This is a genomic window from Pelagibacterium montanilacus (genome assembly GCF_003992665.1).
GTDB lineage: Bacteria > Pseudomonadota > Alphaproteobacteria > Rhizobiales > Devosiaceae > Pelagibacterium > Pelagibacterium montanilacus.
Map to the genome: position 1 here is coordinate 1 of NZ_RZMX01000002.1, position 55,947 is coordinate 55,947.

Consider the following 55,947-nt stretch of genomic DNA (forward strand, 5'->3'; position numbering starts at 1 on the left):
AGAGGCCGTTTCGAAAGGGGTTGAGCGGTCGAGGTTGGCATGATTCCAAGCGGTTTGCTGACCTGCATGGAGAATGTCATGTGGACCCCGACCACCCGTGAACAGCATAACCGTCGTGCCACGCGATACCAGACCGATCTGACGGACGTGGAGTGGCGCCTGATCCAGCCGCACCTGCCTGCGGCCTGTAGAACGGGGCGGCCCCGGGCCTGGCCGATGCGCGAGATCATCAACGCAATTTTCTACGTCCTGCGCGGCGGCATCACTTGGCGTCTCCTACCCTCGGACTTTCCGCCTTGGCCGACCGTCTATCGGTGGTTCGCCGCATTGCGCGACGGCTCGGTCTTTGAGAAGATCAACCATGCCCTGGTCATGATGGACCGTGAGCGCGCCGGCCGCGAGGCCAGTCCGTCCGCAGCCATAATCGACAGCCAATCCGTCAAAACCACCGAAGCCGGCGGCCCGCGTGGCTACGATGCAGGAAAGAAGATCAAAGGGCGCAAGCGCCATGCACTGGTCGATACCGATGGGCGGCCGCTACTGGTCGAGCCGCATCCGGCCGACATCCAGGACAGAGACAGCGGCGGACCACTGCTACAGATCTCGCGCCCTCTGCTCCCCTTCATCAAACATGTATGGGCCGATGGCGGCTACAATCATGAGCGCGTGACCACCGCCACCAACATCATCGTCGAAATCGTCAAGAAGCCCCCGGATCAGGTCGGCTTTGCCGTCTTGCCACGCAGATGGGTGGTCGAGCGCTTCTTTGCGTGGATCTGCCGCAACCGGCGCCTGGCAAAGGACTTCGAGGCCACCATCAATTCAGCAGCCACCTTCCTTTACGCCGCCTCGGTCATGCTCCTCGTGAGGCGACTGGCCCGCCAGTCATGAGTTTCGAAACCGACTCTAACGTTGACAAGTCCTTGGACCTTAAGTCCATTTTTGATGTTTATAAGTGCGAGTAGGTCGTATGGAACACTAACCTCCTCACTGGTTAGAAGAAATGCGAACTGCCCAGGCGGGATTGCTAACGATTGAGTTATATAAAGTCGTCTAATTTCCGGATTGCCGCGCTGTCCAGCTTCGGGGCTAATATACGCCTCGCCCCCAACTTTCAGGGTGTAGGCCGCGCCATCGATTTGGTTCTCGTCGAAGGGCGTGACCAGTCCCGAACCGTTGTTTCTGAGCCAATCACCCGACAGAAACATCTGTTATTGGACTTCTGCGTAGACCGCCCGACGCGCTAGAAAGTTGCGACGTTCTGCGGCCAGGTGGACAATGTCAACGGAGCGGATTGAAGCGAAGGCCACAAGCCAACCCATGATCGCAGAGTTTGCATTGAGAGCGTGATCGCGAAACTCTTCGAGATGGTCAATTTTCTCACACGCGTCTGCGAACCTTCCACTGTAGTCAGTGAATATCGCGAATTCGGTGCTATGGGGCAGCGTTTCTTCAAGTAGCTGATTCAAGGCATTTGCAGCACTGAGGGATACCAAGAAAGCATCTACTAGAGTTTGGCTCTCAGATTTTTTCTCGTAGTTCCCTCTTGCGAAGCGGCCAGCATACTTCGCAAAATGCAAGCCATAATGCTTGATTCTATCAACTCTCGACATCGCTAGTATATCGAAGTGATTGCTAAGGTCATGTTGATATTGAATCTGCTGCTGCTTCTTGAAGTCCATCAGTCCTCCGATGCATCCAAACGTGGATTGGGCAAGCGAACGCGATTCCCAAATTGGCTTTGCTCTAGACTAGCATCGAGCGTGCTGGTTGAGCAGTAGCCACCTTAGATATTCACAGAAGTCAGACATGGTGGGCCAGCCAATATCGCTTATGCAACCTAACCGCCCGGGCCCTCGAGCGACTCCATTTCCATCTGGCGGAGTTTCTTGATCTCGTCGCGGAGTTTGGCGGCTTGCTCGAATTCGAGGTTGGTGGCGGCTTCGCGCATGCGGGCTTCCATGTCCTTGATGACCGTGGCCAGGTTGGCGCCGACGGGGATGGTGTCCTTGCCGTCCTTGCCCGGGCGGATTTTCACCGAGACGTGGTCGCGTTCGTAGACGGAATCCACGATGTCGTTGATGCGCGCCTTCACGCTCTGGGGCGTGATATTGTGTTCCTCGTTATAGGCGAGCTGCTTTTCGCGCCGGCGGTTGGTTTCGGCCAGGGCCCGCTCCATGGAGCCGGTGATGGTATCGGCATAGAGGATGACCCGTCCATCGACATTGCGCGCGGCGCGGCCGATGGTCTGGATGAGCGAGGTTTCGCTGCGCAGGAAACCTTCCTTGTCGGCATCGAGAATGGCGACCAGCCCGCATTCGGGGATATCGAGCCCCTCGCGCAACAGGTTGATGCCCACCAGCACGTCGAAATTGCCCAGGCGCAGATCGCGGATGATCTCGATGCGCTCGATGGTGTCGATGTCCGAATGCATGTAGCGCACGCGAATGCCCTGCTCGTGCAGATATTCGGTGAGATCCTCGGCCATCTTCTTGGTCAAGACGGTCAGGAGCGTGCGATAGCCCGCTGCCGAGACGGTGCGGATCTCGTCGACCACGTCGTCCACCTGGTTGGTGGCGGGGCGGATTTCCACATTGGGATCGATCAGGCCCGTGGGGCGGATGACCTGCTCGGCGAAGACGCCGCCGGTCTGGTCCATCTCCCAGGAGCCGGGCGTGGCCGAGACATAGACCGTCTGGGGCCGCATGGCGTTCCATTCCTCGAAGCGCAGGGGCCGGTTGTCCATGCATGAGGGCAGGCGGAAGCCGTATTCGGCCAGCGTCGCCTTGCGCCGCAGATCGCCGCGATACATGGCGCCGAGCTGGCCGATGGTGACGTGGCTTTCATCGACGAAGACCAGCGCATCGTCGGGCAGGTATTCAAACAGCGTCGGGGGCGGCTCGCCGGGTTTGCGGCCCGAGAAGTAGCGCGAATAGTTCTCGATGCCCGCGCAGGACCCGGTGGCCTCCATCATCTCGAGATCGAACAGGGTGCGCTGTTCGAGCCGCTGGGCCTCGAGGAAACGGCCCATGCCGTTCAATTCCTGAAGGCGCGCATTGAGCTCGGCCTTGATCTCCTTGATCGCGGCGTTGAGCGTGGTGCGGGTGGTGACGTGGTGGGAATTGGCAAAGACGCGCACCGCGGTGAGATCGGCCGCGCGCTTGCCGGTCAGGGGATCGAACTCGGCGATGGATTCGATCTCGTCGCCAAAGAGCGTGATGCGCCAGGCGGCATCCTCATAGTGGGCGGGGAAGATCTCGATGGTGTCGCCGCGCACCCGGAAGGTGCCGCGCACGAAGCCGATATCGCCGCGCTTGTATTGCAGGGCGACGAGTTCTTTCAGCAGCTCGCGCTGGTCGATGCGCTGGCCCTTTTCGAGCCAGATGGTCATCGCCGTGTAGTCCTCCACCGAGCCGATGCCGTAAATGCACGAGACCGAGGCGATGATGATGACGTCGTCGCGCTCGAGGATCGCACGGGTGGCCGAGTGGCGCATCCGGTCGATCTGCTCGTTGATGGTGGATTCCTTCTCGATATAGGTGTCGGTGCGCGGGACGTAGGCTTCGGGCTGGTAGTAGTCGTAGTAGGAGACGAAGTATTCCACCGCGTTGTCGGGGAAGAAGTTCCTGAACTCGCCATAGAGCTGGGCGGCCAGCGTCTTGTTGGGGGCGAGGATCAGCGCGGGGCGGTTGGTGGCGGCGATGACCTGGGCGGCGGTGAAGGTCTTGCCCGAGCCGGTGACGCCGAGCAGCACCTGATCGGTCTCGCCATTGGTGATGCCCTCGACCAGCTCGGCGATGGCCGTGGGCTGGTCGCCGGCGGGGGTGTAATCGGTCGCCAGCCGGAAGGGAATGCCGCCGCGGTCCTTGGTGGTGCGGGCGGGACGGTGGGGCCGCCAGGCCTGGGTGCCCTCGACCTCCTTGCGGCCCTCGGCGATGATCTTTTCCAGCGCGGCTACGGTGGCTGAAACGCCGGCGGAGGAATTGGAGACGTTGGTGGGGGCGTGAAAGCCCGCCTGGGGCGCCTCGGCAAAGCCATCGAGATTGGTGGGGCGGTCGACGGCATTGGCCTTTGACTTGGGCGCGCGGGCGGTCATGCCCGTCGCTTCGCTCCGGGCATTCCCTTTTGGGCCCTCGCGCCGGGCGGGCTGGCCCGTCGCTTCGCCGCTGGCGTTGATGGGCTTCTTCTCACCGGAGGATTTGCGGGCGTTGGCCTTGGCGTTGTCCTTGCCCTTGCCGGCGAGGCGCGGGGGTTGCGCTTCGGCTTCGGCCTGTGCGGCGGCTTCGCGGTCGAGCCGGCGCTTGTTGCGCAGGCGCTCCTGGGGCAGGGGCTTGGCGATCTGGGCGTCTTCGGCCTTCTCGATCTCGCGGATGAAATCGTCGATCGAGAAGTCCGGGTTTCCGGATTTGCCTGCAGGGGATTTCTTGTCTCTGGCCATGCCGCACCATATCGGGCTCGAGGGGGTGAGGTTCAATACCACGCCGGGAACGAAGTGGGAACGGGCGGCGGGCGGAGTGTTGATCCAGGCCCGAACGCGAAACCGCCCCGCCGGGGGACGCGGCGAGGCGGTTGTGGTGCAGGGCCACGCATGCCGGGAGGAGGGAAAGCATGCGGCGCCCGGAAAATCTGCCCTATTGTGTCAGGGGGGAGGAGCGGGCAGAGTTGGGTAGCTGTTATGCAAAGGCGCCGGTGAACGCCATCACGACTGTCATCATCGAAATCATCACTGCACCGGTTGCGCCTGCGATGGTCATCTGAACAATTTTCTGGGTCATTTTTTCGCCCTCTGTTTGCCTGCCTGTGACCCGTAAACGCACCTTCGCCGCGAAAAGTTTCAAAAAGACTTGACACGGATTTGTGAGGGGGTCGCCCGGGTTTGTATGGAACCGAGACTGCGCCCCCGTGGCTGAACGGTGACTGAATGGGGCTTTCAGGTGGCACGAGGCGTGTCGCGGGTCAGGCGCGACAGACCCAGCCCCGGAACCCCAGCGCGGCGTAAAAGAGCGCGGCGCCGGAGAACCCGGCGGCGGAGAGGTCCGCCTCGTCCTCGTGCGGGGAGAGGATGGTCAGCCGCTCGGCCATGGTGGCGATGGAGGGGGCCATGGCGGCGGGCTCGGTGCCGGCGAAGGCGAGGTTGCGGGCCAGCCAGAGGCGGCGGCCAGCGTCCGGGTCGTCGGCGGCCGGGGGCATGCTCATATGGGCGAGGACCAGCGGCGCGCCGGGCGCGAGCCGGGCCCTGAGCGCTGAGAGGGTGGGGATGCGCTCGGTGCGGGGCACGAAATGGAGGGTGAGCAGGCACACCGCCCCATCGAAGGGGCCGGCGGGCGCGTCCCCGGCATAGCCCTCATGAAGCGCGATGCGATCCCTGTGCGCCGAGGTGGTGCGGGCGGCGGCGGCCAGCATGTCGGCGGAGGGATCGACCCCATCGAAACGCCAGCCGGGCCGGGCGGCGGCGAGGGCGGCGAGCTCGAGCCCGCCCCCGGCGCCCAGCACCAGCACACGGCCCGTCTCGGGCACGGCCTCGGCCAGAAGCAGGCCAACCATGCGGTGCAGAGCGTCGAGCCCGGGCACGGTGCGCCGCGCGGAGGAGGCATAGGCCCCGGCATGGCTGGCGCCAAACGCGGAGGCGGCGGGGGGCGTGGACATCGGGCGGGCTCCGCTTATGTAACTTTATGGGTCACATAAGGGAGGTGGGGTGGGGGTGCAAGGGAGGGGGGGCTAGCCAGTCAAGCTGCGATACACAAAGGCATTCTGACGGCGACCGCTCACCACGCCATTAAATTTCTGGTTGCTCCCACGTCGACCCAAGCCTCGTGAAATGGCAGTACCAAACCGTTTGAGTTAAACATCTGCGATGAATTGCATGTGCAGTTCCCAATTAAAAGGTATCCAGCAGCTTGGGCATTTCTTGGGGCGCCGCGGTGCCACGCAATATGACGGAGAGGCCACGATGTTGCACAAGTGGTCGCACCAGCGACACGATGGCGATAGCATCGGCAAACTCGCACGAGAGCAACCGTCAACGCTATGAGGGCGTTCAGCCCGCGTGCTTTAGCCTCGTCTCTAAATCGGAGTTCGCCTTATAGGCGTTCTTGCGGTCGGCGATCACCAATACCGCTACACGATGGTTCGACATCGGGTAATACACGATACGCATTGCGCCCACGCGGATGCGGTAAAAGCCAGGATGCCCCTGGATTTTTTCCACCCCGCGAGGGCGCATGTCGAATTGAAGTTTGTCGATCGCCTTCACGGCTGACCTAAGTGAATTTTGATCGAGCTTGCGAAGCTCTCGTTCAGCAGCGGGGCCGATAACAACTTCTATTTTTTCCATATTCCCCCCAAGGGAGAGCTAGTCCAGATCTAGCTCTTTCTTCAAATCTGTCCATGATCTTCCTCCCTCAGATAGAAATTCTTTTAGTGCTTCGCGGGCGCGCTCTGCGTCCGCTCTAGACTCGTTATCCGTGAGTGCAACCAGCATATCTAGCGATACAACTGCCACCGATCTCGAGCTTTTCCTGATGATAACAGGCCCTCCATAGAAAGCTTCATTGAAAAGATCGGCAAAATTGCTTCGGGCTTCGGATGCTGTGTAGGTCTTTGGCGCTCCTGCTGTCATGTTCTGTTCTGCCAATTTGGTCATTGCGTACACCTCTTACCATTCGTACGTTTCGTTGTCAATGTACGATTTAAAGGTGAACAAGGGGTTGCCGGGTCAGGCGCTCTCCGAATTTGTAGAAGCGTTGTTGAGCCTCGTGCCACGTAACATGGCCGCTCCCCTATTGCCCGTTGCTCGGCGAAACGCGTTGTCGTCGACGACAAGCAGGGCAGGCCATAGATTAGCTTTCAAAAAGGGATCGGTTGGGAACATCGGTTGGATATGCACTGGTCGCCCGGGAACGGATCCTTCGTGCATTTGCCTCTGTCTGATTCCTCGTTGGCCAAGACGATAGCTGCTATGCGGCTTAGGACGCATTTAGCAGTTGTGAAGCTCCTCTACCTTCTCAACTGTGTCGCGCTTGCGGGCACGGCTCACGTAGAGCTGGTCTTCGCTTTGTTTCTCAAGGCTTGAAGTTTCAATGCGACCAAAAACTCTTGAAGTATCACCCCGCGATTTCCCGGGTGAGAGCCGGCGCTCTGCTCCAAGGTTGCCGCACAGGTGCGCTGCGCCAGCGTCCATGGACCCCGGCTTTCGCCGGGGGAGCGATGGGGGTGGGGCGGTGGTTTGGGGCCGTGCGGCGGGTGAATGGGCAGTTGGGTCCGATGGGCCGGGTGCTTTGGGGGTATGGCGTTCTGGGCCGGATCGCTGGAATGCGGTTGCCGACGCTTCGCTTCGGTCTCCGAATGGTGACCCGCGCCCTACCGCCCGAATCTGCGGGCGCCGATGACGCAGGTTATGACGGCCAGGGTGACGACCAGCATGAGGGGGGTGACGGTTTCGCCCAGGAGGAAGGCGGCGAGGGCGAGGCCGAAGAAGGGCTGGAGGAGCTGGAGCTGGCCGACGGCGGCTATGCCGCCCAGCGAGAGGCCGCGATACCAGAAGACAAAGCCGATCAGCATGCTGAAGAGGCAGACATAGGCCAGCGCGAGCCATGAGGGCAGGGTGATCGCTTCGAAGCCGCCGGGGTTGAGCAGGACGGTGAGCGGGAGCGAGACGGGCAGCGAGAGCACCAGTGCCCAGGAGATGACCTGCCAGCCCCCCAGCGTGCGCGACAGGCGCGCGCCTTCGGCGTAACCCAGTCCGCAGATGATGATGGCGCCCAGCATGAGCGCGTTGCCGATGGGCGCGGCGGTGACGCCATAGGACGCCGCAAAGCCCGCGACCAGCGCGCTGCCGATGACCGAAAACGCCCAGAAGGCCGGCTTGGGCCGCTCCCCGCCGCGCCAGACGCCGAACAGCGCGGTCGAGAGCGGCAACAGCCCGATAAAGACGATGGACTGGGCCGAGGTGATGTGCACCAGCGCCAGCGCGGTGAGGAGCGGAAACCCCACCACCACGCCTGTGGCGACGATGGCGAGGGGGAAGAGATCCTCACGCCGGGGGCGGGGCGCCTTCATGATCGCGAGCAGGCCGATGGCCAGAACGCCGGGAATGGCCGCGCGGATGGCGGTGAGAAACAGCGGATCGAAGGCCAGAACGGCCACGCGGGTCGCCGGAAGCGAGCCGCTGAAGATGATGATGCCGATCAGTCCGCTGATCCAGCCGCTTGTCGCGCGATCCATGAAAGCCCCTCCGTTCGGGCCCTTATCGGTTGTCCGGTGCGCCGGCGCCAGTTACGGTTCGGTACGGAATCGACAAACTGTACTGGTCAAGGACACAGAACGGATGGCCCAGACCCGCACCGAAATGGTGATGGACACCATCACCGGGCGCATCGCGGCGCGCAGCCTTTCCGCCGGAGCGCGGCTGCCCTCGGTGCGCGCGATGGCGCGCAGCCAGCAGGTGTCGGTCTCGACGGTCGTCGAGGCCTATAACCGGCTGGCGGCGGAAGGGGCGATCAGGGCGCGGCCGGGCTCGGGGTTCTACGTGGCCGACCAGCTCGCCCCCATGGCGCTGGCGGCGATGGGGCCGCGGCTGGAGATGGAGATCGATCCGTTCTGGGTGTCGCGCCAGTCGCTGGTGGCCCAGGATGCGCGCCCCAAGCCGGGCTGCGGCTGGCTGCCCCCGTCCTGGCTGCCCGAGGCCAGCCTGCGCCGGGCCCTGCGCAAGCTGGCGCGGGCGGAAGCGAGCGTTTTTTCTGAATATGGCACGCCGCTGGGGCTTGCGGGGCTGCGCCAGCTCATCGCGCGCCGGCTGGCCGAGCGGGGTGTGCCCGCCGCGCCCGACCGGATCGTTCTGACCGAGAGCGGGACCCAGGCGATCGATCTGGTGTGCCGGCTGCTGCTCGAGCCGGGGGACACGGTGCTGGTGGACGATCCGTGTTACTTCAACTTCCAGGCGCTGTTGCGCGCGCACCGGGTGCGGATCGTGGGCGTGCCGCACAGGCCCGACGGGCCGGACCTTGCGGCCTTCGAGGCGGTGCTGGGGGCCGAGCGGCCGCGGCTCTACATCACCAATTGCGCGATCCACAATCCCACGGGAGCGACGCTCTCGCCCGCGGTGGCCCATCGGGTGCTCAAGCTGGCCGATGCCCATGGCATGACGATCGTTGAGGACGACATCTTCGCCGATTTCGAGACCACGCCGGCGCCAAGGCTGGCGGGGCTGGACGGGCTCGAGCGGGTGGTGCAGATCGGCAGTTTTTCCAAGACGCTTTCGGCGGCGGCGCGCTGCGGGTTCATCGCGGCGCGGGCCGACTGGATCGAGGGGCTGGTGGACCTCAAGATCGCCACGGCGTTCGGGGGCGGGCGGCTCAATGAAGAGCTGGTGCTGGCGGCGCTGAGCGACGGGGCGTTCCGCACCGCGACCGAAGCGATGCGGGCACGGCTTGCAACCGCCCGGGACCGGGCGATTGCGCGGCTCGAGGCCATGGGGCTGGTGCCCTGGCATCACCCGGCGGCGGGGATGTTCGTGTGGTGCCGCATGCCCGAGGGGATCGAGTCGGGTGCATTGGCGCGCCGGGCGCTGGACCGCGATATCGTCCTGGCGCCGGGCAATGTGTTCAGCGTCTCGCGCGCGGCGGGACGCTTCATGCGCTTCAACGTCTCCCAGATGGAGGACGAGGCGGTGCTCGGGGCGCTCGAAGGGCTGCTGGCCGAGGGCTGAGCGGGCGCTACCACATGGTGGTCGAGCGCCCCAGAAGTCCGCCGCCGGACGGGGCGGGGGTCGACATCTGCGGCTGTGCGGCCGGCATGGTCTGGCCGGTCTGGCCCAGCGCGGGATCGACGCCGTCAGAGAGGGTCGCGGGCTGGTTGAGATCGGCCATCACCACGATGCGCGAGCCCCAGCGGACGTTGTCGTGAAGGTGGATCACGTCCTGGTGGAGAAGGCGCACGCAGCCCGAGGACACGGCCTTGCCGATGGTCCAGGCCTCGCCGGTGCCGTGGACGCGGTAGATGGTGTCGCGGTTGCCCTCATGGATATAGAGCGCGCGGGCGCCCAGCGGATTGTCGAGCCCGGGAGGCTGGCCATTGCGCCACTGCTCGAGCTCGGGCTGGCGGTCGACCATCTCGGACGGCGGGGTCCAGACGGGCCATTCGCGGCCATAGGCGATGTGCCCGCGCCCCGACCATTCAAAGCCCGCGCGCCCGATGCCGGCGCCATAGCGCATGGCCCGTCCGCCCTCGCGCACGTGGTAGAGATAGCGCGCACCGGTATCCACGATAACCGTGCCCACGGGCTCGGTGGTCGCGTAGTCCACTTCCTGGCGGAAATAGCGCGGCTCGACATAGCGCAGATCGACCGCCGGGACCGGGAACTGTTCGTTGGGCATGGCCGCGTACATGCGCAGCACGTGGTCCGGGATCGGCGGGGGCGCGGGCTGTGCGGGCACGCTGGGCTGGCGGACCGTGGTGGAGCAGCCGGCGGCGGCAAGGGTGAGGAAGCTGGCCATGCCGGCCAGAACGCGCCGCCGGGAGGGCGCGGGGGCAAAAGTGGTCATGATCGGGTCTCGCAAAATACTCTGGGGCCGGGCGCGGTGCGCGCAGGCGGGGAAACGGGGCTCGGGGCGTCGAAGGGTCAGGCGGCCGGGCGGGGCGGCGGCGGATCGATGCCGGGCTGGAGCGCCAGCGAAAGGCATGGCACGGGCACCGCGATCCGGGGCGCCGGGGCGGGCTCGCCCGCAAAGGCGGGGGCTGCGGTGGGCAGGTCACGATCCTGCGGGCAGGAGGGCAGGGCGCCCTTGGCGTGGCGGCCGGCCCTCGGGCAGGGCAGGAAATTGGGGGCCGTGGTGGCCGAGACGATGGTCTGGACGGGTGCGGGGGCGCAGATTTCGAGCGAATCGGGCGCACGGGGCGCGGGCGCGGCCGCCAGGGTGAGGCTGGCCGCGAGAAACACCGTTGTGAAGGCGAGGAGCGCCAATGTCAGCAATCGCACCATGGGGAGAAGCGATACGCAGGGCGGCGTGCAAAGTCACCCCAAGCGCGTTCACGGAGCAGTGAGGCGCGGGCGGCTGCGGCCCGGGTGTGGTCGCGCGGCAACACCGGCCTCAGGCGGCCAGTGCTCCGGTGACCATGAGCACCATGGTAAACAGGCCGCACATGCCCGCGCCGGCGAGCGCGGCGATGGTCATGGAGACGGCCTTCTGCGTGACGAGCTTGTCGGACATGGGACTGAACCTCCTATGGGACCGGTCCGTCCAGACGGCCCGGTTCACTCAAATGATCCCCCGGGCCCGACTATGAGCGCTTAACCGGAGCTTGCGGAGAAATCTGCAATTGAGCGTAAATTTTCGGTTTATCTCCACAGGGGGCGGGCCGGGCGATGACCGCGCGGGCGGGGTCTGGTAAGCGAGCACATGGTCGCGGAACGCGTGCCGGGAGTGTGATGGCATGGACAACTACGATGTGGTGATCGTGGGCGCGGGCGCCGCGGGAATGATGTGCGCGGCGGTCGCCGCGAAGCGGGGCCGCTCGGTGCTCGTGGTCGAGCACACCGACGCGCCGGGCGCAAAGATCCGGATATCGGGCGGCGGGCGGTGCAATTTCACCAATACAGGCACGGTGCCGGGGGCGTTCCTGTCGGGCAATCCGCGGTTCGCGATCTCGGCGCTCAAGCGCTACCGGCCGGCCGATTTCATCGCGCTGGTCGAGCGATATGGCATTGCCTATCACGACAAGGGGCTGGGGCAGCTCTTCTGCGACGGCTCGGCGCGCCAGATCATTGACATGCTGGTGGGCGAGATGGAGGCCGCGGGCGCGCGGATGGCGCTATCGACCAGCGTGGGGGCGGTCGAGAAGTCCGATGAAGGGTTCAGGCTGGCGCTCTCGAGCGGGCCGGTCACCGCGCGGCGGCTGGTGGTGGCGAGCGGGGGCAAGTCGATCCCCAAGATGGGGGCGACGGGCTGGGGGCTGGATTTCGCGCGCCAGTTCGGGCTGGCGGTCACCGAGACACGGCCCGCGCTGGTGCCGCTGACCTTTGAGCCGGGACTTCTGGGCCGCACCAAGCCGCTTTCGGGGATATCGGTCGCCGGGCGGGTCGGGCACGGCAAGACGCGGTTCGACGAGGCGGTGCTGTTCACCCATCGAGGGCTTTCGGGCCCGGCGATCCTGCAGATTTCCTCGTACTGGCGCGAAGGGGAGGCGATCACGGTCGATCTGGCGCCCGGGGTCGATGCGTTCGGGGCCTTGCGGAGCGCGCGCGCAAGCAATGGAAAGCAGGCGGTGCAGACGGTGCTGGGCGAGATCCTGCCGCGCAGGCTGGCGCAATCGATCGCCGAATGGTCGGGGCTCGACGGGCCGATCGGGGGGCAGTCGGACAAGGCGCTGCGCGCGATCGGGGGCGCGGTCAATGGCTGGACGCTCAAGCCGGTGGGCTCGGAAGGGTACCGGACAGCCGAAGTGATGCTGGGCGGGGTGGATACCGCGGGGCTCGAATCCAGGACCATGGAGGCCAGGGCGGTGCCCGGCCTTCATTTCGTTGGCGAGGCGGTGGACGTGACCGGCTGGCTGGGGGGGTACAATTTCCAGTGGGCCTGGTCGTCAGGCTTTGTGGCCGGAGAGGCCGTGTGAGAAGGGCAGGCGGGACCCGGGAGCATCTGACGCGCTCTTGGCCTGTGGCCGTGCCTGCCCTCCAAAATGGTCAGGCGCCGCCGAGGACTTCGACTTTGACGCTGGCGGTGCCGGCATTGATCATGCCGATCTGATTGGCGGCCTCGCGCGAGAGATCGATGATGCGTCCGCCCGCATAGGGCCCGCGATCGTTGATCCTGACGACGACCGAGCGGCCGTTGTTCTGGTTGGTGACCACGACCTGGGTCCCGAAGGGGAGGGTCTTATGGGCTGCGGTCATCGCATGCATGTTGTAGGTTTCGCCATTGGCCGTGGTGCGGCCATGGAACTTTCCACCATACCAGGAAGCGACGCCGGAAAGGGTCTGGACGACAGCTGTTTCCTGCGCGGCGGTGGTGGAGATAGCAAGTGGGGTTGACCCTGTGAGTATAACGACGGCCAGTGCCGCGCTCTTGATAAACTTCATGCCTTTTTCGGCCCTACTTCTGTTTTGACGCAGGGGCCGTTCTACAAGAAGTTGGGGCGAGACTTTGAGCCGAATCGGGCAGGAACTGGGCAAGTGCTCTTTTAGGGCTCTTCAGCCGGAACCATTGTATTATTGCAACACATTTGCGTGAGCACCGGGCCCGCGCGAGAAGGAGAGACGCCATGGTGGCTTCGGCCCTGTTCGAGGAGATCGACTACCGTCCGACATCGATCGGGGCCGTCAGCCTGCGCAGACGGCGCGATCTGCGCACGGGCGAAGATGTCTTTGAAATCAAGCTGGGCGAGGAGTTCCTGATGTCCAGCCAGTTCATCGTCTCGGAGGTCGAACTGGCCCGGCTGGCGCTGGCCGAGCTGGCCAATGATGGCCTTGAAGTCGTGGTCGGCGGACTGGGGCTGGGGCACACCGCGCGCACAGTGCTCGATGCGGCGGGGGTGTCAGATCTGATCGTGGTCGACGCGCTCCAGCCGGTGATCGACTGGCACGAGGCTGGACTGGTGCCGCTGGGCGAGGGGCTGACCGCGGACCCGCGCTGCCGGTTCGTGCTGGGCGATTTCTTTGCCATGGCGGCGGGAGAAGAGGGGTTCGATCCGGACAGTCCGGGCCGGCGGTTCGATGCGGTGATCGTGGATATCGATCATTCGCCCGAGGCGCTGCTCAATCAGGCCAGCGCGGGGTTTTACGGTCCCGACGGGCTGGCACAGATCGGCAAGCATCTTAAGCCGGGCGGGGTCTTTGCGCTCTGGTCCAACGACCGGCCAGATCAGGGGTTCGCCGAAAGGCTTCTCGACGTGTTCGGTGCCGCCCGCGCCCATGAGGTGCGGTTCTTCAATCCGCTTCAGGACAATGAGGCGATCCAGACGGTCTATGTGGCCAGACACGAAAAGACCGGCCGCTGAGCGCGGCCGGTCCCTGATGTGCTCGTTTGCAGCGCTGTTAGAGTTCCTGTTCTGATCAAATCAGGAACTCTAAGTCTTTAATTTGTCGCGTTTCCGAACCGGAAAAGTGTTTCCACTTGTCCTGGAAACGCTCTAGCGCGAGATGCGGAACGAGGAGATGTCGTCGCGCAGGAACCCGACATTGCGGGTGTCACGGTCGATGACCGCGCACCGGCCCGAAAGGTTGCGGTTCGAGCAGACGGTGGCTTCGGCGCGGCCTTCTACACGGACCGAGCGGATGCGGTTGTCCCAGCGCCGGTCGAGCGAGCGGACCGATTCGCCACGGGTCGCGCACAGGCTGCGGCCACGATAGTTGTAATCCTCGTAAAAGCAGACGCGGTCACGGCTGGGACGGACACCTGGCCGGCTGTCGGGACGATTGCCGGTGCCTATGGAGAACGAGAAATTGTCGGTGCCGATGGAGATGCCGACATTGGGGCGGGTCGCGCCCTGCGAGGGGCGGGACGGTGCGCCCGAGACGCGCTGGAGGTAGCGTGCGGACGCCCAGCCCTCGAGCCGGCGATCCTGAATGCGGCACCAGGTGTTGGCGGCGTTACACTCGATGACGTTGACGACCTGATTGGTCTGCAGGGCGCCAATGACGTTGAAATTGGTGCCGGGGCCGGACCGGACGTTGAGGGCGGTGGTCGCCGCGGCGTCATAAGCCGATGCGATGGACGCGCCGGCGAAAAGGCCGGTCACAGCCAGAAGTGTAGCTGCTGCAAATCTACGGATGTTCATCTTGCTCTCCCTTGCGAGGCATCATCGGCTTTTTGCGATAAGTCCGCATATGCCGATCGGTTCCCTTGGGCGCCCTCCCGGGTCGGGGAGCGCCATACTCAATGCCAGGACGCTACAAGGGGGCGCTTGAACCCAACATGAACGCTCCGGTCAGGGGGAAGGCTTCTCGATCTGTCGCTTGTTGCCGTCCTCGCCGAGCGCGACATAGATGAAATGGCCCTCGGTGACCTTGATCCGCTCGGGGTTGGCGCGCGACTTGGCCCAGGATTCCATGCCGACCTTGATCGAGGTGGTGCCCACCCGGTCGATCCAGGTGTAGATGCACAGCACGTCGCCCACATGGATGGGCGCGATAAAGCTCATGGCCTCGACAGCGACGGTGGCGACCCTGCCCCCGACATATTCGACCGCCGCGATGGCGCCGGCGATGTCCATCTGGCTCATCACCCAGCCCCCGAAGATGTCTCCGGCCGCATTGGTGTCCGCGGGCATGGCCATGGTGCGGATCGTGAGGGCTCCCTTGGGGTCGGGCTGGGTCGGGATGGCTGGGTTGGTCGTGGCGCTCATTGGCGGGTTCCTTTTCCGGGCCAGCGTCCCACCTTTTCTTCCCAGTGGGCGCGGCAAAGGGAAATGTATTTGTCGTTGCCCCCGATGTCGACCTGCCGGCCTTCGACGAGTGGAGTGCCGTCCGGGCCCTGGCGCACCACCATGGTGGCCTTGGCACCGCACGCGCAGATGGTGCGGATTTCGCGCAGGGAATCGGCGATGGCCAGCAATTCGGCCGAACCGGGGAAGAGCTTGCCCTGGAAATCGGTGCGCAAGCCGTAGCACATCACCGGGATTTTCAGCCGGTCGGCGACCCGCGCGAGCTGCCAGACCTGATCGGGTGTGAGGAACTGCGCCTCATCGATGAAGATGCAGTGCAGATGGCCCTCGGCATGGGCGTCCAGAATCGTGCCGTAAAGGTCGTCGCCTTCGCGAAAGAGCAGCGCCTGTTCGCAGACCCCGATGCGCGAGGCGATGACGCCCGTGCCGGCGCGATCGTCCAGCGCTGCGGTGAGCAGCAGGGTGCGCATGCCGCGCTCGCGATAATTGTGCGAGGCCTGCAACAGGATGGTCGACTTGCCGGCGTTCATCGCCGCATAGGAGAAGTAGAGCTTGGCCATGCGGAGCGCCCCGGGTGCTGATCGGTGGTCCGGTATCCATACCCCAACCGGCCGGCAATGGGCGGCGGGGGGTGGCGCGTTCCACAGGAAAGGGGCGCGACAAGAAAAGACGGCCGCCACGAAGGCGACCGTAAGGGGGCCGAAGGGGCTTCGGCGAGCCGGCGCGGGTGCCGGCCATTTGCGGGCGCAGGCGGCGGGGTGATGCCGCGTGCAGGATATCCATAGCGTCTTGCCATGACACCGCCGTGACATCGCCATGACCTCATGGTGAGCTCAGGTTCATCAGCGGTTCAGCCCGATTGCGGCATCAAAGGCAATCCTGCACTCACGGAGGTCGAGACCATGGCAGTATCGAAAATCGCGGCGGGCGCTGCCGCCCTTGTTCTGGGGCTGACCGGGGTGGGCGCCGTGCAGGCCCAGACGCTGGACCCAAGGGGGGTGTGGGAGCCTGCCAACAAGGAATCGCGCTACCAGTTCGAGTTCTGCGGCGAGGACGGGCAGTCGCTGTGCGCGCGGCTGATCTGGATCCAGGAGGACAAGAAGGACGCCCGCAACGTCAAATATCTCGACACCTACATGTTCAGCGATGCGCGCCAGACGCGCGCCGGGTTCTGGCGCGGGACCGTGACGCTGGAAGGGTTCAGGATTTCCGGCACGGTCGAGCAGACGAGCCCGGACCGGATGGATCTTCAGGCCTGCGCGCTCCTCGTGATCTGCGAGGACATCAGGCTCAGCCGCGTCAGCGAGTAGGGGCTGGCGGTCCGGGGTCAGACGCCTGCGGAGATATAGTCCCGGAGCGCCCCGGCCTCTTCTTCCGCCACGGCGATCTTGCGCTTGACCACGTCTCCGATCGAGACGATGCCGACCAGCTCGCCCCCGTCCATGACCGGCAGATGGCGGAAGCGGCCGCGGGTCATGATGCCCATGGCGGCGTCGATGGTGTCGGTGAGCGCGCAGGACTGGACGTTGCGGGTCATGATGGTGCTGACGGGGCGGTCCATGAGGTCCGCGGCGCTGCGGGCGAGCTGGCGCACGACATCGCGTTCCGAGACGATGCCTTTGGGCTTTCCCGCGTCGTCGCACACGATGACCGCGCCGATATTGTGCTCGGCGAGGGTTGCGACGAGATCGGCAACGCTTGCATCGATCCCGATGGTCACGACGTCACGCCCCTTGTCGGCGATGATGGCTTCGATGAACATTGTGATTCCTCCCAGACCACGCGGTGGAGAAAGCTTGACTCGCGTCAGGATAATGCGCAAGCGCCAGTTTGGTCGCGCTTCGACCCCCGATCCCGCCGCCCGAAAGGAATGACGATGGACATGCAGTCCGACGCGCTGGCCCGCGTACAGCCCTCCGCCACCATGGCCATCACCCAGCTTGCCCAGGAGCTCAAGGCGCGCGGCGAGGACGTGATCGCGCTCTCGGCCGGCGAGCCCGATTTCGATACGCCCGAGCATGTGCGGGCCGCAGGGATCGCGGCGATCAATGAAGGGCGGACGCGCTACACCTATGTGGACGGGATCACCGAGCTCAAGCGCGCGGTGGCCGAGAAATTCCGCCGCGACAACGGGCTGGATGTGGGGCCCGAGGACTGCATGATCTCGGCGGGCGGCAAGCAGGTGATCTTCAACGCGCTGCTCGCTACGCTCAACGCCGGCGACGAGGTGGTGATCCCCGCGCCCTATTGGGTGAGCTATCCCGAGATCGTGCGGCTGGCCGGCGCCGAGCCGGTGATCGCGCCCTCGAGCCAGGCGGAGGGCTTCAAGCTGACCCCGGCGGCGCTCGAGGCGGCGATCAGCCCGGCGACCAAATGGCTGATCCTTAACACGCCGTCCAACCCCTCGGGTGCCGCCTACAGCGCCGGGGAGCTGCGGGCGCTGGCCGATGTGCTGCGGGCCCACCCCCAGGTGCATGTTCTGACCGACGACATCTACGAGACGCTGGTCTATGACGGGCGGCAGTTCGCGACCATCGCGCAGGTGGCGCCGGACCTTGCGGGCCGGACGATCACCATGAACGGGGTCTCGAAATCGCATGCGATGACCGGATGGCGGATCGGATATTGCACGGGGCCGCGGCCGATCCTCAAGGCGATGACCAAGCTGCAGGGGCAATCGACCACCAACCCGTCCTCGATCTCGCAATGGGCGGCGCTGGCGGCGCTCGAGGGGCCGCAGGATTTCCTCGACGACTGGCGGGCGGCGTTCCAGGCGCGGCGCGACCTGGTGGTGGCCGGGCTCAACGCCTGCGACGTGCTCGAGTGCCTCGTGCCCGAGGGCGCGTTCTATGTGTTTCCCTCCTGCGCGCGGGCGCTGGGGATGACGAGCGCGGGCGGGCGCAAGATCGCGACCGACGAGGATTTCGTGATGGCACTGCTTGCCGAGCACGGGGTGGCGCTGGTCCATGGCAGCGCCTTCGGGCTGGCCGGGCATGTTCGGCTGTCCTATGCGGCCTCTGAGGCGGAGCTGCGCGAAGCGGTGACCCGGATCCAGGCGTTCTGCGCGGGGCTCGGCTGAGGCTGTCGCGCAAAAAAAGAGGCTCCGTCCGAGGACGGAGCCTTGATAAAAGGGCAAGCCCTAATCTCACAGTTTACGACCGAGCCGAGGGAGGAGGAGACGGCGCCGATCGCTTGAGCAGAGGACGTGGGAGGAGGATACATCGTCCGCTCGGTGTCAGGAGCGAGGGGCCTTAGGGAGGAGGAGAAAGGCGCGTCGCTCTGTTGACGCCCCGAATATGCTCCTCGGGCCCGCGTCGAACAATGCGCAATTGCGCATACCTGCCATGCATTAGGCACTGCCTTGTTCTGCACATTGTTTGGGCATGTGTGCCGCGAACGCGGCAGGGCGATGGCGAGCAGGGTGGCAGTGCGTGGGAGTGGGGGGAGCCGGGAAAGCAAAAGGCTCCACCCGGGAGGATGAGGGTGGAGCCTTTGAACTTTCGGCCGATAATCGAGGGAGGAGGAGGTTCGATTAACGGCCTTCAGGAGTGGATCCGGCGGGAGGAGGAGGTACCTTCGCCACTCTATGTGTCACAGGCAGGGGGCTTAGGGAGGAGGAGAAAGCGCGCTGCCCGTCTGACGCCCCCTATATGCCCGCCTAATCACGACCGAACAAGTCGTCATCAGGCATGGCAGGTATGCATTTTCTGCAGACGTCTAGACATATGAACGTCGCGAGGTGCCGGCGGCTTTTTCCGATTCGCGCGGGATGGGTTGGGGGGAGGGGAGGCCCGCCTGCGACAGGGCAAAAAAATGGCCCCGCTCGAGGGGAGAGCGGGGCCGGAGTCAAGAGGCAGAGCCTCTTGAAGGAGGGAACATCAAGCGCGCCCAAAGGGAGGAGGAGGAAAGACGCGCAATGTCTGCCGGGTAAGTAGTCTTTAGAGTTCTGCGCCACAAGTGCATGACTGACATGTCAGGGTTGCAAAAAACGCATGGCTCTGAAAGCCCCGGATTTGCTGGGATTTTCTGTTGAGCGGGTCTTATGCCGATATAGGCATGAGCCGGATTGTGCCGCTCTCGAATCTGCAAAGCACATCTCTTGCCGGGATTTCGGCACCTTCGCGCATCGGAAAAGCGCTCCCCGATCACCGTAACCTCAGCGAAGATCCGGGCTCACCTGTCCTGCTCACTCCTGTCTGCCTGCCCACTGCGTATGATCATTGACCTGATCCACCAGCCACTCGCGAACAGCCTTTGCAGGCGGTCGGATCGGCGCACGGTTCCCCATGGACAGATGAAACGCGTTTCGACCTGGCAGCTTCAGGTCGAACGGACGAACAAGTCGCCCGTCTTTAAGCATCTCGGCTGCGGTGACGTCGTCACCGACAGCGACCCCGAGCCCGCGAACGGCTGCATCGAGACACAGATAGGTCCGGTGAAAGATCAGGTGACCCGCTGCCGAGGACATCGTCAGCCCGAGGCGCTGGAGTATCTCGTTCCAGGCTCCCATCCCCCGGTCATGGATCAATTTCTGGTTGACCAGCCCGGTACGGTGAATCTCGGCGGCAATGTCCGGTGTGCAGACAGGAAACGTTGAAAAGCTCAACAACAGTTCCCTTGAGTAGCCCGGCACGTCGAGGGGCCCCCAGGTGATAGCGAGATCCGTGTGTGGCGCGATCGTTCGTGGCGGCTCTGGATAAGAGCGCAGTTCAATATCGACTTCCAGAGCATCCAGTGCCGACCGGTTCATTCGTGGCATCAGCCAAAGCAAAGCCAGATCGGAATCCACTTCGAGTACCACTTTACCCTTGGCGTCCTGGAGAGCCTTGGCGCCGGTTTCGAGCGAAATCAGCACGAGTGCCTCGGCGACGATCCCGGCATAGCGCACGCCAGCAGGTGTCAACGCCACCTGCCTGTGGCGGCGTTCGAACAGTTGTATTCCAAGGTCGTCTTCCAGAGTCTTCACGTAGCGACTGACCGAGCCATGGGTGACGCCGAGTTCCTCGGCGGCACGGGTGAAGCTTTGATGGCGGGCCGCTGCGTCAAAAGCACGGACAGCGTTCAGGTTAGGGAGAAGCCGGGACATGGTCTTACGTTAATTTATATCACGCTACACGGCAAGTAAGTTGTCTTGAGTGATTCTGAATGAGGCAATATTTTGCGATGGTGCTCGGTGGCCCAGGCAAAGTTCAGTCCGGTGAGGATCAAGGCTCCATCCGTGTCCCCTGTTTCAGCCAGACCATGGAGATCAAGGTGTCGCATTACACGATATGGACGCGTTCCACGCCCGAACTTGAGAAACTGGCGCTGAAGGCAAACCGCGAACGCTCGAAAGCGCTCAAGCGTTGGGTGCTGCGGCTTGCGCACCTGTTCCGGGTGAAAAAGCACACCGACCATCCCGCACGCGACGCGATCGTATGTCACAGGCTGATCACCGGGCAAACAGATGATTGAACGGCGGCGAAGTGGCCGGCGGCGTGACCCGTTCGAAGCCGTGCGGAGAGCGCTCACTTGCGGCTGGCGAGGCCGCCGGGCTCCGGCTTTTACCGTGACAGCAGTGAGGGAGTCTCCGTAACGGCTCAATAGGACCAGTCGCGGGCCTTTTCGACGAGGAAATCGCGGAAGACGCCGACGCGTTTGGAGCTTTTGAGCGCGGGGGGATAGACGAAATAGGTCTCGAAGGCCGGCAGGTCGATGTCGTCGAGCACGCGTTGCAGGCTGGGCTCTTCCTCGGTGATGTAATCGGGCAGCATGGCGATGCCGATGCCCTGGCGGCAGGCCTGCATCATGCCGTAGATCGCGTTGACCTTGAGGTTGGTGCGGCGCGGATTGCCATCGGGCCGTCCGATGCGCTCGAGAAAGTTCACATCGCCCAGATAGGAGGGCGAGGGCTCCCCGAAGGTGATGATGTTGTGGCTGTCGAGATCCTCGATGGTCTCGGGCCGGCCCTTCTCGGCGAGATAGGATTCCGAGGCGTAGATGTGGAAGTGCACGGTGAAGAGCTTGCGCTGGATCATCTCGGACTGGTTGGGCCGGTGCAGCCGGATGGCCACGTCCGCCTCGCGCATGGCGAGGTCGAGTTCGGCGTCGTTGAGTTTGATCTCGAGCTGGATGGTCGGATAGAGCTCGACGAATTCGTGAATGCGCTTGGTAAGCCAGGTCGAACCGAACCCGACCGTGGTGGTGACCAGAAGCGGGCCGGTGGGCACGTCCTGGCTTTCGGTCATCTGGGCCTGGACCGATTGCAACTCCCAGGCCATGCGGTGCGCCGTGCGAAAGAGCTGCTCGCCCACTTCCGTGAGCACCAGACCGCGCGCATGGCGGATGAAAAGCTTGAGCGAAAGATCTTCCTCGAGCGCGGAAATCTGGCGCGAGACCGCCGACTGGGACATGCCGAGCTTTTCGGCCGAATGGGTGAAACTTCCCGATTCCGCGGCGACATGGAAAATGCGCAGCTTATCCCAATCGAGCATCCCCGGCTTCCTTCTGCTCGAGAGTCGCCTGCCGACTCAAGGTTTTCGTCCGTTCCGGCCCGGCCCTGAGAGCGCGGGCGCCTATTCGGCTGCCTCGGCAAGCTCGTGCTCGGCGAGGTAGCGTTCCGCTTCGAGCGCGGCCATGCAGCCCATGCCCGCAGCGGTCACGGCCTGGCGGTAGACATCGTCGGTGACATCGCCTGCGGCGAAGACGCCCGGGATGTTGGTGGCCGTGCTGTCGGGCGCGGTGACGATATAGCCGCCATGCTTCATCTCGAGCTTACCCTTGAACACCTCGGTGGCCGGAGCGTGGCCGATGGCAACGAAAATGCCGTCGACCTCGATCTCGGTGGTCTGGCCGCTGGCCATGTCGCGCAGGACCGCGCCGCGCACCGAAGGGGGCATGTTATCGCCCTTGACCTCGTCGAGCGCGGTGTTCCAGCGGACCTCGATCTTGGGGTGCTTGAACAGGCGCTGCTGGAGGATCTTTTCCGCGCGGAACTCGTCGCGCCGGTGCACGACGATGACCTTTGAGGCGAAGTTGGTGAGAAACAGCGCTTCCTCGACGGCGGTGTTGCCGCCGCCCACGACCAGAACGGTCTTGTCGCGATAGAAAAACCCGTCGCAGGTCGCGCAGGCCGAGACCCCGAAGCCCATGAACTTTTCTTCCGACGGCAGGCCGAGCCATTTGGCCTGGGCGCCGGTGGCGATGATGACGCTGTCGGCGGTGTAGACGGTCCCGCTGTCCCCGGTCAGCCTGAAGGGCCGGACGTCGAGATCGACATCCACGATGACGTCGTTCTCCATCCGGGTGCCCATGTGCTCGGCCTGTGTGCGCATCTGCTCGACCAGCCAGGGGCCCTGGATGGGATCGGCAAAGCCGGGATAGTTCTCGACATCGGTGGTGATGGTGAGCTGGCCGCCGGGCTGCATCCCGGAAACCATCACGGGTTCAAGCATGGCACGGGCGGCGTAGATGGCGGCGGTGTAGCCAGCCGGTCCCGACCCTACGATGATGACTTTGGCGTGCATTGTGCCCCAGGCGCGTTGTCTTCAGGTGTTCTCAAATATGGCACGCATGGGCCCGGTTACAAGAAAAGTTCGGCCCGGGCGGGCGAAAGCTGTGGGCACGTGCCGAAAATGTCGCGCCGGCCCCCGCTCCGTGAAGCAAAAAAGGGCAGGCTGCGCAAAACGCGGGTCCTGCCCTTTGGGAATCGATGGGGGCCGGCGAGGCGGGCCGGTCAGACGAAGGCGATCTTTGTAATCTCGTAGCCACGGGCCCCGCCGGGGGCGGTGACCTCAATGGAATCGCCGACTTCCTTGCCGATCATCGCGCGAGCGATGGGCGATGAGATCGAGATGCGGCCGGCGCGGGCGTCCGCTTCGGCATCGCCCACGATCTGGTAGGTCTTTTCCTCCTCGGTGTCCTCGTCGATCAGGGTGACGGTGGCACCGAACTTGACCGTGTTGCCCGAGAGCTTGGAGACATCGATGATCTCTGCCTTGGCCAGCATGGATTCGATCTCCATGACCCGGCCTTCGTTGTGGCTCTGCTGTTCCTTGGCGGCGTGATACTCGGCGTTCTCGGAAAGGTCGCCGTGGGCGCGCGCCTCGGCAATCGCCTCGATGATCGCGGGACGCTCCTCGGCTGTCCTGCGCCTGAGCTCTTCGACAAGGGCAGCGTGGCCCGCTACCGTCATCGGGACTCTATCCATGGTGCAATCCCATTCCTTGTTCGTTGTACACCCGACAATCCGTTCTGGTTGCGCGACCGATGTCAGCGCGTCGGGTTCTGCATCTTTTCGGGGAAACTCGTTGCAAGCTTGCCCTTGGTCGCTCGATTGGTCAAGTCCCGCCTATCGGGTTTCCGCCGCAGCCTGCATGGGCTCATATGGGGCAGGCGCTGCCGGTTGCAAGGGACCGGGGCCGCGCGAGGGGCGGAGCCGGGCTGCAAACGAAAAGGACGCAGACCGCGACTGCGCCCTGCGTCCCGTCATTGGTTCCGCCCGTCCCGGCCGGCCCGGGACGCCTGGCGAGGCCTTGAAGGATTACTGGCTGGCGGCCAGATTGCCCGCAGCCGATTTGCCGGTGCGCTTGTCCTTGACGATCTCGTAGGAGATCTTCTGGCCTTCATCGAGACCGGTCATGCCGGAGGTCTGAACGGCCGAGATGTGGACGAAGACGTCGGCCCCGCCCTCGTCGGGCTGGATGAAGCCGTAGCCCTTCTGGGTGTTGAACCATTTGACAGTGCCGGTAGCCATTGGCGTGTCCTTTCGCGTCGTGCTGGCGTAATTCGGGACGCCTGCGCATACGCCCACTCGTCCCCATGTATATCGAATATCGGTTCTAGACGTCAGCGGGGCGCGAAAAGTCGCACGGCTAGTCAGTCGGCCGCAATATCGATGGCCCGATCCTAAAAGAACGTCGCACATTATTCAAGAGAGACTGCGGAGCGGGGTGGGCCAAAAAAGTGTACCGGCCGGTTCGGCAGTAGAACGCCGACAAGGACATGGCGCCGCCATGTAACATGTCAGTAACGCTGCCGTGTCTTGCATCGGCAGGGCACCGCGAAGCGGGGTGCGCGCGGCCGGCATGCGCCCGGTGCGCTTGGCGTTCGGGCCCGTGCGCAGTATGGAACCGGAGCCGGCGCGCCGAGCCCGGCCGCGGTTGCAACCACGAGAGGGGACCGACTTGCCGATCCTTCACGATTTCCGCTCCGACACCGTTACCCGGCCCAGCGCGGAGATGCGCGCGGCCATGGCCCAGGCGCCGGTGGGTGACGACGTCTATGGCGACGACCCGACCGTCGCGGCGCTCGAGGCGGAGGTGGCGCGGCGCACGGGCAAAGATGAGGGCGCGTTCTTTCCCACCGGCACGCAGTCCAACCTCGCCGCGCTGATGGTCCATTGCGCGCGGGGCGACGAGTATATCGCGGGCCAGCAGGCCCATTGCTACCGCTTCGAGGCCGGTGGCGCGGCGGTGCTGGGGTCGATCCAGCCCCAGCCGATCGAGAACCTGCCCGACGGGACGATGGCGCTCGAGAAGATCGAAAAGGCCATCAAGCTGGACGACATGCATTTCGCGCGCACCCGGCTGCTCGCGCTCGAGAACACGATCGGGGGGCGGGTGTTGCCGCAAGCGTTCGTGGCCGATGCCCTGGGGCTGGCGCGCCGGGCGGGGCTCGCGACCCATCTCGACGGGGCGCGGATCTTCAATGCGGCGGTGGCGAGCGGGATCGCGCCGGCGGACCTTGCCGAGGGGTTCGACACGGTCTCGGTGTGTCTCTCGAAAGGGCTGGGCGCGCCGGTGGGGACGGTGCTGGCGGGCTCGGACGCGTCGATCGGCAAGGCGAAGCGCATCCGCAAGATGCTGGGCGGGGGGATGCGGCAGTCGGGGATCGTCGCGGCGGGGGCGCTCCATGCGCTCGCGCACAATGTCGAGCGACTGGCCGAGGATCATTGGCTGGCGGCGACGCTCGCGGAAGGTCTTGCGCGCCATGAGGGGCTCTTGGTCGAGGCGCCGCAGACCAATATCGTTTTCATGGACTGCCCGGGCATCGACGGGACGGCGCTGGCGGCATTTCTCGCCGAGCGCGGGGTGATCGTTTCGGGGCGCTACGGGCAGTTGCGCTGGGTCACCCATCTCGATGTGGGCGAGGACGCGGTGGAGGCGGCGCTGGCGGGCGTGGCCGCGTTTCTGGAGCGTGTGGGTTAGCGCGTCTCGCGGGCCCAGGCGGTGACCAGCGGGCCGTCCGGTCCCTTGACCGGATCGCTTTCGGGGAGAGGAACGTCGGTGATCGCCGGGAGGGCCTTTTCGCGGTCACCGGGCTTGCCCCAGAGCAGGTCCGGGCTCTGGCCGGGCGGATAGGCGCCGACCACGAGGAAGTCGTCGCTGGCGCGGTTGCACTTGTGGGCGACCCCGGCGGGGATCACGACCACATCTCCCGCCGATATTTCGAGAGTCAGCCCGTTGTCCGGCCCGCCGAGGGTGACTTCGGCCGTGCCGGACGCCACGCCCAGCGCCTCGTGGGCGTTGGAGTGATAGTGGTGGTCGGGATAGATGCCATAGCGCCAGGCAGGCGGCCAGGAGTTGGCCGCAAACAGGGCCTCGATCGCTTCGGGGCTGACGTCGGAGGGCGCGAGCGCCCTCCGATAAGCCATGAGCGGGAGGGCCGAATTGGGGAAAGTCCCGTCATCGGCAAAGACATGTGCACTCACGCTGTCGTCGGTAAGGGGCACGCGCTTATTCGGTGACGTCCACGGCGGGCACGTCGACCGACACGGTGCCGCCTTCGCCGCCCGAATTCATGTTCACGAAATAGACGATGCCCACGATGACGAGGATGGCGAGCACGATGCCGACGATGAGGCCAGCGCCGCCGCCGCCTCCGCCGCCACCATTGACCACTACTGTTTCGCGTTCCCGCTGCGGCTCGACCATCGGAATTATCCTTCGTGGGGTTGATCTGGACGGATAACTCCGAAGGCGGGCTGCCGGTTCCGGGGCCGGTGAGCCGGCCCCGGACAACAGGGGTCAGCGCAGGTCGAAGGTCGCGGGGTTCGGCCCGGTGCGGCCTTCGGGGTCGTCCATGGCGTCGAGCGCGGCGATCTGGTCGGCGCTGAGCTCGAAATCGAAGACCTCGAAGTTCTCGCGGATGCGCGAAGGGGTCACCGATTTGGGGAACAGGATATTGCCGTGCTGGAGGTGCCAGCGGATCACCACCTGAGCCGCCGTCTTGCCATGGGCGGACGCGATCGCGGTGATCGAGGGGTCCTCGAGCATGTTGCCGCGGCCCAGCGGGCTCCAGCCTTCGACGGCGATGCCTTTTTCGGCGCAGAAAGCGCGCAACTCGCGCTGCTGGAAGCGGGGATGGACCTCGATCTGGTTGACCGATGGGACAACGCCGGTTTCCCCGATGATCTTGTCGAGATGCTCGGGCAGGAAGTTCGAGACGCCGATCGAGCGGATGCGGCCGTCCTCCTTGAGCTTGACCATGGCCTTCCAGGTGTCGAGGTAGTCGTCGAACATGGGCTGGGGCCAGTGGATGAGGTAGAGGTCGAGCACGTCCAGCCCGAGCCGCTCCATGCTGCCGTCGAACGCCGCAAGGGTCGAATCATAGCCCTGGTCGGTGTTCCAGAGCTTGGTGGTGACGAAGATGTCGTCGCGCGCGAGGCCCGAGGAGCGTAGCGCTTCGCCGACGCCCGATTCATTGCGGTAGGCCTTGGCGGTGTCGATGTGGCGATAGCCGGCCTCCAGCGCGACGCGCACCTTTTCGGCAACCTCCTCGTCGGGGATCTGCCAGACGCCGAAGCCGAGCTGGGGAATGGTTACGCCGTCGTTGAGCGTGATGAGCGGTGTGGACGCCATGGGGACTCCTTGGGGTTGCACTGATCTGGTGAGTGAATGGGTCGTGAAGACAATGGAGAAGTGTGGACCCGGACCGCGGGAGCGGCCCCCGTCGAGCCCAGACAATAGGGTTCGCACAGGGCAGAATCCAGAGCCGGGCGGCAGGTTCCGGGCAGCGCGGTCCCAGAGAGGAAAAGAATCTCTGCGGTTATGCTGGAAATCGGCAAAGGGTTGGTCTAGAGAGACCGCCTAGCCAAGAGAGTCCGAGCCCGTTCCTCGCGCGTCAGTCCGCCTGACGCGCGCATGCCGCACGAGAAGACACACCATGCCCAAACGCACAGACATCAAATCCATCCTCATCATCGGGGCGGGGCCGATCATCATCGGCCAGGCCTGCGAGTTCGACTATTCGGGGACACAGGCCTGCAAGGCCCTGCGCGAAGAGGGCTACCGCATCATTCTGGTCAACTCCAATCCCGCGACCATCATGACCGATCCGGACGTGGCGGACGCGACCTACATGGAGCCGATCACCCCCGAAGTGGTGGCCAAGATCATCGAAAAGGAACGGCCCGACGCGCTGCTGCCCACCATGGGCGGACAGACCGCCCTCAACTGTGCGCTTTCGCTCAACAAGATGGGCGTGCTCGACAAGTTCGGCGTGGAAATGATCGGCGCCAATGCCGAGGCCATCGACAAGGCCGAGGACCGGGAGCTGTTCCGCACGGCGATGGACAAGATCGGGCTCGAAAGCCCGCGCTCGCGTCTGGCCCATTCGCTGCCCGAGGCGCTCAAGGCGCTCGAGGAGATCGGGCTGCCCTGCATCATCCGGCCGTCCTTCACGCTCGGGGGCACGGGCGGGGGCATCGCGTACAATCGCGAGGAATATCTCGACATCATCGAATCCGGACTCGACGCGTCGCCCACCAATGAGGTGCTGGTCGAAGAGAGCGTCCTGGGCTGGAAAGAGTACGAGATGGAGGTCGTCCGGGACCGGAACGACAACTGCATCATCATCTGCTCGATCGAGAATATCGATCCGATGGGCGTGCACACCGGCGATTCGATCACCGTGGCGCCGGCGCTGACGCTGACCGACAAGGAATACCAGATCATGCGCGACGCCTCGATCGCGGTCCTGCGCGAGATCGGGGTGGAGACGGGCGGCTCGAACGTGCAGTTCGCGGTTAATCCCAAGGACGGGCGGCTGGTCGTGATCGAGATGAACCCGCGCGTGTCGCGGTCCTCGGCGCTGGCGTCCAAGGCCACGGGCTTTCCCATCGCCAAGGTCGCGGCGCGGCTGGCGGTGGGCTACACGCTCGATGAGCTGGAAAACGACATCACCGGTGGCGCGACCCCGGCGAGCTTCGAGCCCTCGATCGACTATGTGGTCACCAAGATCCCGCGCTTTGCGTTCGAGAAATTCCCCGGGGCGGACAACCGGCTGACGACCTCGATGAAGTCGGTGGGCGAGGCCATGGCGATCGGCCGGAGCTTCCCCGAATCGCTCCAGAAGGCCCTGCGCTCGCTCGAGACCGGGCTGACCGGATTGAACGAGATCGGCATCTCCGGGCTGGGCGAGGGCGACGACAAGAACGCGGTGCGCGCCGCGCTGGGCACGCCGACCCCCGACCGGCTGCTGCTGGTCGCCGAGGCCATGCGGCTGGGCTATGACCACCAGATGATCCACGAGGCCTGCCGGATCGACCCCTGGTTCCTCGAGCAGATCCAGGCAATCATCGACACCGAGGCCAAGGTGCGCGAATACGGCCTGCCCCAGACCGAAAACCAGATGCGCAAGCTCAAGGCCATGGGCTTTTCTGACGCGCGGCTCGCAGAGCTTGCCGGCAAGACCGCCAAGGACGTCCTGAACCTGCGCCACGGGCTGGGCGTGCGCCCGGTCTACAAGCGGATCGACACCTGCGCGGCCGAGTTCGCCTCGCCCACGGCCTACATGTATTCGACCTACGAGACCCCGTTCGCCGGTGTGCCGGCCGACGAGGCCAATCCCTCGGACCGCAAGAAGGTGGTGATCCTGGGCGGTGGGCCCAACCGGATCGGCCAGGGCATCGAGTTCGACTATTGCTGCTGCCACGCGGCCTTCGCGCTGGCCGATGCGGGCTATGAGACCATCATGGTCAATTGCAATCCCGAAACCGTCTCGACCGACTACGACACCTCGGACCGGCTCTATTTCGAGCCGCTCACCGAAGAGGACGTGATCGAGATCCTGACCACCGAAAAGCAGAACGGAACGCTGCACGGGGTGATCGTGCAGTTCGGCGGGCAGACCCCGCTCAAGCTCGCGAGCGCGGTGGAGCGGGCCGGCGTCCCGATCCTGGGCACCCAGCCCGACAAGATCGACCTGGCCGAAGACCGCGACCAGTTCATGAAGCTTTTGAACAAGCTCGACCTCACCCAGCCGCGCAACGGCATCGCCTACAGCCTCGAGCAGGCGCGGATCGTGGCGGAAGGGCTGGGCTTTCCGCTGGTCATCCGGCCTTCGAACGTGCTGGGCGGAAGGGCGATGGTGATCTGCCATTCGGCCGAGGATTTCGAGCGCTACGTGCAGTCGACCCTCACCGAGCTGGTGCCGCCCGAAATCCGGCATCGCTATCCCAACGACAAGACCGGGCAGATCAACTCGGTGCTCGCCGCCAATGCGCTGCTGTTCGACAGCTATCTGCAGGGCGCGGTCGAGATCGACGTGGATTGTCTTTCGGACGGCACGGACGTGTTCGTGGCCGGGATCATGGAACATATCGAGGAAGCGGGCATCCATTCGGGCGACAGCGCCTGCTCGCTCCCGCCCCATTCGCTCGAGCCCGCGATCATCGAGGAGCTCAAGCGCCAGGCGACGGCGCTGGCCAAGGCGCTCAGCGTGGGCGGACTGATGAACGTGCAGTTCGCGCTCAAGGACGGCACGCTCTACGTGCTCGAGGTCAATCCGCGCGCGTCCCGGACCGTGCCGTTCGTGGCCAAGGTGATCGGCTATCCGATCGCCAAGATCGCGGCGCGCATCATGGCGGGCGAGAAGCTCGAAAGCTTTGCGCTCGAGGATCGCAAGATCGAGCACATCGCGATCAAGGAAGCGGTATTCCCCTTCGCGCGGTTCCCCGGTGTGGACACGGTGCTGGGCCCGGAGATGAAATCGACCGGCGAGGTGATCGGGCTCGATACCGATTTCGCCATCGCGTTCGCCAAGAGCCAGCTCGGCGGTGGCACCAAGGTGCCCAAGGAGGGCACGGTGTTCATCTCGGTGCGCGACGAGGACAAGGCGGGCATCGTCGAGCCGGTGCGCCTGCTGGCTGCCGCCGGGTTCAAGGTGATCGCGACGGGCGGTACCCAGCGGTTCCTTTCGGAACAGGGCATCGACTGCCACAAGATCAACAAGGTGCTCGAGGGCCGGCCCCACATCGTCGATGCGATCAAGAATGGCGAGGTGCAACTGGTCATCAACACCACCGACGGGGTCAAGGCGGTTTCCGACAGCCGCGACATCCGGCGGGCGGCGCTGATCTCGAAAGTGCCCTATTACACCACCATCCCCGGCGCGACCGCGGCGGTGGCCGGCATCATCGCCTATCGCGAGGGCAATATGCGCGTGCGGGCACTGCAGGACTATTTTGCGGCCTGACGCCAACCGCGATCGGGCTGAAGTTCGAGGAGGCCGGGCCGGCAGGTCCGGCCTTTTTGCCATTCTGCTGGCTTATGACCTCCGTCCTGGTTCTGGTGTAGCTACGTTGCGTTGACTTCCATGAGCGGCCCGCTCTAATATCCCGGCATGTTCATGACCCGCACTCGATAAGTCAGCGGTCGCTCGGAGCGGCCTTGCCATCCCCCAGAGATGGATCGACGCGCATGCAGATGCGCGATGCTGACACCTATCGAGAGACAGATTTCATGACTGGTCATGACCTCGCGCCGAGCCCGGCGCAGATCCAATCCTTTATCACCGACGGCTTCGTTCGGATCGACGATGCGTTTCCGCGCGCGCTGGCCGATGCCGGCCGTGCGATCCTCTGGGCCGAGACCGGATGCGATCGGCACAACCGGGACACCTGGACACGCCCCGTCATCCGGCTTGGCGGATATTCTGATGCGCCGTTCAGGGAAGCATCCAACACTGCGCGCCTGCACGCGGCCTATGATGGTCTCGTTGGGCCGGGCCGCTGGGTACCGCCACAGGGGCTGGGTACATTTCCCGTGCGGTTTCCGTCCGACGAGCCGCCTGGCGACGATGGCTGGCACATCGATGTGAGCTTCGCGCTCGAACGGGACGATCCGGCGGACTTCCTGAGCTATCGGGCCAATCTTGTGTCACGCGGGCGGGCGCTGCTTATGCTGTTCCTGTTTTCAGACGTGGGCGAGGCGGACGCGCCGACGCGGATTCGCAAGGGTTCGCATCGAGATATTGCGCGGCGGCTGGCGGGCGCCGGCGCCGATGGGATGACGCTGGGAGAACTTGCCGCCAACGGCTTTGCCGAGTCGGCTCGGCGCGACGAGGTGCTGGCCACCGGGCCGGCGGGCACGGTCTATCTGTGCCACCCCTTCCTTGTCCATGCGGCGCAGCCCCATCGCGGCACCGAGCCGCGCTTCATGGCGCAGCCGCCGCTTTATCCGCGCGGGGCGTTCAGTCTGGAGGGCGCGCGTGAAGGGCTGGCGCCGGTCGAGCGCGCCATTGTGGAGGCGCTGGACGCCGACCGGGCGTGAGCGAAGGGGCGGCGGCTACTCGGTGGTCGCCGCTTCGCCCTTGTGGATGCGGACGTTGTCCATGAAGCGCTTGAAGAGGTAGTGCGCGTCGTGGGGCCCGGGGGAGGCTTCCGGGTGGTACTGGACCGAAAATACCGGCTTGCCCTCGAGCGCGATGCCCGCGTTCGAGCCGTCGAACAGCGAGACATGGGTCTCGGTGACGCCGGCGGGCAGGCTGTCGCGGTCGACGGCAAAGCCATGGTTCATCGAGGTGATCTCGACCTTGCCGGTGGTCAGGTCCTTGACCGGGTGGTTCGCGCCGTGGTGGCCCTGATGCATCTTGGCGGTCCTGCCGCCCAGCGCCAGGCCGAGAAGCTGATGGCCAAGGCAGATGCCGAAGACCGGCTTGCCCGCATCGATGACGCCCCTGATGGTGGGCACGGCGTATTCACCGGTCGCGGCCGGATCGCCCGGGCCGTTCGAGAGGAACACGCCATCGGGATTTTGCGCGAGCACGTCCTCGGCGGTGGCGGTGGCCGGCAGCACGGTGACCCGGGCGCCTTCCTGGGCGATCGAGCGCAGAATGTTGCGCTTGGAGCCGTAATCGATGGCCACGACGTGGTATTTCGGCTCGGCAAGGGTGCCGTAGCCAGTGCCCCAGGTCCAGCGGGTCTGGTCCCAGCCATAGGACTGGGTGGTGGCCATGTCCTTTGCGAGGTCGAGGCCCTCGAGGCCCGGGAAGGCATCGAGAGCCGCCTTCAATGCCGCTTCGTCGAACCTGCCGTCGGGCGCGTGGGCGATCACGGCGTCGGCCATGCCCTTGTCGCGGATGAGCGCGGTGAGCGCGCGGGTGTCGATGCCCGATATCCCGATGATCGCGCGCTTCTTGAGCCAGGCGTCGAGGTGCTGGGCCGAGCGGTAGTTGGACGGCGAGGTGATGTCGGCGCGCAGGACCGCGCCGCGGATCCCGGAATCGGCGGCCATGTTGACGGTCTCGATGTCCTCGTCATTGGTGCCCACATTGCCGATATGGGGGAAGGTGAAGGTAATGATCTGGCCAGCATAGGAGGGATCGGTGAGGATCTCCTGGTAGCCGGTCATGGCGGTGTTAAAGCACACCTCACCGGCCGCAAGGCCCGTGGCGCCGATGCCCTGTCCCTCAAGGCGCGTTCCATCACGCAGGATGAGGACTGCCGTTGTGGGGGTATCCTGCCAACCGGACATGGGAAGTCTCCTTGGGATGTGGCGCGCGCGGAACCGGACGGGTAAGTGTTCCCGTATGAGACCAGTTCCGTTTCCTAGATGAAGTCCCGCGGAAACTAAGGGAAGCGGGGGCCAAGGTCAACACACGCCGCCTAGAAGTTAATCGTTTGTATTCAATGGCTTGGCTGAGGCGAGGTCGATTGTCGCGCCCGATTGGCTTTCGCGGCTGACTTGGGTATATGCTCGCCCCGCACTCATTGCTCGAAAGGACAGGCCATGCGCGAGCAGATCAATGCCGACCTCAAGACCGCGATCAAGGCGCGCGACGCGCGCCGGACCGCGACCCTGAGACTGGTCAACGCTGCAATCAAGGATCGCGAGATCGCCGCGCGGGGCGAGGGCCGGGACGGCATTTCCGACGAGGAGGTGCTGGCGCTGCTCCAGAAGATGGTCAAGCAGCGCGAGGAATCGGCCCAGCTATACGCCAATGCGGGCCGGACGGACCTCGAGACCCAGGAGCGCGAGGAAATCGTCATCATCAAGGACTATCTGCCCAAGCCGCTCTCGGCCGAGGACGTCGATGCCGCGATCGCCGAGGCGATCAAGGAGACGGGCGCAGAAGGGCTGCGGGACATGGGCAAGGTGGTCGGCGTGCTCAAGGCGAAATATCCCGGGCGGATCGATTTTGGCCAGGCCTCAAAGCAGGTGAAAGCGGCGCTCGGCGGTTAGGGGCATGGAGCAGCCGGGCTGTGGATAACCTGGGAAAAGTCTGCCGTACGTGACATTTGAAGGGGCTGCACCTACCTAAGGCTCATGCGCTTTTCCGACACCTTCCTCGACGAGATTCGCAACCGCCTGTCGATCACGCAGGTGGTGGGCGAGCATGTGGTCTGGGACAAGCGCAAGAGCCAGCCGGGCCGGGGCGACATGTGGGCCTGCTGTCCGTTCCACGGCGAAAAGAGCCCGAGCTTTCATGCCGACGACCGGCGCGGGCGTTATCACTGCTTCGGGTGCGGAGCGAGCGGGGATCATTTCCGGTTCCTGACCGAAAAGACCGGCATGAGCTTTCCCGAGGCTGTCGAGATGCTGGCCGGCCGCGCCGGGGTGCCGATGCCTGCGCGCGACGAGAAGGCCGAACGCCGGGCCGAAGCGCGGCGCACGCTCCATGAAGTGATGGACATGGCGGCGGGCTATTTCCAGGAGGCGCTGGCCCACAATGCGGGCGCGCGGGCCCGGGGGTATCTGCTCGAGCGCGGGGTCGCCGGCGCCATGCAGCAACGGTTCCGGATCGGGTACGCACCCGACAGCCGCAACGGGCTCAAGGAATACCTCGCGGCCAACGGGGTGACGCTGGGCGAGATGATCGAGACGGGGCTGGTGGTCCATGGCGAGGAGATCGCCGTGCCCTACGACCGGTTCCGCAACCGACTGATGTTCCCGATCACCGATTTCCGGGGCCGGGTCATCGCCTTTGGCGGTCGGGCGCTGTCGGCGGACATGGCGGCCAAGTACCTCAACTCGCCTGAGACCGAGCTCTTCCACAAGCGCCAGACGCTCTACAATGGCCAGACCGCGCGCCAGGCGGGCTATGACGGCAAGCCGATCGTGGTGGTCGAGGGCTATATGGACGTGATCGCGGCGGTCTCGGCGGGGTTCGAGGGCGCGGTGGCGCCGCTGGGTACGGCGCTGACCGAAGAGCATCTGGCGCTGCTCTGGCGGATGACCGACATCCCGGTGCTGTGTTTTGACGGGGACACGGCGGGGCTGCGCGCCGCCGAGCGCACCGTCGACATCGTTCTGCCCCAGCTCAAGCCGGGCAAGAGCGTGGCGATCGCGACGCTGCCCGACGGACTGGACCCCGACGACATCATCAAGCAGCGCGGGCGCGATGCCTTTGCCGCGCTGATCGCCAATGCGCGCCCGCTGGCCGAGGCGGTGTGGTCGATCGAGACGCTCTCGGGCATTCCCGAGGCGCCCGAGCAGCGCGCGGCGCTCGAAGCGCGGCTGCGCGAGCGCGCGGGGCGGATCGGTGACGTCTCGGTGCGGCGCCATTACAGCCAGGCGTTCGACGAAAAGATCGCCCAGCTCTTCATTTCCCCGCGCCGGTACGGCGGCAAGGGGGGGCGTGAGGGCGGGGGGCGCAACGAGCGCGGGCGGGGCGGCGCCGGGGGTGGGCGCAGCCCGCGCATGATGGTGTCCGATACGCTGCGCAATTCGCGGTTGCTCAAGGGCGGGCCGGCTCCGGACGTGATCCCGCGCGAGGCGGTGATCGTGATGAGCCTTGTGAACCACCCCGAACTGGTTCAGGCCCGGCTCGAGGCACTGGCCGAGATCGAATTCCAGTCGCTGCCCGCCCGCCAGGTGATGGCGGTGCTGCTCGATCTGGTGACCGTCCATCCCGATCTGGGGCCAAACGGGGTGGGCGAGGCGCTGGTGGCGCGCGGGTTCGGCCCCATGCTCGAGCGGATGCGCTCGGTGCTTTCGCGTCAGGGGGTCTGGCAGACCGAGGCGGAAAGCGCCCAAATCGACGCCGAGACGGGCCTAAAGCATGCGCTGGCCTTGCATTACAAATCCGTTCGACTAAATAGAGAACTCAAAGCAGCCGAACTGGCGCTCGGCGAAGACCTGAGCGAACACTCGTTCGAACGGCTGCGGGACATCCAGAATCAGATTTCCAGCGTCGATGGTACCGAGGCGTTGATTGAGGGATTTGGTTCGCTATCCGGGCGTGGAACGCGAAGCCTTTGAAAAGAGGGCGATTCGTGTTTGCGCGTTTTTGCGCATGGCAATGCGGGTCATGCCTCCGGGTGGCGTGAGCTAGGCAGGTGGAGCGGAGCAGCGATTGCGAGCATATGCTTTGTTAACCCTCTTGCTGTCCCTTACGGCGCAGAGTCGTCGATACCATCTCGGGGTGACACCGACGCCGTCAGGCGGCGCGGCTCAGGAGAGCATATATGGCCACTAAGGCAGCGAACCAAAGCAAGACCGAAGCGGAAACAAAGCCGGAAGCCGGCGGTGAAGGGCCAGACGGGCCTCTTCTCGACCTCTCCGATGCCGCGGTCAAGAAGCTTATCAAGACCGCCAAGAAGCGCGGCTACGTCACCTATGAAGAGATCAATGCCGTCCTGCCCTCAGAGGAAGTGACCTCCGAGCAGATCGAGGACATCATGTCCATGTTCTCGGACATGGGCATCAATGTGATCGACGAGGACGAGGTCGAGGAGGCAGAAGCCGACACGGGCGCCGATGACGAGGGCGGCGAAGTCGCCACCACCTCGACCGGCACCGCGGTTGCCAGCACATCGAACGCCAAGTCGGGCTCGGACCGGACGGACGATCCGGTGCGCATGTACCTGCGCGAGATGGGCTCGGTCGAGCTTTTGAGCCGCGAGGGCGAGATCGCCATCGCCAAGCGGATCGAGGCGGGACGCGAGACCATGATCGCGGGCCTGTGCGAAAGCCCGCTGACCTTCCAGGCCATCATCATCTGGCGCGACCAGCTCGCCGAGGGCGAGATTCTGCTGCGCGACATCATCGATCTGGAAGCCACCTATGCGGGCCCCGAGGCCAAGATGGCCCCCGGCGGTGGCGAGGAAGACGACGATGAGGGCGAGGGCGCCGAGACCGGCCAGGCCAATGGCGCGTCCCGTCCGGCAGAGCGCGCCGGCGCGTCCGATGCGCGGACCGAGGGCAAGTCCGAGGAGGGTGAAACCTCGTCGGAGGCGCCCACCGACGATGATGACGAGGAAGACGAGTACGAGAACAATCTCTCGCTTTCGGCGATGGAGGCGGAACTCAAGCCCCAGGTGGTGGAGACCTTCGATCGCATCGCCGAGACCTATGGCAAGATGCGCAAGGTCCAGGACCAGCATGTCGAGGACCAGCTCGCAGCCAAGGAACTGAAAAGCTCCGAGGTCAAGAAGCTCGACGAATGGCGCGACGAAGTAATCGTCGCGGTCAAGTCGCTCTCGCTCAACCAGAGCCGTATCGAAAGCCTGGTCGAGCAGCTCTACGACATCAACAAGCGGCTCGTGCGCAATGAGGGCCGCCTGATGCGGCTGGCCGAGAGCTACAAGATCAAGCGCGACGACTTCCTCAATGCCTATTACGGATCCGAGCTGGACCCCGACTGGGCCGACAAGGTAGGCGAGCGGCCCCAGAAGGGCTGGGGCGATTTCGTCGGGCGCGAGCGCGCGACGATCGACGAGTTGCGCAGCGAAATCCAGACGCTGGCCACCGAGACCGGTCTCGACATCGCCGAATACCGGCGGATCGTTCACAAGGTGCAGAAGGGCGAGCGTGAGGCGGCCATCGCCAAGAAGGAAATGGTGGAGGCCAATCTGCGGCTGGTGATCTCGATCGCCAAGAAATACACCAATCGCGGCCTGCAGTTCCTGGACCTGATCCAGGAGGGCAATATCGGGCTGATGAAGGCGGTGGACAAGTTCGAGTATCGCCGCGGCTACAAGTTCTCGACCTATGCCACATGGTGGATCCGGCAGGCGATCACCCGCTCGATCGCCGATCAGGCGCGCACCATCCGCATTCCGGTGCACATGATCGAGACGATCAACAAGATCGTGCGCACGAGCCGCCAGATGCTCCACGAGATCGGTCGCGAGCCGACCCCAGAGGAGCTCTCTGAAAAGCTGCAGATGCCGCTCGACAAGGTCCGCAAGGTCCTCAAGATCGCCAAGGAGCCGATCAGCCTCGAGACCCCGATCGGGGACGAGGAAGATTCCAACCTCGGGGATTTCATCCCGGATTCCAATGCGATCCAGCCGATCGATGCGGCCATCCAGTCGAACCTGCGCGAGACCACGACCCGCGTGCTCGCCTCGCTCACTCCGCGCGAGGAGCGCGTGCTGCGCATGCGGTTCGGGATCGGGATGAACACCGACCACACGCTCGAGGAAGTGGGCCAGCAGTTCTCGGTGACGCGCGAACGTATCCGCCAGATCGAGGCCAAGGCGCTCAGAAAGCTCAAGCACCCGAGCCGCAGCCGCAAGCTGCGCAGTTTTCTGGACAATTAGGCGGCACGTTCGCTACTCTTGGTGGGATAAAAGCGCGTGGCCTGGAGCTTGTGTTCTGAAGACATCGGAACACAAGCTCCAGGTTTTTAATTTCCCGCGCATGAAGGCCGGAAAAGTGTTTCCGATTTCTGGCGAAGCGCTTTAGGGAGCGCCCCATACATTCTGGCGACGGAGCAGGACCATGTCGTTTCTCAAATCAATCTTCGGGCTGGGCAAGGACGACAAGCCCACGGCCCCGACCGTCGATGCTCAGGAAGAGTACGAGGGCTTCACGATCAAGGTGGCGCTGATGCAGGCCGGGGGCGAGCACCAGATCGCGGGCAGCATCGAAAAGGAAATCGACGGCGAACTCAGGATCGAGAAATTCATCCGCGCCGACAAATTCGCCAGCCGGGACGACGCGATCGCCGCAACGCTGGCCAAGGGACGCCAGATCATCAAGGAACAGAAGCGGACGCTGTTCACCTGACGGCAGGGCTTGTGGGGGCGCGCCCGCGTTCAGGATGCGGGCTGGAACGGCTCGCTGACCGTCAAGGGGTTTGACGGCTCGCCGGTTCCCAAGGTGAGCGCGAACCAGCCGAAGGCGGCGACGGCGGCAACGGCGAGGATCTTGAGGGCCCGATTGATCAGCCGCGCGCGGCTGATGTGATGGGCGTGATCGGGATCGAGATAGGTCATTTCCATTGTCCTCCCGAGCCGCACGTGGTCAGCGCGCCCGGCCCGATTGTGTATCGGCTCGCGTTTCCGGAGTGCAGAGCGCCGATCCTTCCCGCCCCGGAGCACTCAAGATCGGATCGTCTTGAACAATGGTCAAGGCCGGGACTGGTTCCCGGCCTCTTGCTGTGTTGGCGCCCCGCGGGCCCTCGAGGGCCAGGAGCGCGCGCCGGGGCCTAAAGCATATCCTGTTCTGATCGGCTCAGAACAGGAGCTCCAGGTTTTTGATTCGGCGCGGTTCCGAACTGGAAAAGTGTTTCCACTTTTCCTGGAAACGCTCTATTTCCCGGCGGTCTCGTGGATCGAGGTGACGAGGTCGGCGGGCAGGGACAGTCTGTGGGAAAGCGCTGCGAGGTAGGCGCGCTCGCCTGGAGAGGCGCCCTCGATGGCGACGAGGGAGGCCGCATAGATTTCGGCGGCGTGCTCGGGGGTGTCCGCCGCGCGCACCACGGCTTCCATGTCGAGGGGCGAGGACAATTCGTCAAAGACGAAGGCCTTGTCCTGGGGGGAGAGGTCCATGCCCTCGAGCCGGGCGAAAATCTTTTCCTTCTCATCGGCGTCGATGCGCCCATCGGCCTTGGCGGCGGCGATCATGGCGCGCACCAGCGCCTTGCCGAGGGATTCCTGCTCGCTCTCGTTTTCGGGCGCGGGCATGAAGGGGCCCGGGGGCGGGGTTTCCACATTGGCCGACTGGTCGGGCGTGCGGCTTTTCTGCCAGGCGTTATAGGCGATACCGCCGATAGCCGCGAGCGCGCCGTACTTTGCGATCTTTTTCATGCCGCCGCCGCCGAGCAGCATGCCGGCGGCGAGCCCGGCCGCGCCGGCTCCCGCGGTGCGCTGGGCGTTGGGGTCGGTCTTGAGCGCGGTCACGATCTTGTCGATATCGAACATCAGGCAATGGTCTCCGTTGTGTGCCGCACTCGAAATGGTGCGCGTGAGGCTGTTTGACAACTCGAGGGCGGCGATTTGTAGGCGCGCGAGATGCAAACGAAAGGGGCCGGATGCTTGCGCACCCGGCCCCGGACAATGATCGCTCGATCGGTCGCTTAGTTGGCAGTGGCAACCGGGGTGACGAGCGGAGTGATCCGGCGGATCGTCACGCGACGGTTCACCCGCTCGGCGATCGAGGTGTTCACCTTGAGATAGCGCTCGCCATAGCCCTGGGTCGCGAGGTTCTCTGCGGGGATGCCGTAGACCCGGGTGAGGGCATAAGCCACCGATTCCGCACGCTCGTTGGAGAGATTGAGGTTGTAGAACTCATCGCCCACGGCGTCAGTGTGTCCTTCGATCAGGAAGGTCTCGGCGGGGTTCTGCTGGAGCAGGTCGAGCATGGCATTGGCCACTTCCGAGAGCGCGTTGACCTGGTCGGGCGCAATGTTGGCGCTCGCCGTTGCAAAGGTCAGATCGCCGATCTCGAGCCTGCGAACCATGTCACGGACACGGCTGGACCGCTTGACCTCCTCGACGGTGTAGTAGCGCTGGATGCGCTCCACCGGCGGCTGGTCGAGGAACTGGGCAACCTGGCCTTCATCCGCTGCGCTGGCATCGAGCACGTATTCGCGTGCAGGGATGTTCAGACGCAGGGGCGGAAGCTGGCGGCCCGGGTCGATCCACCGACCCTGATCGTCATAGCGGCGATAGTCGTCATCGACATAGACCAGCAGGAATTCGCGTCCATCGGGCTCGATGCGCGAGCGGCGGACGATTTCGCCGTACCGGTCACGAACGGTCACGATCTGGCTGCCATCGGCGCGGAACACCGTCTCACGTGTCCGGCCGCCGGGAAGATCCTCGACCCAGTAGTCGCTGTCGTCCTCATAGACGATGCGCTCGGAATCCTGGGACTGGATGAAGTAGTTGGCCCCGATGGCAAGGACGGCTGCGGCACCGATCGTGGTTATGATCTGTGCGTTCGAGAGCTGCTCGCTTTCCACGGGTCCGACCAGCACCGATCCGTCTTCGCGACGGCGGGGCTCACGGCGGCGGCCTTCCTCGGCGCGAGCGGACTGGATCTGCTCGGGCGCGACTTCAGGCTGGGCTTCGGCGTCGCTCTGGGGTGCGGCTTCGGGCTCACGTTCGGACGCGGCCATGGCCTCGTCCTCTTCAGCCTGCATGGTGGTGCGTTCGTCCTCGGGGATATCGTACTCTTCTTCCTCGGACACGGACCCCGAACGGGTGTCCTTGTCGCTGTCGAGCAGGGGAGCGAGTTCCTCGCGGTCGACCATCACGCCTTCGGGCAGAAGTTCGCCCAAGATGTCTTCGGCCAGCATGGTTTCCTCGGACCCGTCGACCATTTCACCATCGGCGGACTCGCCACCGGCCTGATCGGGGGTCTGGTCTTCGCTAGCTTCTGCCGCGTCGGCTTCGTCCGTGCCTTCGACAGCGCCTTCCTGCTCGGGATCGAACAGTTCAATATCGAGCCCGAAAGCTGCGCCGCAGGCCACGATGTCTTCCTGACCAAGGATCGAACAGATTTCGGCGACCTCGGCTTCGGCCGCGCCGATTTCGGCTATGGCATCCGAGATATTGCCGCCGGCATCGCGGGTTTCGCGGTACTGGGCGATGGCCGCGGTGTAGCGGTCATAGGCGAGTTGAAGGTTCTGGGCCACCTCTTGGCCGGACGGGGCGGGCTCTGCCTGCTGGTCAGCTTCAGGCTGGGTCTCGACGTCTGCTTCGCCTTCGGCTTCGACGGCCATCTCGGCTTCGGGCTGGGGCTCGACATCCATTTCGGGCTCTGGCTCGGGTGCCTGCTCGGGCTGGGCCTGCACTTCAGCCTCAGGCGCCTGCTCGGGCTGGTCTGCCGGCTGCTCGGGTTCGGCCTGGGGGGCCGGCTCGGGCGCAGGCTCTTCGACCGGAGCGGGGGCCTGTTCGGGCTCCGGCTCAGGAGCGGGCTCGGGTTCAGGCTGCGGTTCGGGCGCGGGCTCCGGCTCCGGCTCCGGCTCAGGCGCCGGTTCGGGTTCGGCCTGCATCTCGGGCTCGGGCTGGACCTCTTCGGGTGCGGGCTGGGCCGCTGCGCCGCCTTCGGCAAAGAAGGCGATGCAGGCTTCCACGTCCGGCTGGCCGATGGCCGCGCACAGCCCTTCGAGCTCGGCGCGGGTTTCAGCGAGACGGGCCTGGGCGGCCGCGGGATCCTCACCGGCCGCTTCGGCGGCCTGGACCCCGGACTGGGCCTCGCGATAGGTCTGGATTGCGCCTGCGAGCGCGGGAGGCGCCGCCTGGGCAAGGCGGATGGGCGCGTCCTGGCCTGTTGCGGCCAGGAGCGGCGCGCCGGGCGCCGAAAGTACGATTGCGGCGGTACTCGCCAACAACATCTGCTTCAGTTTCATGGGAAAATCTCCTCTGCCCCCCGGCAGTATCGGGGTCGTCCGCATTCCGGATCGAACCCCATGACCTAAACCGATCAAGATGACTGCACGCTGAACGGGCCGGCGTTGGACCGGCCCGTCAAGCGATGCTGTTTATTCTGCCGGTGCGACGGGCGCCACGACTTCGGCTTCCGCCGGAGCGGGCTCGGCTTCGACCGGAGCGGGCTCGACGGGCGCCGCCTCGGCAGGAGCAGCTTCGGCCGGAGCAGGCTCTGCTGCAGGGGCCGGCTCCGGGGCAGGGGCGGGTTCGGCGGCCGGTTCCATGACCACGGTTTCCGCCTCAGTCGGGGTGGGATCGCCGCCGCTGAAAAAGATGAACGCGCCAATCAGGGCGGCGAGCGTCACTGCGCCCGCGAGCCACCAGCCGGCGGCGCCGCCGGATCCGTTGGAAATATTGTAGATGCGTTCGCGCTCGATGGGCTCGCTCCGAACGTCTTGGGGCTCACGCCGGATGTCTTCGCGGTCGATTTCGGCCATCATGGGTCTCCTTTGATGTACCTGAGCCGCTCAGAGCGTAAAGGGCAAGAGCATCCGGCGCGGCATGACTTTGTACCGCGATGGGCCGATTTTTTATATTGGCCTTACGCGATGTGCCGATCAAACGCGCCTGGTGGCGAAGGGTTCCCACCTGGACACGCGCGCGGCGAACATGGGAGTGCTGAGCCGAGGACGCCAGCGTCAGGAGCACATGCGATGAGGCAGACATCGGACCGGGTTACCCTTTCCACCCGCGGGCAGGGTCTCTACGAGATCACCAAATCGGTCGTGGGCTTCGTTGAAGCCGCGGGGATCGAGGAGGGCTTGCTGACGGTCTTTTGCCGGCACACGTCGTGTTCGCTGCTGGTCCAGGAGAATGCCGACCCCGATGTGCGCACCGACCTGGACGGCTTTTTTGCCCGGCTGGTGCCCGAGGGCATGGGTTGGCTGAGCCATACCATCGAGGGGCCCGACGACATGCCGGCCCATATCCGGGCGGCGCTGACCCAGACCTCGCTGTCGATCCCGATCCTCGATGGGCGGGCCGTGCTGGGGACCTGGCAGGGGATCTATGTCTTCGAGCACCGGCGCATCGCCCATCGGCGCACCATTGCGCTGCACGCGATCGGGGAGGATTAGGGGGCCACGGGACGGCAGTTGAACTGGACATTGGTGATCAGGTGCTCAATAGTCCTGTGATCCTCACCGATCCGGATCCCTGTCTTGCCAGAAACCCTCCTCGCTTACCTGCCCTTTGCCGCAGGGCTCGCCGCGACCGGCGCCATCACCGGCGTGATGGCCGGTCTTCTGGGCATCGGGGGCGGGATCGTGATGGTCCCGGCCATGGTGCTGGCCTATGGGATCATGGGGTTCGATCCGGCGGTCACCATGCACGTGGCGCTGGCCACATCGCTGGCGGTGATCATCCCCACGGGCGCGCGCAGCGCGATGGCCCATGACAGCCGAGGGGCGGTGGATCGGGACATTTTGCGGCGCTGGGCGCTCTGGATCGTGATCTTCGCGCTTGTCGGGGGGCTGACCGCGCGACTCTACCCCGCCGAGGTGCTCAAGGCGATCTTCGGGGTGGCGGTGCTGTTCATCGCGCTCAATCTGGCGCTGCCCATCCAGCGCATGCTGATGGAAAAGGTCGCCGGCGTGCCGATGGTCAATCGAATCTCGGCCTCGATCATTGGTTATATCTCGGCGCTTATGGGCGTGGGCGGCGGTGCATTCTCTGTGCCCACGCTGGTGGCCTTCGGGCTGCCCATGCACACCGCGGTGGGCACGGGATCGGCGCTGGGGGTGCTGCTGGCCATCCCCGCGGCGCTCGGCTATGCGATTTCGGGCTGGGGCGTTGCGGGCGTGCCTCCGCTCAGCGTGGGCTATGTGAACCTGCCCTCGCTGGTCGTGCTGGGTGCCGTCTCGGTGCTGACCGCCCCGATCGGGGTGGCGATCGCGCACCGGCTGGACGGGCGTGTGCTGCGGCTGGGCTTTGCCGCCTTCCAGGTGGTGGTGGGCCTGCGCATGCTCAGCGAGGCGGTGTTCGGATGAGGCCGAACGCAAGGCCCCCCGGACCCCCCGATGGGGGGCTCCCCGGGGCGCCCGAATCGTGCCCGTCAGACCTCGATTTCCCAGGTGATCGTGGCGGTGATCGAATAGCTCATCTCGCCGGCCTCGACGGGCACCGCCATGTCGGAGGCGACTTCGGCGCGGGCCATGGCCATCATGGGCTGGGGCGGCTGGCTTTCGGGGCTTTCCGAAATGGCGACGATGTCGCCCAGTGCGATGCCGGCGGCCTCGGCATAGGTCTCGGCCTTGGCCTGCGCCTCGGCGACCGCGCGGCGGCGGGCCTGATCGAGCAGGGCCGCGGTGTCCTCGACCTCAAAGGCGATGCCGCGGATGGCGTTGGCGCCCGAACTGACGGCCCGGTCGAGGATCACGCCCAGATCGTCGAGCTCGCGCACGATGATGGTGACCGCGTTGGTGACTTCGTAGCCCGTGATGCGCGGGGGCGGGGTGTAGCCACTCTCGTCGCGCTGGTCGGAATAGACATATTGCGGGCTGACGCTGAATTCGGTGGTCTGGATGTCGCGGTCCTCGAGCCCGGCTTCGCGCAGGAGCGCGGTCAGCTCGCTCATCGCCTCGGTGTTGGCATCGAGCGCCTCGCGGGCGGTCTCGGCCTGGGTGGTGACGCCGGTGGTGATCGAGGCCATGTCCGGCGCGGCGCGGACGATCCCGGTGCCCGAGAGCGCCATGGTGCGATCATCGGCGAGGGCCGGGGTGGCAAGGGCGGCAAGGCCGAGCGGAACAAGAAGGGCAAGCGTGCGCATGATGGGTGAAATCTCCTTTGCGCTTGAGGGAGTTGAAGAACACTCACCTTCCAATGCGCCCGATTTACGGCAGATGAACACCCCGCCCAAGACGCGTTCATCTGCGCGGCGGACGGCGCAAAAACCCATGGACCTCGAAGGCCGAACCGGCTAGGAAACCCCCGGCTGGGCCTGTAGCTCAATTGGTTAGAGCCGACCGCTCATAACGGTCTGGTTGGGGGTTCAAGTCCCTCCGGGCCCACCAGTCTTTCCGGGGGCGTCGCTCCGGCAACCCTCTGCCATACGTTCTCCCGAACTCTTGTGCTCTGATGGCCTATGCGCCTCCGGCTTTTCGGGGGGCGGGTTTTCTGTCATTGGTTTGGCACGGAACGGGGCAAAGGCGGGGGAGGCGATCCGGGGATGGTGGCAAAGGCGGAAGCGGCGCGGCGGCGGGAGGGCACGCGGAGCCGGCTCGACGATGCGGCGCGCGCCGGCTGGCTCTATTATGTGGCGGGCAACACCCAGGACGAGATCGCGTCCAAGCTGGGGGTGTCGCGCCAGAGCGCGCAGCGCCTCGTCTCGCTCGCGGTCTCGGAAAAACTGGTCAAGGTGCGGCTCGACCACCCGATCGCCCATTGCATGGATCTGGCCGCGCGGCTGCGCGAGACCTTCGCGCTCGAGCGGGTGGAAGTGGTGCCGACCGATCCGGGCCATCCCGACCCCGCGCTCGGGATCGCCGAGGCGACGGCGGTGGAGATCGAGACGGTGCTTTCGGCTACAGAGCCGGTGACCATGGGGATCGGCACCGGGCGCACGCTCAAGGCGGCGGTCGACCTGATGTCGCCCATGGACTGCCCGCATCATTCGGCGGTCTCGCTTGCGGGAAATATCGCGCCGGACGGGTCGGCGGCGTTCTACAATGTCATCTTCTCGATCGCGGACAAGGCCAAGACCCGCAGCTTTCCCATGCCCCTGCCGGTGATCGCCGCCTCGGCCGGCGAGCGGGCGCTGCTCCATGAGCAGGCCTCTATCCGAAAGACCATGGCGCTTGTCGCCTCGGCCTCGATCTCGTTCGTGGGCATCGGCGATCTGGGCCCCAGCGCGCCGCTCAAGGAGGACGGGTTCGTCACCGCCGAAGAGCTCGTGGCCCTGCAGGGCGCGGGGGCGGTGGGCGAAATGCTCGGCTGGACCTATGACGCCCGGGGCCGGTTCATCGAGGGGCTGACCAATGACCGGGTGGCCTCCTCGCCGCTGCCGAGCCGCGAGCATGGGCTGGTGATCGCGGTGGCGCGCGGGGCCAACAAGCTGGCCGCGATTCGCCCCGCGGTGACCCACCGGCTGGTCAACGGGCTGATCACCGACGAAGCCACGGCGGCCGCGCTGCTGGGCTGAGCCATTTTCCATCACTCAGTGATGCGCCTGTCCTCGACGCCCGAACGCGCCTGGGGCTGGGCCTTCGCGCGTGAGGGACCGCAACTTGAGCGGTGGCCTGCTCACGCCTCTTGACAAGCCGCGTGCGATAGTGAGTAATTGCCCATGCAAATAGCAAATGCTCAATCGAGCCTATGGGAGGACAATCGATGAGACTTCGCGCACTCGTTATCGGGTCGTGCTCGGTGCTGGCCCTCGCCGGAGCGGCGCAGGCCCAGACGCTGACCATTGCCACGGTCAACAATGGCGACATGATCCGCATGCAGGGTCTCTCGCACCACTTCACCGAAGAAACCGGAATCGAACTCGACTGGGTCACCCTCGAGGAGAATGTGCTGCGTCAGCGCGTGACCACCGACATCGCCACCCAGGGCGGTCAGTACGACGTCATGACCATCGGCACCTACGAGGTTCCGATCTGGGGCGGGCAGGACTGGCTCGTGGGCCTCGACGGGCTGACCTCGGACGCCGAGTACGACGCCGATGACCTGATCCCGGCCGTCCGCGACGCGCTTTCGGTCGACGGCACGCTCCATGCCGCGCCGTTCTACGCGGAAAGCGCCATGATCATGTACCGCACCGACCTCTTTGAAGAGGCCGGGCTCGAGATGCCCGATCAGCCCACCTGGGAGTTCATCGGGGACGCAGCGCGCCAGATCACCGATCGGGACGCGGAAGTCTACGGCATCTGCCTTCGCGGGCTGGCCGGCTGGGGCGAGAACATGGCGTTCATGACCGCGCTGGCCAATTCCTACGGCGCGAGCTGGTTCGACATGGACTGGGAGCCCCAGTTCGACAGCCCCGAATGGGCCGAAGCGCTCCAGTTCTACGTCGACCTGATGACCGAAGCGGGCCCTCCGGGCGCATCCTCGAACGGGTTCAACGAGAATCTGGCGCTGTTCCAGCAGGGCCGCTGCGGCATGTGGATCGACGCCACGGTGGCTGCGTCCTTCGTGACCAACCCCGAGGATTCGGAAGTCGCCGAGGACGTCGACTTTGCCCTCTTCCCGACCCACAACGATCTGGGCAATAACGGGAACTGGCTGTGGGCCTGGTCGCTGGCCATTCCCGCCGGCACCCAGCAGGCAGACGCTGCCGAGCAGTTCATCTCCTGGGCGACGTCCAAGGACTATCTCGAGCTCGTGGCGAGCGAAGAGGGCTGGGCGAACGTTCCTCCGGGAACCCGCACCTCGCTCTATGAGAACCCCGAATATCGCGAAGCGGCGGCGTTTGCCGACATGACGCTCGATGCGATCAACTCGGCCGACACGATCAACCAGTCGGTCCAGGACACGCCATATACCGGTGGCCAGTTCGTCGCCATCCCTGAATTCCAGGGGATCGGGACGGCGGTCGGCCAGATCGTGTCCTCCGCCCTTGCCGGCCAGACCACGGTCGAGCAGGCCCTCCAGCAGGCCCAGCAGGTGACCCGCATGGAGATGGAACGTTCGGGCTACTATAACTAGGCTCCTCCTGCCGGGGGATGGTGCGTGCGCCATTCCCCGGGCTCCCTTCGGACGGCGGGCCAGATAGAGGGCCCGCCCTCCACTTGCTCTCCCGCAAGGGGCAGCGACGGCGAGAATGCGCCGCGCACAGGGCTTTTCCGGCCGCACGGCCGGGGCCCGTTCAACGATCACTGTCAATACGCCAGCGCCGACCGGGATATAAGGGCATGCAGCCCGGGCCGGGGACGGCGCTAGAGGGAGGAGAGGATCATGGCGACACGCCAGACACAGGTGGCGGCGCGGCTGATGATGTCCCCGGCAGTTCTGCTGCTGCTGGCCTGGATGATCGTGCCGCTGTCGATGACGCTGTGGTTCTCGTTCCAGCGCTACAATCTCCTGATGCCCGGGATGGAATATTTCACCGGGCTGGACAACTACCGCTATTTCTTCGCCAACCCCAGCTTCTGGGCCGCGCTGACCAACACGCTGGTGCTGGTGGGGGGCGTGCTCGCGATCACGCTGATCGGCGGGACGCTGATGGCCCTGCTGCTCGACCAGCCCATGTTCGGGCAGGGGATCGTCCGGCTGCTGGTGATTTCGCCGTTCTTTGTGATGCCCACGGTCTCGGCGCTGGTGTGGCAGAACATGATGATGAACCCTGTCTACGGGCTCTTTTCCTATATCGCCCGGGTGTTCGGGGTCCAGCCGATCGACTGGTTCTCCCAGGTGCCGCTGTTCTCGATCATCATGATCGTCGCCTGGCAATGGCTGCCCTTTGCGACCCTGATCCTTCTGACCGCGCTGCAGTCGCTCGACGAGGAGCAGCGCGAGGCCGCGGGCATGGACGGAGCCGGGCCAATACCTCTGTTTTTCTACATCATCCTGCCGCATCTGGCGCGTGCGCTGACGGTGGTGATGCTGATCCAGACGATTTTCCTGTTGTCGATCTTTGCGGAAATCTTCGTGACCACGGGCGGCGGGCCGGGCACGGCCACCACCAACCTCACCTTCCTGATCTACATCCAGAGCCTGTTGCAGTTCGATGTGGGGCTGGCTTCGGCCGGCGGGATCGTGGCGGTCATCCTCGCCAATATCGTCGCGATCTTCCTTTTGAGGATCGTGGGCAAGAACCTGGACGCCTGAGGGGAGAGAGAACCATGGCACGCGCAGTCTCCACCCGTCGCAAGCTCGGCTTTACGGCAATCGCCTGGCTGATCGCGCTCACGCTCTTCTTTCCCATCCTATGGACGGTGCTGACGAGCTTCAAGACCGAGGGCACGGCGATCGCCATGCCGCCGAAATTCCTGTTCTTTGACTGGACGCTGGAGAACTATTTCACCGTTCAGGAGCGGTCGGACTATTTCCGGCACTTCACCAATTCGGTGATCAGCGCGGTGGGCTCGACCATACTGGGGCTGATCATCGCGATCCCGGCGGCCTGGGCCATGGCGTTCTCGCCCACCAAGCGCACCAAGGACGTGCTGTTGTGGATGCTCTCGACTAAGATGCTGCCGGCCGTGGGCGTGCTCGTTCCGATCTACCTGATCTTTCGCGACCTCAGGCTGCTCGACACCCATCACGGGTTGATCGTGGTGCTGATGCTGATCAACCTGCCGATCATCGTGTGGATGCTCTACACCTATTTCCGCGAGATCCCGGTGGACATTCTCGAGGCGGCGCGGATGGACGGGGCAAGCCTTAAGAACGAGATCATCTACGTGCTCACGCCCATGGCGATCCCTGGCATCGCCTCGACCATGCTGCTCAACATCATCCTTGCCTGGAACGAGGCGTTCTGGACGCTGAACCTTACCACGACGCGGGCCGCGCCACTGACCGCGTTCATTGCGTCCTACTCGTCTCCCGAGGGCCTGTTCTGGGCCAAGCTCTCGGCCGCCTCCACTCTCGCCATCGCCCCGATCCTGATCATGGGCTGGTTCAGCCAGCGACAGCTCGTGCGCGGGCTGACCTTCGGCGCCGTCAAATAGGGAGCCATAGAGCTATGGGTTCGATCACGCTTGAACACGTCAACAAGAGCTTCGGCGGCGTCACGGTCATTCCGGACATTTCGCTCGAGGTCAATGACGGGGAATTCGTCGTCTTCGTGGGGCCATCGGGGTGCGGGAAATCGACCCTCCTGCGCCTGATCGCCGGGCTCGAGGATCTCTCGGACGGCACCATCCGCATCGACGGGGCGGATGTCTCCAAGACATTGCCCGCCCAGCGCAAGCTCTCGATGGTGTTCCAGTCCTATGCGCTTTATCCGCATATGAGCGTGCGCGGGAACATCGCGTTTCCGCTCAAGATGGAAAAGGCGCCCAAGGAGCGGATGGACGCGGCGGTCAACGACGCGGCGCGGGTGCTCAACCTCACCGACTATCTCGACCGCAAGCCGCGCCAGCTTTCGGGCGGGCAGCGCCAGCGCGTCGCCATCGGCCGGGCGATCGTGCGTCAGCCCAAGGCGTTCCTGTTCGACGAGCCGCTCTCGAACCTGGATGCCGCGCTCCGGGTGAACATGCGGCTCGAGATTTCCGAACTGCACAAGAAGCTCAAGACCACGATGGTCTATGTAACTCACGATCAGGTGGAAGCCATGACCATGGCCGACCGCATCGTGGTGCTCAATGCGGGCCGGATCGAGCAATACGGCACACCCATCGAGCTCTACCAGAAACCGGCCAACCTCTTTGTCGCCGGGTTCATCGGCTCGCCCAAGATGAACTTCATCGAAGGCAAGGAGGCCGATACATTCGGCGCCGCGACGATCGGGATCCGGCCCGAGCATTTCACCATATCGGACGCAGGGCGCTGGACCGGGACCGTGGGGGTCGCCGAGCATCTGGGATCGGACACCTTCCTTTACGTGGATGTGGACGGCATCGGGCAGGTGACCGTGCGGGCCTCGGGCGAATTGCCCTTCGCTCACGGCCAGACCATCAGCCTCGATCCCATCGAAAGCCGGATATACAGGTTCGACGCGCAGGGACAGGCGATGTGAGGGGCGCCCCGCCCCCGCCGTCCCGCCAGCACCGTTCAGGACACGCCATGAGTATCAAACTGTCCGCATCCACGCTCAACGACCTGCCGCACGCCGTCGGTCGCCCGGGCTATGACCGCTCGAGCCTGACGCCGGGGATCGTGCATTTCGGGGTGGGCAATTTCCATCGCGCCCACCAGGCGGTCTATCTCGACACCCTGTTTGGAACCGGGCGCGACCACGACTGGGCGATCATCGGGGCAGGGGTGCGGCCCGCCGACGCCCAGACCCGGAAGGTGCTGGCCGAACAGGATTATCTCTCGACCGTGGTCGAGCAGGAAGCGGATCGCTCGACTGCGCGGGTGACCGGGCCGATGATCGACTACATCGCGCCCGGCGACACCGAAACGCTCGTCGCGACGCTCGCCGATCCGGCGATCCGGATCGTTTCGCTGACCATCACCGAGGGCGGTTATTTCCTCGACGCCAAGGGGCGGTTCGACGCCAGCCACCCCGAGATCGTGGCCGATGCCACCGATTTCGCCACGCCCCGCACTGTGTTCGGGCTGATCCTCAAGGGTCTGATCGCGCGGCGGGACAAGGGGCTTGCGCCCTTCACCGTGATGAGTTGCGACAACCTGCCGGGCAATGGCCATGTGACCGAGAACGCCATTGCCGGGCTGGCCGGGCTGATCGACCCCGCGCTCGCTGCCTGGGTGCGGGAAGCGGTTGCTTTCCCCAACGGCATGGTGGACCGGATCACCCCGGCGACATCGGACCGCGAGCGGGGGATGCTGGAGGCCGATTTCGGGGTGAAGGACGGCTGGCCGGTGTTCTGCGAGGGGTTCACCCAATGGGTGCTCGAGGACCATTTCCCGCTCGGGCGCCCCGCGCTCGAGGATGTGGGGGTGACCTTCGTCTCTGACGTGGCGCCGTTCGAACTGATGAAGCTGCGGATCCTCAATGGGGGACACGCGGCCATCGCCTATCCGGGCGGGCTGCTCGATTTCCGTTTCGTGCACGAGGCGATGGAGGATCAGCAGATCGCGGCGTTCCTCGCCAAGCTCACCCATGACGAGATCATTCCCGTGGTTCCGCCAGTGCCCGATACGGACCTGACCGCCTATGCGGCGACCGTGGCGCAGCGCTTCGCCAACCCCAAGATCGGCGATACGATCCAGCGGCTGTGCCTTGATGGCTCGAACCGGCAGCCCAAATTCATCCTGCCCACCGCGATCGAACGGCTGGCGCAGGGCAGGGCGGTGACCGGGCTGGCGCTGGTGAGCGCGCTGTGGTGCCGGTACTGCTATGGCGAGACCGAGAGCGGTGCGCCGATCCCGCCCAACGATCCCAACTGGGAGCGCATTCAGGCGGCGGCCCGCCGGGCGCGCACCGAGCCACAGGCCTTTCTCGAGATGGACGACATCTTCGGGGCGGCGGCCGATGACGCGGCCTATCGCATTGCCTTTGTCACCGCGCTCGAGGGGCTGTGGCGCGAGGGGGTGCGCACGACGCTGGCGCGGTATCTCACCGACATGCCGCTCGGCGGTCATGGGTGATTTCCATCGGTGTCGCAACCGCTTAGAGCGGCTCGGGCGCGGATAAAGGCCGGCGGCGAGAACGCCTTAAGTCGTTGATTCATCGCGCTTCCGAACCGGAAAAGCGGTTTCACTTTCGCCCGAAGCGCTCTAAGCTCGCTGTGTGGAGATCACGACGCGGGTGAGGAGCGGCATGGGTCTGGTGGCGGTGGACGTGGGGACCACCAGCGCCCGCGCGGGCGTCTTTTCCCTTACGGGCGATCTGCTGGGCCGGGGCGAGCGCCCCGTGGCCGTGCTGCGCGCGGGCCCCGACCGGGGCGAGCACAGCGCCGACGACATCTGGGCCGCGGTGTGCGCGGCGGTGCGCGAGGCGCTGGCCGCATCCGGGCTCGCGCCCGACGCCATTTCGGGGATCGGGTTCGACGCGACCTGTTCGCTTGTGCTGCGCGATGGCGAGGGCCAGGCGCTGGCGCTCTCGCAAGAGGACGGGCTGGTCTTCGACACCATTGCCTGGTTCGATCACCGGGCGCGCGAGGAAACCCTGCTTGCCAACCGGGTCGGGCACGAAACGCTGGCCGATGCCGGCGGGCCGCTGCACCCGGAAATGGAGCTGCCCAAGCTGATCTGGCTCAAGCGCAACCGGCCCGAGCTCTGGGCGCGCGCCGGGGCGATCCTTGACCTTGCCGATTTCCTGACCTTCCGGGCCACGGGATCGCTGGCGCGCAGCCAATCCACGCTGGCGGGCAAGTGGTCATTGCCTGCTCATCGGGATGAGGGCTGGCCCGAGGGGCTGCTGGCCGATCTGGGACTGGGCGATCTGGCCGAGCGGGCCGGGCTTTCGGGCCGGCCAGTGCCGGTGGGCGCCGCGGTGGGGGTGCTGACCGGGGAGGCGGCCGAGGCGCTGGGGCTTTGTCCCGGCTGCCCGGTCGCGGCGGGGATGGTCGATGCCCATGCGGGGGCGCTGGCGCTGCTTGGGCCGCTGGCGGACGAGCCCGAGGCGCTGGCACGCCATGCCGGGCTGATCACGGGCACATCGAGCGCGGTGATGGTGATGGGGGGCGAACCCGTGCCGGTCGCCGGCGTGTGGGGGCCCTATTTCGGCACGGTTCTGACCGGCTTCTGGATGAGCGAGGGCGGGCAGTCGGCCTCGGGCGCGCTGCTCGACCACATCGTTGCCAACCACCCCGAAGGCCGGCAGAGCGGGCGGGATATCCATCAGCGGATCGCCGCGCGTATCGTGCAGATGCAGGCCAATGCCGTGGGTGACATTGCGCCCGGGCTCCATCTTCTGCCCGATGTGATGGGGTCGCGCTCGCCGAGCCCGGATCCGAACGCGCGCGGGGTGGTCGTGGGGCTGGCGCTCGACACCGGCTTTGACGGGCTGTGCCGGATCTACTGGCGGACGGCGGTGGCGCTTGCGCTCGGCGTGCGCCAGATTCTGGAGACCTTCAACCGCGCGGGCTACCGGATCGACACGCTTCATGTGAGCGGGGGACATGCGCGCAGCCAATTGCTGATCCAGCTCTATGCGGACGCCACCGGCTGCGTGATCGAGCAGGCCGGCGCGCCCGACGCGATGCTGATCGGCGGGGCGATGGCTGCGGGCTGCGCGGCCGGAGTGCATGGGTCGCTCGCGGATGCGGCGCGAGCCATGCAGGCGCACATCACGGTGCACCGGCCCGACCCGGTTGCGCAAAGGCGCCTGGAGTCCGATTATGCCATCTTCACGCGGATGCAGGCGCACCGGGCGGAGATCGCCCGGATGGCGCGGCAACAGGAGGTCTAGATGGCCGATTTTGCACTCATGCTGGAAAGGCCCTAGCCATGGCCCGTGCGATCGGGATCGGGGGCGTGTTCTTTCGGTCGGAACAGACCGAGGCGATGGCGCAATGGTATCAGGAGCATCTCGGGGTCGAGGGCTTCTGGTTTCAGCAGGCCGGGCCGACCGTGTTCGCGCCCTTTGCGCGGGACAGCGATTATTTCGGCGCCGAGCACAGCTATATGCTCAATTTCCGGGTGGACGATCTCGATGCCCTTATCAGCCAGCTCGAGGGCGCAGGGATCCCGGTCGAGACGCGGCCGGACTGGGATACGCCCGAGACAGGTCGGTTCGCGCGCATCCATGATCCCGAGGGCCGGCCGATCGAACTCTGGGAGCCGCCGGCGGGTGCCCCCGGGGCGCAATAGGGCTTGCCCGGCCCGAGCTTGCGTGGCCCTATCGCCCAGACGAGAGATCAGGACATAGCGATGGTTGAACTGGCTGTTGAGGCACGGGGGCTAGAAAAGCGCTTCGGGGCCACTCATGCGGTGCGGGGCGTGGACCTGTCAGTGCGAACCGGCTCGGTCTATGGGGTGCTGGGCCCCAACGGGGCGGGCAAGACCACCACGCTGCGCATGTTGGCCACCCTGTTGCGCCCCGATGCGGGCGAGGCCCGGGTGATGGGCCACGACATTGCCAAAGACCCCGAAGCGGTGCGCGCCGCGATCAGCCTCACGGGCCAGTTCGCCTCGGTGGACGAGGATCTGACGGGGCGCGAGAACCTGGTGCTGCTCGGCCGGCTGCTCGGGCTGGGATGGGGCGGCGCGCGGGAGCGGGCCGACGAGCTGCTGGCTGCGTTCGATCTCAGCGAGGCCGCGGTCAAGCAGGTCAAAACCTATTCGGGCGGCATGCGGCGGCGGATCGACATCGCCGCGTCGATCGTTGTGACGCCCGAACTGTTGTTTCTCGACGAGCCCACCACCGGGCTCGACCCGCGCTCGCGCAACCAGGTCTGGGACATCGTGCGGGCGCTGGTGCGCGACGGCGCGACCGTGCTTTTGACCACGCAGTATCTCGAGGAAGCCGACCAGCTCGCCGAGCGGATCGCCGTGATCGACCGAGGGCAGGTGATCGCCGAGGGCACGTCGGCCACGCTCAAGGCCTCGATCGGGGTGCGGGTTCTGCATCTTGCGTTTGAAGCACCCGAAATCGCGGGCCGGGCCGCGGTTCTTCTTGCCGACAAATTCGGGCTCGAGGCCTTGCCCGATGCCGACCCCGCCGCGCTGAGCGTACAGGCGGGAGACAGCGCTGTGGCCGCATCGGCGATTTCGGCGCTGGACGCAGAGGGCATGGCTGTGATGAGCTTTGCGTTCGGCCAGCCGAGCCTTGATGAAGTGTTCCTGGCGCTGACGGGCCGGCCCCCTGCCGACGCCAAAGATGAGGATACGCCATGAACCGGCACGATCCCGACACCATGCTGGCGCGCGCCATCGCCCGACGCGCGCGGCCGCCGCGGCCCTCCGCCGCCTCGAACGTTCTGACCTTCGGGTGGCGGGCGGTGCTCAAGATCCGGCATGTGCCCGAGCAACTGTTCGACGTTGTGGGCACGCCGATCATGTTCACCTTCATGTTCACGTTCCTTTTCGGCGGGGCGCTGGCGGGCTCGCCCGATGCCTATCTGCAGTTCCTGCTTCCGGGCATTCTGGCCCAGACGGTGATCTTCACCTCGGTCTATACGGGCGTGTCGCTGAACACCGACATCTCCAAGGGCATGTTCGACCGGTTCCGCTCGCTGCCGATCTGGCGG

54 protein-coding genes and 1 tRNA gene (1 of these 55 only partly in view) are annotated in these 55,947 nt (G+C 65.2%); 27 read left to right on the plus strand and 28 right to left on the minus strand.

The genetic code is table 11. The annotated features are described in order from the left end of the window. The first annotated feature begins 78 nt into the window (after positions 1–78). On the plus strand, positions 79–891 hold the full coding sequence (locus tag EO136_RS00830) for an IS5 family transposase (protein ID WP_127142346.1): 813 nt from the start codon (positions 79–81) through the stop codon (positions 889–891). On the opposite strand, the gene EO136_RS19060 is transcribed toward EO136_RS00830, so the two are convergent. From EO136_RS19060 to EO136_RS00860, 7 genes are all read right to left on the minus strand, one after another. After that, positions 840–1,208, minus strand: coding sequence for a dCTP deaminase domain-containing protein (locus EO136_RS19060; protein ID WP_425466577.1), 369 nt, complete (start codon positions 1,206–1,208; stop codon positions 840–842). The genes EO136_RS00830 and EO136_RS19060 overlap by 52 nt on opposite strands. 3 nt (positions 1,209–1,211) lie before the next feature. After that, positions 1,212–1,682, minus strand: a complete 471-nt coding sequence (locus tag EO136_RS00835) for a hypothetical protein (protein ID WP_127142584.1) — start codon at positions 1,680–1,682, stop codon at positions 1,212–1,214. A 158-nt stretch (positions 1,683–1,840) separates the two neighbouring features. Further along, on the minus strand, positions 1,841–4,438 hold the full coding sequence (gene uvrB / locus EO136_RS00840; RefSeq protein ID WP_281280363.1) for an excinuclease ABC subunit UvrB: 2,598 nt from the start codon (positions 4,436–4,438) through the stop codon (positions 1,841–1,843). Positions 4,439–4,956: 518 nt separating this feature from the next. Continuing rightward, positions 4,957–5,646 (minus strand): class I SAM-dependent methyltransferase, encoded by a 690-nt coding sequence (locus EO136_RS00845; RefSeq protein WP_127142585.1) that lies wholly within the window; start codon positions 5,644–5,646, stop codon positions 4,957–4,959. A gap of 391 nt (positions 5,647–6,037) precedes the next feature. After that, positions 6,038–6,334 carry a type II toxin-antitoxin system RelE family toxin gene (locus tag EO136_RS00850; RefSeq protein WP_127142586.1) on the minus strand — a complete coding sequence of 99 codons (297 nt, stop codon included), beginning with the start codon at positions 6,332–6,334 and terminating at the stop codon, positions 6,038–6,040. Between the two features lie 18 nt (positions 6,335–6,352). Then, entirely contained in the window at positions 6,353–6,643 is a 291-nt protein-coding gene (locus EO136_RS00855) for a type II toxin-antitoxin system prevent-host-death family antitoxin (RefSeq protein WP_127142587.1), read from the minus strand. A gap of 716 nt (positions 6,644–7,359) precedes the next feature. Beyond that, entirely contained in the window at positions 7,360–8,223 is an 864-nt protein-coding gene (locus EO136_RS00860; protein WP_127142588.1) for a DMT family transporter, read from the minus strand. A gap of 103 nt (positions 8,224–8,326) precedes the next feature. On the opposite strand from EO136_RS00860, the gene EO136_RS00865 reads away from it, so the two are divergent. Then, positions 8,327–9,706, plus strand: a complete 1,380-nt coding sequence (locus EO136_RS00865; RefSeq protein WP_206513240.1) for an aminotransferase-like domain-containing protein — start codon at positions 8,327–8,329, stop codon at positions 9,704–9,706. A 7-nt stretch (positions 9,707–9,713) separates the two neighbouring features. Here EO136_RS00865 and EO136_RS00870 read toward each other — a convergent pair whose 3' ends face one another. Next, complete coding sequence (locus tag EO136_RS00870) at positions 9,714–10,541, minus strand: L,D-transpeptidase family protein (RefSeq protein WP_127142589.1); 828 nt, start codon at positions 10,539–10,541, stop codon at positions 9,714–9,716. Between the two features lie 77 nt (positions 10,542–10,618). Beyond that, positions 10,619–10,978 (minus strand): hypothetical protein, encoded by a 360-nt coding sequence (locus EO136_RS00875; protein ID WP_127142590.1) that lies wholly within the window; start codon positions 10,976–10,978, stop codon positions 10,619–10,621. Positions 10,979–11,430: 452 nt separating this feature from the next. On the opposite strand from EO136_RS00875, the gene EO136_RS00880 reads away from it, so the two are divergent. Continuing rightward, positions 11,431–12,609 (plus strand): BaiN/RdsA family NAD(P)/FAD-dependent oxidoreductase, encoded by a 1,179-nt coding sequence (locus tag EO136_RS00880; protein ID WP_127142591.1) that lies wholly within the window; start codon positions 11,431–11,433, stop codon positions 12,607–12,609. Positions 12,610–12,679: 70 nt separating this feature from the next. Here the strand turns inward: EO136_RS00880 and EO136_RS00885 are convergent, their stop codons facing one another. Further along, positions 12,680–13,075, minus strand: a complete 396-nt coding sequence (locus tag EO136_RS00885) for a septal ring lytic transglycosylase RlpA family protein (protein WP_127142592.1) — start codon at positions 13,073–13,075, stop codon at positions 12,680–12,682. A gap of 182 nt (positions 13,076–13,257) precedes the next feature. On the opposite strand from EO136_RS00885, the gene EO136_RS00890 reads away from it, so the two are divergent. Beyond that, complete coding sequence (locus EO136_RS00890; protein WP_127142593.1) at positions 13,258–13,992, plus strand: polyamine aminopropyltransferase; 735 nt, start codon at positions 13,258–13,260, stop codon at positions 13,990–13,992. A gap of 132 nt (positions 13,993–14,124) precedes the next feature. On the opposite strand, the gene EO136_RS00895 is transcribed toward EO136_RS00890, so the two are convergent. The 3 genes from EO136_RS00895 to EO136_RS00905 all read right to left on the minus strand — a co-directional run bounded on the left by EO136_RS00895 (position 14,125) and on the right by EO136_RS00905 (position 15,938). Next, complete coding sequence (locus EO136_RS00895) at positions 14,125–14,772, minus strand: SH3 domain-containing protein (RefSeq protein WP_127142594.1); 648 nt, start codon at positions 14,770–14,772, stop codon at positions 14,125–14,127. Positions 14,773–14,922: 150 nt separating this feature from the next. Then, complete coding sequence (locus tag EO136_RS00900) at positions 14,923–15,339, minus strand: acyl-CoA thioesterase (RefSeq protein WP_127142595.1); 417 nt, start codon at positions 15,337–15,339, stop codon at positions 14,923–14,925. Then, positions 15,336–15,938 (minus strand): thymidine kinase, encoded by a 603-nt coding sequence (locus tag EO136_RS00905; RefSeq protein WP_127142596.1) that lies wholly within the window; start codon positions 15,936–15,938, stop codon positions 15,336–15,338. The genes EO136_RS00900 and EO136_RS00905 overlap by 4 nt, the downstream gene beginning before the upstream one ends. A 342-nt stretch (positions 15,939–16,280) precedes the next feature. Here EO136_RS00905 and EO136_RS00910 point away from each other — a divergent pair, with 342 nt between their 5' ends. Next, positions 16,281–16,688: a DUF2147 domain-containing protein gene (locus EO136_RS00910; protein WP_127142597.1), complete on the plus strand. Its 408-nt coding sequence runs from the start codon at positions 16,281–16,283 to the stop codon at positions 16,686–16,688. Positions 16,689–16,705: 17 nt separating this feature from the next. Here the strand turns inward: EO136_RS00910 and EO136_RS00915 are convergent, their stop codons facing one another. Beyond that, positions 16,706–17,140: a CBS domain-containing protein gene (locus EO136_RS00915; RefSeq protein ID WP_127142598.1), complete on the minus strand. Its 435-nt coding sequence runs from the start codon at positions 17,138–17,140 to the stop codon at positions 16,706–16,708. Positions 17,141–17,254: 114 nt separating this feature from the next. Here EO136_RS00915 and EO136_RS00920 point away from each other — a divergent pair, with 114 nt between their 5' ends. Then, the gene (locus EO136_RS00920) at positions 17,255–18,457 is read left to right on the plus strand and encodes a pyridoxal phosphate-dependent aminotransferase (RefSeq protein ID WP_127142599.1); all 1,203 of its coding nucleotides are present in this window, start codon (positions 17,255–17,257) and stop codon (positions 18,455–18,457) included. A 1,107-nt stretch (positions 18,458–19,564) separates the two neighbouring features. Here EO136_RS00920 and EO136_RS00925 read toward each other — a convergent pair. Then, positions 19,565–20,464 carry a LysR family transcriptional regulator gene (locus tag EO136_RS00925; RefSeq protein WP_127142600.1) on the minus strand — a complete coding sequence of 300 codons (900 nt, stop codon included), beginning with the start codon at positions 20,462–20,464 and terminating at the stop codon, positions 19,565–19,567. A gap of 59 nt (positions 20,465–20,523) precedes the next feature. Here EO136_RS00925 and EO136_RS00930 point away from each other — a divergent pair, with 59 nt between their 5' ends. Further along, entirely contained in the window at positions 20,524–20,832 is a 309-nt protein-coding gene (locus EO136_RS00930; protein ID WP_127142601.1) for a hypothetical protein, read from the plus strand. A gap of 125 nt (positions 20,833–20,957) precedes the next feature. Here the strand turns inward: EO136_RS00930 and EO136_RS00935 are convergent, their stop codons facing one another. From EO136_RS00935 to EO136_RS00950, 4 genes are all read right to left on the minus strand, one after another. Then, on the minus strand, positions 20,958–21,851 hold the full coding sequence (locus EO136_RS00935; protein ID WP_127142602.1) for a LysR family transcriptional regulator: 894 nt from the start codon (positions 21,849–21,851) through the stop codon (positions 20,958–20,960). 81 nt (positions 21,852–21,932) lie between these two features. Then, a complete protein-coding gene (gene trxB, locus EO136_RS00940) occupies positions 21,933–22,883 on the minus strand; it encodes a thioredoxin-disulfide reductase (RefSeq protein ID WP_127142603.1) in 951 nt (316 codons plus the stop codon). Between the two features lie 209 nt (positions 22,884–23,092). Beyond that, positions 23,093–23,566, minus strand: a complete 474-nt coding sequence (gene greA / locus EO136_RS00945) for a transcription elongation factor GreA (protein WP_127142604.1) — start codon at positions 23,564–23,566, stop codon at positions 23,093–23,095. Between the two features lie 333 nt (positions 23,567–23,899). After that, a complete protein-coding gene (locus EO136_RS00950) occupies positions 23,900–24,112 on the minus strand; it encodes a cold-shock protein (RefSeq protein WP_127142605.1) in 213 nt (70 codons plus the stop codon). A gap of 430 nt (positions 24,113–24,542) precedes the next feature. Here EO136_RS00950 and ltaE point away from each other — a divergent pair, with 430 nt between their 5' ends. After that, complete coding sequence (gene ltaE, locus EO136_RS00955; RefSeq protein ID WP_246018227.1) at positions 24,543–25,565, plus strand: low-specificity L-threonine aldolase; 1,023 nt, start codon at positions 24,543–24,545, stop codon at positions 25,563–25,565. Here ltaE and EO136_RS00960 read toward each other — a convergent pair. The 3 genes from EO136_RS00960 to EO136_RS00970 form a co-directional block, all read right to left on the minus strand. Then, the gene (locus tag EO136_RS00960; RefSeq protein WP_246018228.1) at positions 25,562–26,089 is read right to left on the minus strand and encodes a cupin domain-containing protein; all 528 of its coding nucleotides are present in this window, start codon (positions 26,087–26,089) and stop codon (positions 25,562–25,564) included. The two genes, ltaE and EO136_RS00960, sit on opposite strands and share 4 nt — an antisense overlap. A 4-nt stretch (positions 26,090–26,093) precedes the next feature. Beyond that, positions 26,094–26,291, minus strand: a complete 198-nt coding sequence (locus EO136_RS00965) for a hypothetical protein (protein ID WP_127142606.1) — start codon at positions 26,289–26,291, stop codon at positions 26,094–26,096. Between the two features lie 93 nt (positions 26,292–26,384). Next, positions 26,385–27,218, minus strand: a complete 834-nt coding sequence (locus tag EO136_RS00970) for an aldo/keto reductase (RefSeq protein WP_127142607.1) — start codon at positions 27,216–27,218, stop codon at positions 26,385–26,387. 304 nt (positions 27,219–27,522) lie between these two features. On the opposite strand from EO136_RS00970, the gene carB reads away from it, so the two are divergent. Next, positions 27,523–30,834: a carbamoyl-phosphate synthase large subunit gene (carB, locus tag EO136_RS00975; RefSeq protein WP_127142608.1), complete on the plus strand. Its 3,312-nt coding sequence runs from the start codon at positions 27,523–27,525 to the stop codon at positions 30,832–30,834. Between the two features lie 266 nt (positions 30,835–31,100). Next, positions 31,101–31,910 carry a phytanoyl-CoA dioxygenase family protein gene (locus tag EO136_RS00980; protein ID WP_127142609.1) on the plus strand — a complete coding sequence of 270 codons (810 nt, stop codon included), beginning with the start codon at positions 31,101–31,103 and terminating at the stop codon, positions 31,908–31,910. Between the two features lie 15 nt (positions 31,911–31,925). Here the strand turns inward: EO136_RS00980 and carA are convergent, their stop codons facing one another. Next, complete coding sequence (carA, locus tag EO136_RS00985; RefSeq protein WP_127142610.1) at positions 31,926–33,113, minus strand: glutamine-hydrolyzing carbamoyl-phosphate synthase small subunit; 1,188 nt, start codon at positions 33,111–33,113, stop codon at positions 31,926–31,928. A 255-nt stretch (positions 33,114–33,368) separates the two neighbouring features. On the opposite strand from carA, the gene EO136_RS00990 reads away from it, so the two are divergent. The 4 genes from EO136_RS00990 (at position 33,369) to EO136_RS01005 (ending at position 38,594) form a co-directional block, all read left to right on the plus strand. Further along, positions 33,369–33,821 carry a GatB/YqeY domain-containing protein gene (locus tag EO136_RS00990; protein ID WP_127142611.1) on the plus strand — a complete coding sequence of 151 codons (453 nt, stop codon included), beginning with the start codon at positions 33,369–33,371 and terminating at the stop codon, positions 33,819–33,821. Positions 33,822–33,905: 84 nt separating this feature from the next. After that, the gene (gene dnaG, locus EO136_RS00995) at positions 33,906–35,840 is read left to right on the plus strand and encodes a DNA primase (protein ID WP_127142612.1); all 1,935 of its coding nucleotides are present in this window, start codon (positions 33,906–33,908) and stop codon (positions 35,838–35,840) included. A 206-nt stretch (positions 35,841–36,046) separates the two neighbouring features. Beyond that, positions 36,047–38,125 carry an RNA polymerase sigma factor RpoD gene (rpoD, locus tag EO136_RS01000; protein WP_127142613.1) on the plus strand — a complete coding sequence of 693 codons (2,079 nt, stop codon included), beginning with the start codon at positions 36,047–36,049 and terminating at the stop codon, positions 38,123–38,125. Positions 38,126–38,306: 181 nt separating this feature from the next. Beyond that, a complete protein-coding gene (locus tag EO136_RS01005; protein WP_127142614.1) occupies positions 38,307–38,594 on the plus strand; it encodes an HlyU family transcriptional regulator in 288 nt (95 codons plus the stop codon). A gap of 29 nt (positions 38,595–38,623) precedes the next feature. Here the strand turns inward: EO136_RS01005 and EO136_RS01010 are convergent, their stop codons facing one another. From EO136_RS01010 to EO136_RS01025, 4 genes are all read right to left on the minus strand, one after another. After that, positions 38,624–38,803 (minus strand): hypothetical protein, encoded by a 180-nt coding sequence (locus EO136_RS01010; RefSeq protein ID WP_127142615.1) that lies wholly within the window; start codon positions 38,801–38,803, stop codon positions 38,624–38,626. Positions 38,804–39,118: 315 nt separating this feature from the next. Continuing rightward, positions 39,119–39,730: a tellurite resistance TerB family protein gene (locus EO136_RS01015; RefSeq protein WP_127142616.1), complete on the minus strand. Its 612-nt coding sequence runs from the start codon at positions 39,728–39,730 to the stop codon at positions 39,119–39,121. Positions 39,731–39,885: 155 nt separating this feature from the next. After that, positions 39,886–42,165 carry an OmpA family protein gene (locus tag EO136_RS01020; protein ID WP_127142617.1) on the minus strand — a complete coding sequence of 760 codons (2,280 nt, stop codon included), beginning with the start codon at positions 42,163–42,165 and terminating at the stop codon, positions 39,886–39,888. A 132-nt stretch (positions 42,166–42,297) separates the two neighbouring features. Beyond that, on the minus strand, positions 42,298–42,681 hold the full coding sequence (locus EO136_RS01025) for a hypothetical protein (RefSeq protein WP_127142618.1): 384 nt from the start codon (positions 42,679–42,681) through the stop codon (positions 42,298–42,300). A gap of 216 nt (positions 42,682–42,897) precedes the next feature. Between EO136_RS01025 and EO136_RS01030 the strand changes: the two genes are divergently transcribed. Both EO136_RS01030 and EO136_RS01035 read left to right on the plus strand, forming a co-directional pair. Next, positions 42,898–43,320, plus strand: a complete 423-nt coding sequence (locus tag EO136_RS01030; RefSeq protein ID WP_127142619.1) for a secondary thiamine-phosphate synthase enzyme YjbQ — start codon at positions 42,898–42,900, stop codon at positions 43,318–43,320. A gap of 84 nt (positions 43,321–43,404) precedes the next feature. Continuing rightward, entirely contained in the window at positions 43,405–44,232 is an 828-nt protein-coding gene (locus tag EO136_RS01035; RefSeq protein WP_246018229.1) for a sulfite exporter TauE/SafE family protein, read from the plus strand. A gap of 65 nt (positions 44,233–44,297) precedes the next feature. Here the strand turns inward: EO136_RS01035 and EO136_RS01040 are convergent, their stop codons facing one another. Continuing rightward, positions 44,298–45,011, minus strand: a complete 714-nt coding sequence (locus EO136_RS01040) for an SIMPL domain-containing protein (protein WP_164730377.1) — start codon at positions 45,009–45,011, stop codon at positions 44,298–44,300. A 167-nt stretch (positions 45,012–45,178) separates the two neighbouring features. Here EO136_RS01040 and EO136_RS01045 point away from each other — a divergent pair. The 11 genes from EO136_RS01045 to EO136_RS01095 form a co-directional block, all read left to right on the plus strand. Next, positions 45,179–45,255: transfer RNA gene (locus EO136_RS01045), tRNA-Ile, on the plus strand. 155 nt (positions 45,256–45,410) lie between these two features. Then, positions 45,411–46,382 carry a sugar-binding transcriptional regulator gene (locus tag EO136_RS01050; protein WP_127142621.1) on the plus strand — a complete coding sequence of 324 codons (972 nt, stop codon included), beginning with the start codon at positions 45,411–45,413 and terminating at the stop codon, positions 46,380–46,382. 188 nt (positions 46,383–46,570) lie between these two features. Beyond that, on the plus strand, positions 46,571–47,887 hold the full coding sequence (locus EO136_RS01055) for an ABC transporter substrate-binding protein (RefSeq protein WP_127142622.1): 1,317 nt from the start codon (positions 46,571–46,573) through the stop codon (positions 47,885–47,887). 249 nt (positions 47,888–48,136) lie between these two features. Further along, a complete protein-coding gene (locus EO136_RS01060; RefSeq protein ID WP_127142623.1) occupies positions 48,137–49,009 on the plus strand; it encodes a carbohydrate ABC transporter permease in 873 nt (290 codons plus the stop codon). 14 nt (positions 49,010–49,023) lie between these two features. After that, positions 49,024–49,854: a carbohydrate ABC transporter permease gene (locus tag EO136_RS01065; protein WP_127142624.1), complete on the plus strand. Its 831-nt coding sequence runs from the start codon at positions 49,024–49,026 to the stop codon at positions 49,852–49,854. A 14-nt stretch (positions 49,855–49,868) separates the two neighbouring features. Next, a complete protein-coding gene (locus EO136_RS01070) occupies positions 49,869–50,864 on the plus strand; it encodes an ABC transporter ATP-binding protein (protein WP_127142625.1) in 996 nt (331 codons plus the stop codon). A gap of 47 nt (positions 50,865–50,911) precedes the next feature. Next, positions 50,912–52,402, plus strand: a complete 1,491-nt coding sequence (locus EO136_RS01075; protein ID WP_127142626.1) for a mannitol dehydrogenase family protein — start codon at positions 50,912–50,914, stop codon at positions 52,400–52,402. 172 nt (positions 52,403–52,574) lie between these two features. Further along, on the plus strand, positions 52,575–54,167 hold the full coding sequence (locus EO136_RS01080) for an FGGY-family carbohydrate kinase (protein WP_127142627.1): 1,593 nt from the start codon (positions 52,575–52,577) through the stop codon (positions 54,165–54,167). A gap of 38 nt (positions 54,168–54,205) precedes the next feature. After that, complete coding sequence (locus tag EO136_RS01085; protein WP_127142628.1) at positions 54,206–54,568, plus strand: VOC family protein; 363 nt, start codon at positions 54,206–54,208, stop codon at positions 54,566–54,568. A gap of 60 nt (positions 54,569–54,628) precedes the next feature. Further along, a complete protein-coding gene (locus EO136_RS01090; protein ID WP_127142629.1) occupies positions 54,629–55,594 on the plus strand; it encodes an ATP-binding cassette domain-containing protein in 966 nt (321 codons plus the stop codon). Continuing rightward, positions 55,591–55,947, plus strand: the 5' end (the start) of a protein-coding gene (locus EO136_RS01095) for an ABC transporter permease (protein ID WP_127142630.1). 462 nt of this gene lie beyond the right edge of the window; 357 of the gene's 819 nt are visible here — the first part of the coding sequence; the start codon lies at positions 55,591–55,593; the stop codon falls past the right edge of the window. The genes EO136_RS01090 and EO136_RS01095 overlap by 4 nt, the downstream gene beginning before the upstream one ends.

Excerpts from the sequence above, each read along its gene's own strand:
- EO136_RS00830 (WP_127142346.1), top strand. The coding sequence starts at position 79 with ATGTGGACCCCGACCACCCGTGAACAGCATAACCGTCGTGCCACGCGA.
- EO136_RS19060 (WP_425466577.1), bottom strand. The coding sequence starts at position 1,208 with ATGTTTCTGTCGGGTGATTGGCTCAGAAACAACGGTTCGGGACTGGTC.
- EO136_RS00835 (WP_127142584.1), bottom strand. The coding sequence starts at position 1,682 with ATGGACTTCAAGAAGCAGCAGCAGATTCAATATCAACATGACCTTAGC.
- uvrB (WP_281280363.1), bottom strand. The coding sequence starts at position 4,438 with ATGGCCAGAGACAAGAAATCCCCTGCAGGCAAATCCGGAAACCCGGAC.
- EO136_RS00845 (WP_127142585.1), bottom strand. The coding sequence starts at position 5,646 with ATGTCCACGCCCCCCGCCGCCTCCGCGTTTGGCGCCAGCCATGCCGGG.
- EO136_RS00850 (WP_127142586.1), bottom strand. The coding sequence starts at position 6,334 with ATGGAAAAAATAGAAGTTGTTATCGGCCCCGCTGCTGAACGAGAGCTT.
- EO136_RS00855 (WP_127142587.1), bottom strand. The coding sequence starts at position 6,643 with ATGACCAAATTGGCAGAACAGAACATGACAGCAGGAGCGCCAAAGACC.
- EO136_RS00860 (WP_127142588.1), bottom strand. The coding sequence starts at position 8,223 with ATGGATCGCGCGACAAGCGGCTGGATCAGCGGACTGATCGGCATCATC.
- EO136_RS00865 (WP_206513240.1), top strand. The coding sequence starts at position 8,327 with ATGGCCCAGACCCGCACCGAAATGGTGATGGACACCATCACCGGGCGC.
- EO136_RS00870 (WP_127142589.1), bottom strand. The coding sequence starts at position 10,541 with ATGACCACTTTTGCCCCCGCGCCCTCCCGGCGGCGCGTTCTGGCCGGC.
- EO136_RS00875 (WP_127142590.1), bottom strand. The coding sequence starts at position 10,978 with ATGGTGCGATTGCTGACATTGGCGCTCCTCGCCTTCACAACGGTGTTT.
- EO136_RS00880 (WP_127142591.1), top strand. The coding sequence starts at position 11,431 with ATGGACAACTACGATGTGGTGATCGTGGGCGCGGGCGCCGCGGGAATG.
- EO136_RS00885 (WP_127142592.1), bottom strand. The coding sequence starts at position 13,075 with ATGAAGTTTATCAAGAGCGCGGCACTGGCCGTCGTTATACTCACAGGG.
- EO136_RS00890 (WP_127142593.1), top strand. The coding sequence starts at position 13,258 with ATGGTGGCTTCGGCCCTGTTCGAGGAGATCGACTACCGTCCGACATCG.
- EO136_RS00895 (WP_127142594.1), bottom strand. The coding sequence starts at position 14,772 with ATGAACATCCGTAGATTTGCAGCAGCTACACTTCTGGCTGTGACCGGC.
- EO136_RS00900 (WP_127142595.1), bottom strand. The coding sequence starts at position 15,339 with ATGAGCGCCACGACCAACCCAGCCATCCCGACCCAGCCCGACCCCAAG.
- EO136_RS00905 (WP_127142596.1), bottom strand. The coding sequence starts at position 15,938 with ATGGCCAAGCTCTACTTCTCCTATGCGGCGATGAACGCCGGCAAGTCG.
- EO136_RS00910 (WP_127142597.1), top strand. The coding sequence starts at position 16,281 with ATGGCAGTATCGAAAATCGCGGCGGGCGCTGCCGCCCTTGTTCTGGGG.
- EO136_RS00915 (WP_127142598.1), bottom strand. The coding sequence starts at position 17,140 with ATGTTCATCGAAGCCATCATCGCCGACAAGGGGCGTGACGTCGTGACC.
- EO136_RS00920 (WP_127142599.1), top strand. The coding sequence starts at position 17,255 with ATGGACATGCAGTCCGACGCGCTGGCCCGCGTACAGCCCTCCGCCACC.
- EO136_RS00925 (WP_127142600.1), bottom strand. The coding sequence starts at position 20,464 with ATGTCCCGGCTTCTCCCTAACCTGAACGCTGTCCGTGCTTTTGACGCA.
- EO136_RS00930 (WP_127142601.1), top strand. The coding sequence starts at position 20,524 with ATGAGGCAATATTTTGCGATGGTGCTCGGTGGCCCAGGCAAAGTTCAG.
- EO136_RS00935 (WP_127142602.1), bottom strand. The coding sequence starts at position 21,851 with ATGCTCGATTGGGATAAGCTGCGCATTTTCCATGTCGCCGCGGAATCG.
- trxB (WP_127142603.1), bottom strand. The coding sequence starts at position 22,883 with ATGCACGCCAAAGTCATCATCGTAGGGTCGGGACCGGCTGGCTACACC.
- greA (WP_127142604.1), bottom strand. The coding sequence starts at position 23,566 with ATGGATAGAGTCCCGATGACGGTAGCGGGCCACGCTGCCCTTGTCGAA.
- EO136_RS00950 (WP_127142605.1), bottom strand. The coding sequence starts at position 24,112 with ATGGCTACCGGCACTGTCAAATGGTTCAACACCCAGAAGGGCTACGGC.
- EO136_RS00965 (WP_127142606.1), bottom strand. The coding sequence starts at position 26,291 with ATGGTCGAGCCGCAGCGGGAACGCGAAACAGTAGTGGTCAATGGTGGC.
- EO136_RS00970 (WP_127142607.1), bottom strand. The coding sequence starts at position 27,218 with ATGGCGTCCACACCGCTCATCACGCTCAACGACGGCGTAACCATTCCC.
- carB (WP_127142608.1), top strand. The coding sequence starts at position 27,523 with ATGCCCAAACGCACAGACATCAAATCCATCCTCATCATCGGGGCGGGG.
- EO136_RS00980 (WP_127142609.1), top strand. The coding sequence starts at position 31,101 with ATGACTGGTCATGACCTCGCGCCGAGCCCGGCGCAGATCCAATCCTTT.
- carA (WP_127142610.1), bottom strand. The coding sequence starts at position 33,113 with ATGTCCGGTTGGCAGGATACCCCCACAACGGCAGTCCTCATCCTGCGT.
- EO136_RS00990 (WP_127142611.1), top strand. The coding sequence starts at position 33,369 with ATGCGCGAGCAGATCAATGCCGACCTCAAGACCGCGATCAAGGCGCGC.
- dnaG (WP_127142612.1), top strand. The coding sequence starts at position 33,906 with ATGCGCTTTTCCGACACCTTCCTCGACGAGATTCGCAACCGCCTGTCG.
- rpoD (WP_127142613.1), top strand. The coding sequence starts at position 36,047 with ATGGCCACTAAGGCAGCGAACCAAAGCAAGACCGAAGCGGAAACAAAG.
- EO136_RS01005 (WP_127142614.1), top strand. The coding sequence starts at position 38,307 with ATGTCGTTTCTCAAATCAATCTTCGGGCTGGGCAAGGACGACAAGCCC.
- EO136_RS01010 (WP_127142615.1), bottom strand. The coding sequence starts at position 38,803 with ATGACCTATCTCGATCCCGATCACGCCCATCACATCAGCCGCGCGCGG.
- EO136_RS01015 (WP_127142616.1), bottom strand. The coding sequence starts at position 39,730 with ATGTTCGATATCGACAAGATCGTGACCGCGCTCAAGACCGACCCCAAC.
- EO136_RS01020 (WP_127142617.1), bottom strand. The coding sequence starts at position 42,165 with ATGAAACTGAAGCAGATGTTGTTGGCGAGTACCGCCGCAATCGTACTT.
- EO136_RS01025 (WP_127142618.1), bottom strand. The coding sequence starts at position 42,681 with ATGGCCGAAATCGACCGCGAAGACATCCGGCGTGAGCCCCAAGACGTT.
- EO136_RS01030 (WP_127142619.1), top strand. The coding sequence starts at position 42,898 with ATGAGGCAGACATCGGACCGGGTTACCCTTTCCACCCGCGGGCAGGGT.
- EO136_RS01040 (WP_164730377.1), bottom strand. The coding sequence starts at position 45,011 with ATGCGCACGCTTGCCCTTCTTGTTCCGCTCGGCCTTGCCGCCCTTGCC.
- EO136_RS01050 (WP_127142621.1), top strand. The coding sequence starts at position 45,411 with ATGGTGGCAAAGGCGGAAGCGGCGCGGCGGCGGGAGGGCACGCGGAGC.
- EO136_RS01055 (WP_127142622.1), top strand. The coding sequence starts at position 46,571 with ATGAGACTTCGCGCACTCGTTATCGGGTCGTGCTCGGTGCTGGCCCTC.
- EO136_RS01060 (WP_127142623.1), top strand. The coding sequence starts at position 48,137 with ATGGCGACACGCCAGACACAGGTGGCGGCGCGGCTGATGATGTCCCCG.
- EO136_RS01065 (WP_127142624.1), top strand. The coding sequence starts at position 49,024 with ATGGCACGCGCAGTCTCCACCCGTCGCAAGCTCGGCTTTACGGCAATC.
- EO136_RS01070 (WP_127142625.1), top strand. The coding sequence starts at position 49,869 with ATGGGTTCGATCACGCTTGAACACGTCAACAAGAGCTTCGGCGGCGTC.
- EO136_RS01075 (WP_127142626.1), top strand. The coding sequence starts at position 50,912 with ATGAGTATCAAACTGTCCGCATCCACGCTCAACGACCTGCCGCACGCC.
- EO136_RS01080 (WP_127142627.1), top strand. The coding sequence starts at position 52,575 with ATGGGTCTGGTGGCGGTGGACGTGGGGACCACCAGCGCCCGCGCGGGC.
- EO136_RS01085 (WP_127142628.1), top strand. The coding sequence starts at position 54,206 with ATGGCCCGTGCGATCGGGATCGGGGGCGTGTTCTTTCGGTCGGAACAG.
- EO136_RS01090 (WP_127142629.1), top strand. The coding sequence starts at position 54,629 with ATGGTTGAACTGGCTGTTGAGGCACGGGGGCTAGAAAAGCGCTTCGGG.